Consider the following 57,413-nt stretch of genomic DNA (forward strand, 5'->3'; position numbering starts at 1 on the left):
TGGGGAAGCAGGTCCAGGTCCAGCTGCCAGGCATTACCGGTCCACGGGTCGAACAGCGGCGTTCCGGTGACGGTCGGCAGATGCCGGCACGCCCGCGACAGTATCGCCACGGTGCTGTCGCCCGAATCGGATTCGTTGCCGCCGACGATCACCATCGACAGCCCGATCAGATCGCCCCGCGCCAGCAGTGCCACCAGCCGCTGCGCGTCCGCGGATTGATAACCGTGCGGAAAATCGGCGGCCAGCAGGATACGGTGCTCGGCGGGTGGCGTGCCCTGCCCGGATTTGTAGGCCATCTCCGCGAGTTCCGCGCTGTCCACGAGTTGCCGCAACCGCGGCGAGATATCGGAGTGCTCGGTGATCGGTGGACCGGCAAGTACCGGTGCCAACGTATCGGTGAAACCGGCGAAAGCACCGGTCAGATCGATGATGTCGACCACCGTCCGCCGGTCCGGCGCGGCGCGTACCAGGCGCGCCAGCAGCGCGCCGATCACCGGAGCGACCGCCGCGGAGGATTCGGTATCGACCCACAGCGGCCGGTTCAACGGCACCGGCACACAGTACGGAACCCGCAGTGGGCCCCGGTCGAGTGCGTAGAGCTCCCCGAGCCGGATACCGTCGGCCGGAGCAGGGGGACGATCCCAGGCCGGCGAGTTCCAGGAGGCCAGCGCGGCGGGAAGTACGGCATCGGCCTCGGCCAGTTCCCGCTGCAGTTGCACACTGTCGCGCCGGTGGTTGTCCTCGGCGGTGGCGGTGAGTTCGTCGTGCCGCCGCTGGGCCGTCGTGCGCGCCGCGTCCGCGGCCGGGGTGTTACGGGTGGCCGGATCCGATACCGCGGCCGAGAGTTCCTGATCGAGACGTTCGGCGGCGTAACCGCGTGCCGATTCGAGTGCGGCCGCGGACCGGGCCGCGTCCTCGAAGATCATCCACAGCCGTTCCAGCCCGTGCCCGACCTCCATCGGCGGAATCTCGGCCCGGACCGCCGGCGCGGCCTCGGTCCCGGCCGGTGCGGTGGTGGGCGGCCCGGGGGCCACGCTCTCCACGACCGTGGGCGCGGCGGCGGGCGAAGGAACATGATCCGCCGCACCGTGGGCACGCAGCAGTTCTCCCATACCGCCCGCGTAACCCTGGCCCAACGCGCGCAGTTTCCAGCCCTCCCCCCGCCGGTACAGTTCGAAGCAGATCAGCGCGGTTTCCCCGGCCTGCGGCGCGATCACGAAATCCGCCACCGGGGTATCGTTCTCGACCAGCGCCGCGGTCACCACTCCGGTTCCGCTCTGTGCCGCGACAACCAGGAGCACGGCCTGGGCGTCGGCGCGCACCTCCGCGGGGGTGACGACCACCGCCCCTTCCTCGATCCGCACTCCGGGGCCCGCCGGTCGCTCGGTCACCAGCACGTCCGCGGCCGACCTCACCCGTAGGTCGGCCGCGACCACCAGCGCCGAAACCGACAGCGGCACCGCCGCGCTCACCTGGAACCGGGCCACACCCCCGGCCAGGGGTATGTTCTGGCCGGCCTGCAGATGCTTCATCTCCCGTCCCCCGGTACCGCTCATACCGCCAGGAACCGGCCCAGCTGCGGAATGGCCTCACCGGGATGCTTGGCGTTGAACCCTTCGCCGATGGCCTGCATCTTCCAGTCGCCGCCGGCCCGGAACAGCTTCGCCATGGCCATCGCGGTGGTCGGGGTACCGCCGGTGAGCGAGTACCGCGCCATCTCCGCGTTGTTGGCGCCGTCGATCAATCGGCAGAAGGCGTTCTGCACCTGGCCGAACGTATGGCCCTTGTACGAGGTCACGATGAAGATCAGGTTGTTGACATGCGCCGGCACGCGCATCAGGTCGACCAGGATCACCTCGTCGTCGCCCGCGCCCTCGCCGGTGAGGTTGTCGCCCTGATGACGGATCGATCCGTCCTTGGAGGTGAGCTGCCCGTAGTAGGCGACGTCCACCGGGTTCATATCGGCGAACATCACCACCGAGGCGTCCAGGTCGATATCCACGGTCCGGCTGCCGAACAGGCCGCGCTGCTGTACCGGGTCCCAGCCCAGGCCCATCTTCACGAAGGTGAGCGCCGCGCCGTCGTCCTTGCGCAGGCTGACGCGCTGCCCCTTCTGCAGGCTCACCGGGCCGGTCTTGCTCAGGCTGATCTCCCCCGGCTGCTGCTGCGGGGCGGGCGCGGGCTGACCGGGCGGCGGGTACCCACCCGGACCCGGCGGCGGAGGATACCCCCCACCCTGTGGCGGGTACGGCGCCGCGGGCGGCTGCTGAGCGGGATAGGCCGGTTGGGTGGGCGGGGCAGGCGGCGCCGGCTGCTGGGGCGGCGGTGGCGGCGGGGCGGCCTGTGTGGGCGCGGCCTGCTGCTCGGCCGGTGAATCGTCCACGGTGACACCGTGGTCGGTGACCAGCGCGGCGAAACCACCCGCGTATCCCTGCCCGACCGCACGCACCTTCCAGGCGTCCTGCCGCCGGTAGAGTTCGAGCGCGATGACGATCGACTCGGTATCGAGCCCTTCGATCCGGTACTCGAACAGCGGTGTTCCGGACTGGTCGGAAACATAGGCGATCGGCGGCGCGGACTGCCCGAAGGTGGTGTTCGGGTCGTCGAGGGTGATCACCGCCCGCACCTGTGCGATATCGGCCGGCACCGCTGCGAGGTTCACCACCAGCGCCGCGGGCTGACCGGCCGGGCCCGGACGCAGGTTCACACCGGGCCCGCTGGGCTGGTTGTAGAACACGAAATCCGCGTCGGAACGGACTTTGCCCTGCTCGGTGACCAATAGCGCGGACAGGTCGGCCGGAGCCGCCAGTTGAATCGAAATCACCACATCGTTCGTGGCCAGTGGACCGTTCTGGCCCTTGGCGAGTGTTGCGGACAAGTCAGACCCTTCGCTTGTCGGTGCGTATGCATGCCACTGTACGAGAAACGCGCTCCCCACGAATCTCGTTGCCACCAGGTGGCGAACAGGACAGAGTAACCACAGCGTGTGGACCGGCGCACAGCGTGCCGTTAAGGTGACGGCGACGGATGGGCACCGGTACCGGCCGGGCTCGGGGCGGCGACGACAGGCGATTCTCTATGGCACAACTCTTCGAACAGTCGAAGAAGGTAGTCGAGGCTCACCTCGCGAACACCAGTATTCGCGCGATTTCCGGTTCCATGGTCGCCTACGAGGGCGCCGTACAGTTCAAATCCGCCGGTTTCGGCGGCGGTGAGGGTGTGCTCGCCGGGATGAAACGCCGCGCCACCGGTGAAAAGCTGTCGCTGATGGAATGCGGCGGCAACGGGCGGGTCTTCTTGGCGGTCAACGGCCAGTACGTCTCCGTGGTGAATCTGAACAACGAGACACTGCAGGTCGAATCGCAGCAACTGCTGGCCTTCGCCGGGAATCTGCGCACCGATGTCCGCTTCGCCGGGGTACGCGGCGCCTCCAGCGGACAAGGCCTGTTCACCACGACGGTGAGCGGGCAGGGTCAGGTGGCGCTGCTCTCGGCGGGCGGCCCGCTCATCCATCTCGAGGTCTCACCGCAGTACCCGCTGGTGGTGGACCCGGACGCGTTCGTCGCCGCCCGGGGCAACCTCAGCCAGTCGTTCGTCACCGATGTGTCCTGGCGCTCGGTGCTGGGCCAGGACGGCGGCGAGGCGTTCTCGCTGCGCTGGGACGGGCAGGGCGTGGTCTCGATCCAGCCGGCAGAACGGTAGGACATGTTCGAGCAGATCAATTCCAAGGTCGTCAAGGTCGATATCGGCGCGGCGGGCGGCGTGGTCGCCCGGGCCGGCGGCATGCTCTTCTACACCGGCGAGGTGTTCTTCGCCCCGCACGAGATACCGGGCGGGGCGGGCATGGGCGGTGGTGGTCTGGTGCGGATGGCGGGCCGGATGATGGCCGGCGAACACCAGCGCACCATGCTCGCGCAGGGCACCGGCCAGGTGCACTACGGGTTCGCCGGCCTGGAAGTGCAGGTGGTTCCGGTGCAACCGGGCGCGGTGCTGCAGGTGGAGGCATCCCGGTTGCTCGCCTACACCGCCGGATTGCAGACCTCGGTGGTCTCGGTCGCGAGTTCCGGCGGCGGGGGAGGTGGGGGCCTCATGGGCGCGCTGCGCGGCGCGGCGTCCGGGGCACTGACCGGGCAGGGCATGTTCACCACCCAGCTTTCCGGGCACGGCAGCGCGGTGCTGCTGGCACACGGGGGTTTCTTCGAACTACAGGTGGGTGGACCCCATCCCGTCGTGGTGGACCCGCAGGCGTTCATCGCCTCCTACGGAAACGTGCATACCGAACTGAAAGCCGCGGTGAGCTGGCGCGACGCCGTCGGTCGTGGCTCCGGTGAGGCCATGCAGTTGCAGTGCGGGGGCCAAGGCGTGATCTACGTGCAGGCGTCGGAGGAGAAACTGTGAACGAGATCCTCAGCCCGATGAATCTCGGGGAAAGCGACAATATCCCCGGCAACAGCTACGCCTACTGCATCGATCTCACCAAGCCGTGGTTCATGCGTAAAGGCGCGATGATCGCCTATTACGGGCAGATGCGCTTCCAGGCCCTGACCCATGGTTTACAGGGGCAACTGCTGCATATGGTCTCGCAGCAGTTCTCGGCGCCGCTGTTCACCGGTGACTACGTGGTGGCCGAGGGCCACGGCAAACTGCTGATCGGCGACCGCGGCTACGATATCAACTCCTACGACCTCGACGACGGCAACCTCACCATCCGCGCGGCGAATCTGCTCGCGTTCGAGCCGGGTCTGTCGCTGAACCAGTCCATTGTGCCCGGCTTCCTCACTCTGCTCGGCACCGGGAAATTCCTGGCCTCCTCGAACGGTCCGGTGATCTTCGCGGAGCCCCCGCTGCGAGTGGACCCGGAATCCCTGGTGGGCTGGGCCGACTGCCCGTCGCCCAGTCATCACTACGACCAGGGCTGGGTCTCGAATTTCCTGGCCGCGGGTGCGGCTGCGTTCGGTGTGAACTCCGGTGAGGAACGACAGTTCGATTTCACCGGTGCCGGAACCGTGCTCATCCAGTCCAGTGAAAAGGTGCTCAGCGACACCGCGCTGATCCGCACCATCGAGGGTCAGTTGCAGAGCGGGATCACCGTGCCCGGCCTGCAACGGCTGCAGGGTGTCATCGCCCAGCAGCTGGCGGGTCAGCAGGGGTACTGAGCCGCGGCCGTCCGGCACGGTCCGGCGGCTGTGCGGCACCACACCGGGAATCTCGCCGCGCACAGGCAGACTTGGCCCATGCTGCATCTGCGGATAATGTCGCCCGCCGAGCTGACCGCCGACGTGGTGGGGATCCTGGAATCCGACCGGGCCGTCAGCGGGCTGGCGGTGCTGCGCGGCAGCGCGGTGCGGCCCGTGGGCGATATGGTGCTGGCCGACCTGGCCCGGGAGGCGGCCAACGATGTCCTGGAGCGATTGCGCGCGACCGGGCTGCACCATCGCGGAAGTATCGAGGTGCAACCGGTGCCCACGTGGATATCGCTGGCCGGATATCACGCCGAACTACGCACCCCTGGATACAGTGCCGATTCGGTGATCTGGGCCGATGTCACCCAACGGTCCTACGAGGACACCGAACTCAACTGGACCTACCTGAGTTTCATGACGCTGGCGACGGTGCTCGCGGGTATCGCGATCGTGGTGGATTCCCAGATCCTGATCATCGGCGCGATGGTGCTGGGCCCGGAGTTCGGGGCGATCGCCGCGCTGGGAGTAGCGCTGGTGCGGCGCAGGTTCGCGCTGCTGGGGCGGGCGGTGCTCACCCTGGCACTGGGTTTCCTGGCCGCCATCACGATCGCCTTCGCACTGGCGCTGGCGGGTCGGCTGCTGGGCTGGATCACCGTGGACGCGATAACCGGCGACCGCCCCGAAACGGCCTTCGTCTACACCCCGGACAGATGGTCGTTCATCGTCGCGCTGATCGCGGCGGCGGCCGGGGTGCTCTCGCTGACCTCGTCGAAAGCGGGGGCGCTGGTGGGTGTGTTCATTTCGGTCACCACCGTGCCCGCTGCCGGCAATATCGCCCTGGGGCTGGCTTTCGGCGTGAGTAGCGCGGTCCGGGGCAGCGCACTGCAGCTGGTGGTGAACCTGGCGGGGATGGCGCTGGCGGGCTGGGCGACCCTCGCGCTGCAGGACGCGGTGTGGTCGCGGGTTTCGCTGCGCCGAGCCCGCAGAGCGCCACGGGTCCGGCGTCGCATGCTCTAATCCGCCGGCCCGGCGGCCACCGATTCCGGTAACGCGGCCATGAACCAGTCGAGTATCTCCTCGCCCGCGCGAATCCCCTCGGCCACGGTGACCGTCAGGTTCGGCCGGCGCCAGCCGAGTTCTTCGAGTTCACCGTGGCGCGGCCGGATGGCGCGATCGGCCGCGCTCAGCATTTCCCCGTCCAGGGCACCGTCTCCGGCGGCGAGTACGGGTGCCTCCGGTTCCAGCCGGTCGGCCGCGACGAGCCGGTCACGGACCTCGGCCACCGCCCGGCTCTTGCAGACCGCCGCGGGCATGGTGTAGATCTTGCGCCCCTGGCGGGAGACGGACCAGCCGCGGGCGCGGCACCAGCTGTCCCATTCGGCGAGGAAGTCCGGTGGGGTCGCGGCGAGGTCCACCACGAGATAGCAGAAGATATCGTCCGCGGAGCGGAATTTGAGCACCCAGGATTCGTCGATCCGGCCACGCAGAGCGGCGGAGACCTCCGCGAGGGTGGCGCCGCCCGCCCGGACCGCCGCGTCGATGGCCCGGCGCCAGTTCGCGTCGGGTACCCCGTCCACCAGGATATTGCCGCCGTTGCTGGTCACCGCGTACGGCCACGGGGCACCCGGCAACCGGATCCGCCCGAACTGTTCGATGGTGCGCGTAGTGGTGGGCAGGACAGCCGCCGCTGCTGTGAGTTCCCGCATCCGCTCGGCTGCCGCGACGGTCATATAGGACAGCGGTGCCCCGTCGAGATACTCGACGCATAGTGTGGCCTCGGCGGCCGGACCGTGTCCGACCGTATCGGCGATCCCCGGGCCCACGGTCGCCGCGATGTCGTGGGTGTCCGCGGCCGTGGCCGCGGCGGCGTCTACGGCGTTACGGGAGTAGATCATGGTGCGATCCAGATCCGTGGCCACCAGTAACGGTCTCGGGGCGGACATCTAGCGCGTCACCTCTTTGATCAGGCCCATACACGAATAGGCAAGGTCCGGCACGACCTCCACGGGCACCCCGCGGGCCTGCGCCAGCAACCGGATGTGCGCGTGCTCGCGGGCGTCGCTCTCCCGGACCAGCACCCGCCACGGAACCCGTCGCAACAACACCCGGGTGGTTTCCCCCACCCCGGGTTTCACGAAGTTCACGCCGGCGATCCCGTACTCGGCCCGCACTCGTTCCACCGAGGCCCATCCGGCCCAGGTGGGGGTGCGGTCGGCGGCCTGTAGTGCCGCCACCTGAGCGCTCACCCGGGAGCGCACGGTGTCGAAGGCCGCGGTGACGGTATCGATGAGCCGGGCGGAGACATCGTCGGCGGCGAGTTCGGCATAGAACTTGGCACCGTGGAAATCGTTCGGCCCGATCAGTTCCCGGTTGAGTACCGTCCGCGAGACCAGACCGGACACCGTGGAATTGAGGCAGGCCGAGGCGATCAGGAAATCGTCGCGGGTGCCGTAGGTGCGGACGCACTGCCCGGGATCGGCGAGCACGGCGAGGTCGTCGTGGAACCGTGCGCCACCGGCCGCGTAATAGGCGTCCAGCGCCGCGGTCAGTTCCCGGGTGATGGCGCCCTTACCGGTCCAGCCGTCCACGAACACAACCGAACCGGGATCGTGCCGGCGGGACAGATAATCCAAGGCCACCGTGTCGATCCCGCGGTCGCGCACGATCGATACCGCGTAGTGCGGAACGGCCAGCCCCGGGCGCGAGCCGTGCGCGGTGGCGAGCCAGCGGCGGATCAGGATACCGATGGGAGTACCGGCGCGGGCCAGCGAAGCCAGCACGATATCGGTACCGCGTTCGGCGACCACCAGCTCGGCCACGGTCCCCACCGCCAGCGCCAAGCGCTGCGCGCTTTCGGCCAGTACCTGTTCGAACAGCTCCCGATACGCGATATCGGGCTGGTATTCGATCGGCAGCGATTCGGCGTAATGCGCGATACCGGCCTGGATCCGCTGCTCGCGGAGGGTGATATCGGCCTCGAGTTCCACCTCGGACAGGTCCTTCAGCAGCCAGGCCACGTCCTCCGGGGCGTAGGAACCGAATCCGGGACCGTACAGGGGTCGCGGCTCGACGGGCGCGGCCGCACGGACAGCGGCCAGGGTCCGCGGGTCCGCTTCCGCGAACATCGTCACCAGCACATCGGAACCGGCGGCGGTGAGCACGTCCACGAGGCCACCGGGGGCGTACAGCTCCGTGCTGTCGGCCGGGCCGTCGGCCACGAACACCAGTACCGGGTCGAGCTGTTCGTCCGCACCGGGCCAGGCGGCGTTGTAGAGGTAACGCGGCTGCTCTTCACCCGGTTCGGGTGCCACGAAACGGAAACCACGCCGCAGCGGGTAGCCGGGTTCGTCCAGTACATACGCCGGGGACCGGGTGGTGGTCTGGTAGCGGACCGGGATATCGGCCTCGGCCAGTGCCACCGCCAGGCACAGCGGCAGATACATCAGTTCTTCGTGGGCCACTACGATCACCGGCCGGCCGGGGAACTCGGTGGCCAGCTGATCCCGCAGCACCTTCGCCGCGGCGCCCGTGGCCTGTTCGAAGCCTGCCCGGTCGGCACGCAGGAACCCGTGCCGTCCACCTTCGGGCACATCCTCCGGCCAGGGCAGATCCAGCCGTAGCGCCGAGCCGCGGCGGCCCGCGACCGGGTTGAGCCCGGCCTCCGGAAGCTCGAGTACCGCCTCGGTCAGCCCCTCGGGCAGGACCGTACTACCCGTGGCCAGGCAGACGGTATCGATACGCGCGCCCAATTCGGCGGCCGCCGCGGCGAACCGGTTCCGGTCGGTATCGGTGCGCATATCGACCAGAGCGGCCAGAACGTAGTGATCGCGCGGCTCGAATTCGTGCAGGGCCCTGACCGCGTCGAGAGCCGTATCGCCCGTGGAGATCTCGTCGTCCACCAGCACCAGTGGCAGTCCGGGGATGAAGACATCACCGGGCATCGGCTGCAGCAGATGCGAAGTGGCGTGCGAATGCCCCTCCTCGAAACCGGTCAGTGTCACGGCTGCCGGTACCGCCCGGCGGGTGGAGTGCAGATAGCAGGCGGCATCGATCCGCGTCGCCACACAGTGCCCCAGCCCTGTCGCGGTCTCGGCGAAACCCAGTACCACCGCGTCTTGTTCGCCGAGTACGGCACGTACCAGATCGCCCAGCCGATCGCCGGCATCACGGACCACCAGCGGGTCGGTCGGTAGGTGTTTACCCAGCACGGTGGACACCAGCAGATGCGCGCGACGCGGATTCTTCCGCAGGCCGGGCTGCAGCAGATCGGTGATCGCCGGTTCGTCCGGCAGCGAATCGGGCGTGTTTCCGTGCCGGAAGGTTGTGTGGTGCAGCAGTTCGATACCGAGGGTGCGGGTCGCCCGGCAGGACTGTCCGCCGCTAGCCGAACTCATACCGTGACCAGCGCCGATAGCAGATCCACGAAGGACACCCCTTTCTTCGCCACCCCGAAGACGCGGGCCCGGGCGAGTATGTGCCGGGCCCAGCTGCGGTGCGGCCGCATCTCGTTCATCTTGTTCCGGTAACCCGACGCGGCCACCCCGCCGACCTCGACCTGCAATATGTCGAGGGCATCGCAGTATTCCTCGTGCGTCACCACCGACAGGGCGTGTACCGCCGCCACATGGGACGGGTGGATCACCGTTTTGCCCTGGATACCGTTGGCACGGTCCAGGGTGATCTCCCGCAGCAGGCCGTCGAGGTCCCGGCTCACCAGATAGCTGCGGAACGGTACGGCGTCCGATTCCTCGAACGGCGCGGTGCGCAGCAGCGGCCGGAACATCCGCTCGTGATCGGCGAAGTACTCCCAGACCGGGCCGGTGATCACGAAACCCGTACCGTCGGCGCGGCCCAGGTAGTTGACGATATCGGCGATCACATCGGCGATGACCCGCACATCGTAGATGGTCAGGTCGCGGTCGCGGCGGATACCGAAGGTGGCGCACATATCGGTCGCGCCGATCCGTACCGCCAGGATGCGTTCCCGGTGCTCGGCCAGCAGCGCGGCGATCTGGGCGAGTTCGGAATCCCGGGTCTGCCGGTGCACCAGCGCCGCCGACTCCAGTACCGGCATCCCGTAGAGCGGACGGCTCGCGCCTGTGGCGGCGGTGGCCAGCGCGGCCAGGTATTTCGGTGCCGAGGCGCTGTCGAATTTGGGGAAGACGAAACCGGTCAGTGCCCGGATGCCCGCGCCGAGCTGGTCCAGCAGTTCGGGAACGGTATCGGCATCGCGGACACGGACGAACAGCATCGGGTTCGGGTCCGGGCGGGCCGCCAGCTCGTCGAGGGTACGCACCGCCTGCCGCTTCGCTGCCGCCACCTCGTGATCGGCCACCGCATCCTCGAGATCGATGACCATCGAGCAGACTCCCTTGTCGGCCCGGCGGACGATGGTGGCCGTCAGATCGGTCCGGGTGGCCGGTACGTAGAGGGTGGCGCCCAGTGCCACCGCCAGTGTCTCGCGATCGGCGTGGTCGTCGAACGGCTCCGGTTGCCGGTGGAAAAGTGCTCTGGCGTCCGGTCCCTGCAACTGCCGGAAATGCCGGCGCGGTACCCGCTTGTGCAGGGATATCTCCTGCCGGACGGCCATGCCTGCGGTCATCTAACCCCCGTCTCGTCCTCGTCGTTGTCCCGATTGTCTGCGCATCCGCTCCACCACACCGGCGATGAAATCGGCGATGGTGTCCAGTTCCTTCACATACGCCCAATAGTCGGGATGGCGCCCGGAAAGAGATGCGGTGATCCTGTCGAGGCGTTCGACCTGAGCGTCCAGTACCGAACCCCATTCCGGAACCAGCCCGCGGGTGACGGCGAGCAGCTGCGCGTCCCGGAGCCGGAATCGTACGGCCTCGGCTCGTTCACGCGGATCGTCGCGGACCGCCCGTAACTCGGTCAGCCGTTTGGTGACAGCGTCGACCAGTTGTTCGGCGTCGGCGAGATGGCCGCGCGCGGTGGTGGTCAGGTCAAGGGCCAGCTCCGGGTTGTGCTCGGCCGCCGCGGCCCGCGCCCCGGCCAGGGCCTCGTCCGCGGCGGCGATATGACGCTCGCTTGTGCGCTCATTGTCGGCCAGATCCGCCGAACTCGCAGCATTGAACTCGCGGAGGAGAGCCGAATACGCCGGGCCTGTCCGCTCGGCCCGGGTACGGACTGCCGCGATACGGGTGGTGACCGAGGCGATGGCCTTACGCGCATCGCCCGCGCGAGATGGCGCCTGAGCCAACGATTCCGACAAATCGGCCGTAACGGCGGCCAAGTGGTTCGCCGCCGTGCGGACCCGTCCCCGCTCATCCGCGGGCACCGCCTCCAGTGTGACGATTGCCTCATCCACAGCGGCAGCGGAGCGGCGCACGGAGGGATATCCGGCGTACTCGGATTCGGCCGCCTGTCCGCGCACCCGCGCCGCCTCGGCGGTGACGTGCGCGACCAGTTCGGGTACGGCCCGGCGCAGCGCGATCGCCTCTTCGAGCGCGACCCGGTTCCCGTGATAGAACCGGTCGACCTCCTGGGCGGCCGCCGCCAGCTGCCGGACCGCCGCGTCCACATACTGCTGCCGGTCCCGGGTACGTACCCCGGTCTGCTCCGCCCGATCGATTTCAGCGGTCAGCGCGAGATACCGCTCCGCGGCGGCATAGCAGGCGTCACGCACCGGCACCCACCGGCGTCCCAGCCCGCGTTCCGGGAAGATCTCCTCGGAGGCGATGGTCGCCGCGTCGGCGGCCGACTGCCGCCGGTCCATGTCCAGGAACGCAGTCGTCAATGCCGACCGTGCTTGTTCGAACCACGGATCCTCCCCCGACCGGAACCATCCACGCCTGCGGCCTGCCACAGACCCGATGGTATGAGATCCGCGCTACTCCATGCCCGGAGGCGGCGGTGAGACCGGCCGGCCCCGAGCCGGTGGACGGCCCTACGGCTGCGGCCGAATACGTGGCGCGGCAGGCGAACCGGCCCGCCGGACCGCCCGGACGAACCTCGAGGTTGTCCGAGTTTCTACGCAAGTTCACCGAAACGCACTACTGTCGTATTCCGTACCCGGCGATTACGGACATGCTGGGAATCACAGACGACTACGAAAGGGAATCCCGCATGGGTGTCAGTTTGTCCAAGGGCGGCAACGTCTCGCTGAGCAAGGCGGCTCCGGGCCTCACCTCGGTCGCGGTCGGCCTCGGCTGGGACGTGCGTACCACCACGGGCACCGATTTCGACCTGGACGCCAGCGCGATCGCCACCGGAGCCGATAAGAAAGTCGTCTCCGACCAGCACTTCGTGTTCTTCAACAACCTCAAGTCCCCCGAGGGCACCATCGAACACGTCGGTGACAACACCACCGGTGAGGGCGAGGGCGACGACGAGGTCATCAACGTCGATCTGGCGAACACCCCGCCGACCATCGAGAGCATCTTCTTCCCGGTCTCGATCTACGAGGCCGACAGCCGGCAGCAGTCGTTCGGTCAGGTGCGCAACGCCTACATCCGCGTGGTGAACCGCGCCAACGGCGAGGAGCTGGCCCGTTACGACCTGTCCGAGGACGCCTCCACCGAAACCGCCATGGTCTTCGGTGAGCTGTACCGCAACGGTGCCGAGTGGAAGTTCCGCGCCATCGGCCAGGGCTACGCGTCCGGCCTGGCCGGTATCGCTCGCGACTACGGCGTCAACGTCTGAGCCGCCCCTGCGGGTAGCGTGAGGGGGTCCGGCAACGGGCCCCCTCATTTACGACCTTCCCGCGAGGTGCGAGGGGACAAATTGGACAAATAGGCAGCCGACGGCAACGCTGGTGACGACCGGTCGCCGATGCCGCCGACCAGGTTCTCGTTCAGGCCGGGATACCGACCGCAGTCCGGCCACCGCACACGAAAGGTCCCAGCGTGGTCCTGCGCATATTCGGTTTCTCCTTAGTCGTCACGGTGCTGTCGCTGGGGGTGGCGTTCCTCTACGGCGGCCCGACGGCCCTGGCACTGTGCCTCATCCTCGGCATCCTCGAGGTGTCGCTGTCGTTCGACAACGCTGTCATCAACGCCACCATCTTGGAAAAGATGAGCGAGTTCTGGCAGAAGATCTTCCTCACCATCGGCATCCTGATCGCGGTGTTCGGTATGCGGCTGGTCTTCCCGCTGGCCATCGTATGGATCACCGCGGGACTCAACCCCGTCGAAGCCTTCGACCTGGCCCTCAACCCGCCGGCGAACAACGCGGCCCACTTCCCCGACGGTAGCCCCAGCTACGAGACCCTGCTCACCGACGCCCACCCGCAGATCGCGGCGTTCGGCGGCATGTTCCTGGCGATGCTGTTCCTGAACTTCGTCCTCGAGGATCGGGAGATCACCTGGCTGTCCTGGGTGGAACGGCCGCTGGCCAAGGCCGGCAAGCTGGACATGATGTCGGTGGTCGTGGCCGGGCTCGGCCTGGTGCTGGCCGCGGAGTTCCTCGCCCACGAGGACGACCGCTCCACCGTGCTGCTGGCCGGCCTGCTCGGCATGATCATCTACATCGCCGTCGACGGTCTGGGTTCGATGTTCCACGCCGAGGAAGTCGCCGAAAACGCGACCGGTCCGTCCGAGCTGGCCAAGGCCACCGGTAAGGCCGGGTTCTTCCTGTTCCTCTACCTCGAAGTCCTGGACGCCTCGTTCTCCTTCGACGGCGTGATCGGCGCGTTCGCCATCACCGCGGACCCGATCATCATCGCGCTGGGCCTGGGCCTGATCGGCGCCATGTTCGTCCGGTCGATCACCGTCTACCTGGTGCGCAAGGGCACATTGAACGAATACGTGTTTCTCGAGCACGGCGCCCACTGGGCGATCGGCGCCCTGGCCCTGATCCTGTTGATCACGGTCGGCGATATCCACGTTCCCGAACTCGTCACCGGTCTCATCGGTATCGCGTTCATCGGCGCCGCGGTGCTCTCCAGCATCCGGCGCAACCGCAAGGAGAGCGACCCGCAGACCCCCGCCACCTCGGAACCCACCCCGGTGGGCTGACCACGGAGTTTCGCCGGACAAGCCGCGGGACGGACCATCGGGTCCGTCCCGCGGCTTATTCGTCTGCGCGGACGGCGACTCCGTCCGGGCTCCCGGCCCTTCATCGCCGTCGGCGCCGGTCCCGGAACGGCGCTCGCGCCGATCAGAACTCCTCGTCGAAGCGGGCCCGGGCATATTCGACGGCGGGCAGAGTGGTGGTGGCCCAGCGCAGGAGTGCGTCGATGAGATCCTGCAGCGATCTTCCCAGCGGCGTGATCCGGTACTCGACGGATACAGGTCGCGTACTCGTGACGATGCGCTCGACCATCCCGTTGCGTTCCAGGCGCCGAAGTGCGGCCGTGAGCGACTTCTGCGTCACGACCGGGATCGCCCGGCGGAGTTCGTTGAAGCGCAGCGGCCCTTCACACAGTGAGTCGAGGATTTGCAGCGACCACTTGTCGAGTACTTGGTCGAGCAGCTCACGGTGCTTCTCCGTGAGCTGAGGGCTATCCGAACCAGGTGCGGCGGTTTCCTGCATGACACCTAGTCTCGTTGAAGTTCCCTCGGAGTACCAGGTAGACATCGGATACCTACTCTCCCGGTGAAAGGGACATCCATGACAGTGCAGCTGCTGACCCCGGAAGGCATGTTCGCTCCGGTTCCGTACCATCACGTCTCGATCAGCACGGGCACTCGCCAGGTACACGTGGCCGGCCAGATCGCACGGGACGCCGAGGGGAAGCCCGTCGCCCCCGGCGACCTCGCCGGACAGGTCGCGCATGCGCTGCGCAATACGGCCCGCGGCCTGGCCGGCGCCGGAGCGAGCTTCGCCGATGTCGTACGCCTGCGGTTCTTCGTCACACACTGGACCCCCGACAAATACGACGATTTCCTCGCGGGTATCGAGCGCGTCGCGGAAGAACTCGGGATACCGCGACCGTTACCGCCGCTGTCGGCGATAGGCGTCGACTACCTGTTCGAACCCGATGTGCTCGTCGAAGTCGAGGCATACGCTGTGCTCGACTGAGGGCCGCGCCGCCATCCGGTGGGGAGATCTCGCCGCCGGATATTCGATTGTCCGGTGGGACAGGCTGTGGCACCACGGCCGAGACACTGCGGGCGGCTCTCACCGACCTCGTCACCGATACCGGGGTCGCTCGGCGATCGGCACGGCTACGCGCCGAGGCACGAGCCGAGGGCGGCACCGCACGGGCCGCGGACCTGATCGAGAACATGCTGGGCTGAACTATTCGCCGCTTCGGTACCGGCCGTCGGCAGCCGCGGTGAGCCGGTCGGCCAGGGCGCGCACGGCATCGTTGAGTATGTCGGGATACTCGACGACGAACGGTCGATTCAGGCCGGCGAGGACCGGAGGAATCCAATCGAGTTCTTCGGCCCGGATACGGACTCGAACCCACGGACCGGAGTCCAGCGGTGGTGAGTCGATCTCGTGCACGGTCGCGATCGTGGCGGGGACCAGCGAACGGATCTGGGCGGGGGTGCCCTGGACTCGGATCGACACGTTGTGCCGGTAGGACGCCGTGGCGAATGCGGACAGCAGGTGAGCGGCGGGCTCGAACCCGGCGGGCGGGGTGAACGTCGCGGGCCGGGTGGTCACCGCGGTGATGCGGTCCAACCGGAACCGGCGTATCTCGTCACTGCGGCTGTCCAGCCCTGTCAGGTACCACCGGCCGGAGTGGGCGACGAGTCCGTACGGGTGCACAGTCCGTTCGCTGTGGCGCCCGGTGCGGTCGGTGTAGTCGATGGTTACCGGGCGGTGCTCGCGGGTGGCATCGGCGATCCGGAGGAGGACGGCGGTCTCGACGGGGGCGTCGGAACGCGCGTCGGCAGTGAATTCGGCCGTATCGATCAGCGCGGCGAGCCGGGCCGCGAGGCGCGCGGGCAGAACACGGCGGAGTTTGGCTGCCGCGCTGTCGGCGGCATGGACAGCCGCCGTCGACCAGCCGGCGCCGCGGCTGGTGAGGAGCCCGAATGCCACGGCCACCGCCTCGTCCTCGGTCAGCATCAGCGGCGGCATCCGGTACCCGGGCGCGAGCCGGTACCCCCCGTAGCGGCCCCGCACCGACCGGACCGGGATATCCAGGTCGATGAGATGAGCGACGTAGCGCCTGATGGTGCGCTCATCGACGCCGAGCCGTCCGGCGAGTTCGCCGACGGTATGGGTGCCGCCGGCCTGCAACAGTTCGAGCAGTGCCAGCACTCGGGCAGTGGGGCGCGTCATCTCCGAAATTCTCGCATCGATACCGGGCGGAAACTGTCCGGTATCAGATCTAGGGTCGCCGGTGGCGGCGTAGCCACCACCTCATCGACAGGACCAGGAGCACACCATGAAACTCGTCTCGACCCGTCTGATCACCGACGACATCCAACGGATGGTCGACTTCTACCAGCACGTAACCGGTGTCGAGGCGGCCTGGGCCACCCCGGATTTCGCCGAAATCGTCACACCGGCAGGCACGCTGGCCCTCGGAAGCACCCGCACCGTGGCGCTGTTCGCGGCCGGTAGCGCCCGACCGGCCGACAACCACACCGCGATCATCGAATTCCTCGTCCCCGACGTCGATGCCGACTATCGGCGGTTACGGGACACGGTCGAGGATTTCATCAACCAGCCCACCACGATGCCGTGGGGAAACCGGTCCCTGCTGTTCCGCGACCCGGACGGCAATCCGGTCAACCTCTTCACCCCGGTCACCACGCAGGCGGTCGCGAAATACGCCGGTTGATATCCGCTCGATGGAGCGCGGAACCTCGGAATCGGGGCGCTTCCCTCCTATCACCGCCGAACATTCCGGGATTCCGTCACGAGTTCTGCGCCCCTACAGCCGGCCGCCACCGCCTGCGCCGGCGCGGACGGCCGGCGCGCGGTTGTGCCGTACCGCGGAGCGGCGCAGCCTTTCACATACGGCGTGCAGCGCCCGCTACCCGGGCCCCGAGTGCCGCGAGGTCGGGTGTGATCACTTCTTCTCGCAGGTCAATACATGAGATGTGACCGCGCCTTCGCCGGTGAGCCGTTCCTCATCGACCACCGTCAAACCTGCCGCCGCGAGGTGGCCGGTGATTTCCGCGATCGGGCGGAGCAGGAAGCGGTTCTCGGTGAAGGGCATTCGCGCCATCGCCGCCGGGTCACCGATGCCGAGGACCAGACGACCAGAGGGCCGCAGTACCCGGGCGACTTCGGTGAATGCCGCGGTGAGGTCCTCGATGAAGTACACGGTGTTGGTACTGATCACCGCATCCACCGTCGCCGCGGTGAGGGGCAGGTCGTGCATGGCGGCGTTGTGCAGTCGCAGCCGGTCGTTGCCGATCTCGTGGCGGTAGCGGCGGTGTGCCTGGTGGATCATGGTGGGGGAGATCTCCACGCCGTGGACGGTGCCGGTTGCGCCGACCCGGTCCAACAGCAGGCCCAGGCCTACTCCACCCCCGAAGCCGATATCGACGGCCGTGGCGCCTCGGGCCGGGTCCGCGGCGGCGACGGCCGCTGCCACGAGAGCGCGGTTGCCGCGGTTGAGTATCCGGCCGACGAGACGTCCGACCATACCGTCCGGTCGTCCGAGCTGGGTCCCTATCACGTCCCACAGACGTCCTGCTATCGGCGTTTTCACAACTCGTTCACCTCATTCGACGGGGGCCGGACCGAGCGCGCGGCAGCACTGTTTCGATCACCGCGCGTGCCGGGTACGCCTGTTCGCCGGCTCGGACTGCGCGATCTCAGCCACGAGCCATATCGACGAAGCGCGACAGATGGAGCTGGTGGGCCACCGTGATGGTCGCCGTGGGCCCGTTACGGTGCTTGCCGACGATGAGGTCCGCTTCACCACCGCGCGGGTCGTCGCGTTCGAAAGCATCCGGCCGGTGCAGCAGGATGACCATATCCGCGTCCTGTTCGAGCGAACCCGATTCGCGCAGGTCGGAGACTTGCGGCCGCTTATCGGTGCGTTGCTCCGGGCCACGGTTGAGCTGACTGATGGCGACCACGGGAACTTCCAGTTCCTTGGCCAGCAGCTTCAGATTTCGCGAGAAATCCGACACCTCCTGCTGACGTGATTCGACCTTCTTACCGGAGGTCATCAGCTGGAGGTAATCCACCACAACCAATTTCAGATCGTGACGCTGTTTCAGCCGCCGCGCCTTGGCGCGGATCTCCATCATGGTGAGGTTCGGCGAATCGTCCACGAACAGCGGTGCTTCGCTGATCTCGCTCATCCGCCGTGCCAGTTTCGTCCAGTCGTCGTCGCTCATCCGCCCGGACCGCATATCACCGAGTTTGATCTTCGCCTCGGCCGAGAGCAGGCGCATCACGATCTCGGTCCGGCTCATCTCCAGCGAGAAGATAACGCTGGCCAGCCCGTGCCGAATCGAGGCACTGCGCATGAAATCCATTCCGAGCGTGGAGTTATGGGTCGGGATCATCGAACGGCCGGCCAGATACATATGGGCACTGTTGTCGACCTCGACGCACCGGACGGGAACGGATTCGATCCGGCGGACGTCGACGATGAACCGGGAACCGGCCCCACTGGTGCCGCGGGCCGTCCGGCGCTCCTTGTGCAGAAGCGCCTTCCGGTACGAACCGAACACCTCGTCATCCGTGGCGAAGGTGAGCGTGCAGGCGACCGATCGTTCCCGCGTACGTCCGGGTACGGCTTCGGTCGAGACACCACAGCGGTACCCCAGACCGGCGACGAGTTCGCGAACATCCGCGAAGAGGCGCTCGTCGGTCACGGAGAACCGAACGGACCCGTCGGCGGCCACGGTGCCGTCGGTATCGAGCAACCCGGCGAGCAGTGCCCGGCGCTGCGCTTCCGAAGCGCGCAGGTATTCGACGGGAATATGTTTGTTCCCGAGCACGCCGATAGTGCGTAGCCGCGCCGCTACGCCGCCGGACCCGTCGTCCGGCAACCGCAGGTGATGGCGCGACTTCGCCGAAGGGGAGGCAACAGCGACGATGCCCTCGCCTTCGATACGGGCGATGATCTCGGGATCGGCCGTGGTCATCCGAGCGGCCGCGGCGTCCCCGCCCCCCAGCCAGGCACCGAGCGTGTAGGGCGGGACGAGCAGAGCACGTGCGGGCAGTTCCAGGGGCCGGGTGTTCGCCACCGAGTGGTCGACCCGGCGATCGGTGGGGGCGCGGCGCAAGGTGGCCGCTATCTCCCCGGTGGTGCGGATGGCGGCGGAAGCCTTCCGGCCGCGGTAGCGGTTGTCTCCGGTGGTGTCGTGTTGCGCGGACCGCCGCGAAGCCCCGGTCTCGGTGAGCCACTGATGCTGTTCGTCGGCGACGACGACGGTGCCGTCGCAGAATTCGACCTCGTAACACGGGCGGCCCATCAGCACGCCGGTTGCCGCCACGATCCTGGTGGGCAAGCCGTCGGCACCGATGAGACGGTCCCCGACCCGCACCTCGCCCATAGTGGTCCAACCGTCCGGCGTGGGGAGCGGAGTATCCAGGGCCAGCGCCTTACCGACACCCGGCCGGGCGGCGACGATGATCATCTGACCGGGATGCAGGCCGTTGGTGAGTTCGTCGAGTTCGGAGAATCCGGTCGGTACCCCGAGCGAGATTCCGCCGCGGGAAGCGATGGAGTCGATCTCGTCCATCGTGGGCTGGAGGAGATCTTCCAGCGGGAGGAAATCCTCGGAGGTCCGGCGTTCGGTGACCTCGTAGACCTCGGCCTGGGCCCGGTCGACCACCTCGGCGACGTCCTGACCGTCGGCGCCGGCGTAGCCGTACTGGACGATGCGGGTGCCGGCTTCCACCAGCCTGCGCAGAATCGCTTTCTCGGCGACGATCTCGGCGTAGTAACCGGCGTTGGCGGCGGTGGGGACCGTCTGAGTGAGGGTGACCAGGTAGGGGGCACCACCGATGCGCTTCAGTTCACCGCTGCGGTCGAGGCCGGCGGCAACCGTGACCGGATCGGCGGGTTCGCCCCGGCCGTACAGATCGAGGATCGCATCGTAGATGGCCTGGTGCGCGGGGCGGTAGAAATCGCCGGAGCGCAGCACTTCGACGACATCGGCGATGGCATCCTTGCTGAGCAGCATGCCGCCGAGCACCGACTGTTCGGCCGCCATATCGTGTGGCGGCTGCCGCCCGAAGTCCTCGCCGGGCGGTTCCGGTGGGAAATCCGTATGCCCGCGGTCATCGACGACTGCCATCCGAATCGACCGTCCTCTCCTCAGCGACCGGACGCATCCTTCGACGACCGGTCTACCCCAGGGGTCCGACAGGTTCGCCCACGGCAGGGGAGCGCCGGTGACCTGAGGCCGGACATCCCAGCTATCGCCTGGACAGGCCCGATTCGCCGTGGACGGCAGGGTATCGCCGAAGGTGCTGCGATGAACCTAGGCGAGGTTCTATCCACATGCCAAACAGAGCTGTGCACAGACCTGTGGATAACCTGGGGATAGTTCACCCCTGGTTGTGCACAACTTGTGGACAACTTGGGGAAAATGCAGGTCAGAGCCAGAAAATCCCCAGCTAGATCGTGGTTTCCCCCATCAACACAGTGTGGATAAACAAAGTATCGGCGTGTCGGCGTTGTTGAACATCCGGGCGTGTTGGGTTGACGAACAGGCGAACGGATATGAGCTACGTCACAATACGTCCGGTTGGTTTTGTGAATAATCCACAGGGTCCACCCTTTGCGAACAGGGCACACACAGCGGAACACACGCTCGCGGCACATAGGCCGCCGAGCGACTTCGACTCGAAGCCAGCTAATATCTGGCTAACTCGGGTAGATAGGCCTCACATCCCGGGGAGCACGGTCGTGTGGACGCTCGTGCTCCCCGGGGCGGAGGAGTATCACCACCGGCTATCAGCCGGCGGCAACGACCTCCAGGGCCAGCTTCGCGGCGACATCCGGGTGCAGGTGCACGGTGACCTGGTGCTTACCCGTGGCCTTGATATGCGCCTTCGGCAGCTCGATGCTGCGCTTGTCCACCACCGGGCCCCCGGCCGACTTGATCGCGGCCGCGATATCGGACTGGGTGACCGAACCGAACAGTTTCCCGGAGCCCGCGGTCTTGACCGACAGCGACACACCTTCGAGGCCCTCGATGGCCTGCTTCAGTTCGTTGGCGTGGCCGAGATCGCGCACACGCCGCGCTTCCTGCGCCCGTCGGATGCCCTCGACCTGCTTCTGCGCACCACGGGTGGCGACGATCGCCAGCCCACGGGGCAGCAGGTAGTTACGACCGTAGCCGTCCTTGACCTCAACGGTGTCGCCGGGAGCGCCGAGGTTGTCCACATCGGCAGTCAGGATGAGCTTCATTTGCTTGACCGACCTTTCTCAGCGAGCCGTCGAAACGTAGGGCAGCAGCGCCATCTCACGCGAGTTCTTCACCGCGATGGCGATATCGCGCTGGTGCTGCACGCAGTTGCCGGTGACCCGGCGGGCCCGGATCTTGCCCCGCTCACTGACGTACTTACGCAACAGCGGAGCGTCCTTGTAGTCGATCTGGACGGGTCCGGACTTGCTTTCCTTGCAGAAGGTGCAAGCCTTCTTCTTGAGCACCTTTTCGCGCGCCGGTGCCTTGGCCATTTTCGTTCACTCCGTATTCTTGGTGGCCCGCCGACGCGGGCCGATGCGGGCCGTCTCAGAACGGCGGTTCATCGTCCATCCGGCCGCCCCCGAAGGAGCCGGCCGCGGGCGCGCTACCCCACGGATCATCCGCAGCGCCCTGATTGGAACGTCCACCGCCGCTGTTACCGGCGTTGTAGTTTCCACCACCGCCGCCATTGGAACCGAATCCGCCGCCACCACCCCGGCTGGTCTTGTTGACCTTGGCCGTCGCGTAACGCAGCGAGGGACCGACCTCGTCGACCTCCAGCTCGACGACCGTACGCTTCTCACCCTCGCGGGTTTCATAGGAGCGCTGCTTGAGCCGTCCACTGACGATCACTCGGGATCCCCTGGTCAGGCTTTCGGCAACATTCTCCGCGGCCTCGCGCCAGATATTGCAGCGCAGGAACAGCGCCTCGCCGTCTTTCCACTCGTTGGTATTACGGTCGAAAATGCGCGGGGTGGAGGCCACGGTGAAATTCGCCACCGCGGCGCCCGCGGGCGTGAATCGAAGCTCGGGATCGGCCGTCAGATTGCCGATGACCGTGATAACCGTATCGCCTGCTGCCATGGGGGTTCCTCCTGCTCGGTGTGCAGTCCGGGTGCACTCGCCTGTTGCGCTAGAGCCTAGAGACAGACTCCGACGAAACGGCGGTACCGCCGGAACTACTTGTCGTTGCGCAGAACCTTGGTGCGCAGCACCTGCTCGTTGAGGCCCAGCTGGCGGTCGAGTTCGCTCACCGTGGCGGGCTCGGCGGTCAGATCGATCACCGCGTAGATGCCTTCGGCCTGTTTGCGAATTTCGTAGGCGAGGCGCTTACGGCCCCAGATATCGACCTTGTCGATCTTGCCGCCTTCGGTGCGGACGACACCGAGCATATTTTCCAGAGACGGCCCGACGGTGCGCTCGTCCATGCTCGGATCGAGGATGACCATCACTTCGTAATGACGCACGAACCAATCACCTCCTGTGGTCTGGGGTCGGCCACGGACGGTCCGTGGCAGGAGGTCGTCGCGTCAGCAACCGGGCAAGAGTACCTGAGCGGGTGGGTATCGGCGAAATCGATCTTCTACACCGGATCGGGCATACCCCGGGGAATTTCCCACTTCGGCGGACATCGAATTTCCGAAATGCACGCGACCGCGCCCACCTGCCGATTCCGCGATCTTTCGGCCGCTCGGCGGCATACCACAGGTAAGCCTGACGCGACGACGGACACTAAGGTATCGGTATGTCGATCGGACCGGCGGCGAGCGCGTTCGCGGGCGGTCGCGTTCCGCGGGCCACGGCCGCTGCGTCGGTTGTTCTGCTGTGCGGTACGACCCTGGCGGTGGCGTTCCTCAACAAGGCGAGATGCGCCGGGGCCCCATTTCGTTCGGACGGGCGCAGTGTCGCCTTCGATCAGGTCAAGGACGCTCACGTCTGCTACTCCGATATCCAGTTCCTCTGGCTGGGGCGGGATATCGATCAGCATATTTTTCCTTACGTGCACGGCGGGATCACCCCGGACGGCACCCTGATCGGCGGTGCCGTCGAATACCCGGTACTGAGTGGTCTGCTCATGTGGCTGGGGGCGCTGGGGGCGCACAACGACGCGATGTTCCTGTTGCAATCGGCCCTGCTGCTGACCCCTTTCGCGCTGCTGACCGCCTGGTTGCTGGCCCGGCTGGCGGGCCGGGCGGCTCTGCTGTGGGCGGCGGGCCCGCCGCTGGTGCTGTACGCATTCCACAACTGGGAACTGCCGGTGGTGTTCACGACGGTGGCGGCCGCGGCGGTGATGGCCTCGGCTCGCCGGCCACTGCGCACGCGCGGCATGCTGGCGGCCGCCCTGCTCGGGCTCGGTTTCTGTTTCAAGATCTATCCGGCGATCTTCGTCATGCCGCTGATGCTCTATGTGCTGACCGGCGGAGAGCGGTCCGGAGCGGAGATCCGGACCCGGCTGGATGTGCGGGGTGCCCTGCAGACGGGTGCCGCGGCGCTGGGCACGGTACTGGCGGTGAATCTGCCCTTCGCGATCGCCGGATTCGACGGCTGGCGGGCATCGATCGAATTCCAGCAGCAGCGGCAGGCCGATATCACCACCAATTCGATCTGGTTCTGGGGCCTGCGGCCCCTCTTCGGCACCGATGCGGTGGGCAACGCCGCGTTCGCCGATACCGTATCGATCGCTTCGCCGGCGCTCATCGTCGCCGCGTTCGTGGTGGCGCTGGGGATCGGCTGGCGCCGGTATACGGAGTCGGGGGTGTTCCCGTGGCTCGGGGTCAGCGGGGCGATGCTGTGCGGCTTCCTGCTCTTCCACAAGGTGCACTCACCGCAGTACACGCTGTGGCTCGTTCCGTTCCTCGCCCTGCTGGCGGTGCCGTGGCCGGTGATCTGGAGCTATCTCGTCGCCGATATCGCGATCGGAGTCGGGGTGTTCCGCTACTTCTACGCCATGGGCAGCGGGCATGCGGTGGAACTGATGGAGGCGGTGGTGCGGTTCGGCGTATGGGGTCGAGCCACGCTGCTGGTGCTGCTGTTCACGATATTCCTGAAAGTTCCGGTGCGGCTCCCGCACCGCCCGGTCGAACGGACCGCGGTACCGGGCGTCGACACGGCCGGGACCGCCCCGCTCAAATGAACCCTCTCCAACAAAACTAGAACGTGTTACATTCAAGGTATGGCACCTGTCGGGTTCATGCGCCTACCCGCTCCCACCTGCGGTACGCGGCGTATTCGGGTCGACTCGGCGCCAGCGGCCGGATCAGCCGCCGCGCGGCAATTATGTAACTTGTTCCAGGCATAGGGAGACCAGCACCGCCATGCGTACCGATATCTGTGACCGGCTGGGGATCGAGTTCCCCATCTTCGCCTTCACCCACTGCCGCGACGTGGCGGCAGCGGTCAGCAACGCCGGCGGTCTCGGCGTCCTCGGCGCGGTCGGCTTCACCGCCGAACAGCTGGAGGTCGAACTGGCCTGGCTGGACGAACACGTCGGCGACAACCCCTACGGTGTCGACCTGGTGATCCCGTCCAAGTACGAGGGCAAAGGCATCGACGGGCTCTCCCCCGAACAGCTCGAAGCCGAACTCGCCAAACACGTGCCGCAGGGGCACCGTGATTTCGCCGAAAAGATCCTCGCCGACCACGGCGTACCGAAGCTGCCCGAGGAAGAGGTACACCCGCAGCTGCTCGGCTGGACCGCGACCACGGCCGCGCCGCAGGTCGAGGTGATCCTGAATCACCCGAAAGCCAAGCTGGTCGCGAACGCCCTCGGCACCCCGCCGCCGGAATTCGTCTCCCAGATCCAGGAGTCGGGCCGGCTCATCGGCGCCCTCTGCGGATCGGTCAAACACGCCCTGAACCACAAGGACGCCGGACTGGACTTCGTCGTATGCCAGGGCACCGAGGGCGGCGGCCACTGCGGTGAGGTCTCCTCGCTGGTGCTGTGGCCGCAGGTGATCGACGCCGTGGGTGATCTGCCGGTGCTCGCGGCCGGCGGTATCGGCGACGGACGCCAGGTCGCGGCGGCCATGGCGATGGGCGCCGCGGGTGCCTGGACGGGCTCCATCTGGCTGACGGTGGAAGAGGCGAATGTGCCTCCCGCACAGATGAAGACCTATATCGATGCCACCAGCCACGACACCATCCGCTCCCGGGCCTGGACCGGAAAGCCGGCCCGTATGCTGCGCAACGACTGGACCGACGCCTGGGAAGCGGCCGACACCCCGGACCCGCTGCCCATGCCGCTGCAGATGATGGTGGCGCTGGACGGCGTGAAACGCGGCCACCGCTATCCGGAGGCGGCCAAGGACGTCAACTTCAACCCGGTCGGTCAGGTGGTCGGCATGATGACCAAGATGGAACGCTCCGCCGATGTGGTCAACCGGCTCATCGAGGAATACGTCAATGCGTGCGAACGGCTGAACAAACTCAACGGATCGCTGTAATCCGGGTGTACTCCCACCGGCGCGGAGTCCGACCGGACGAACCGGATTCCGCGCCGACGGGCCGGGCGCCTCGTGCCCGTAGGACTGCTTCGCGAGATACCGCCGCGCCTCGGTACCGGTCCGCGGCGTAGCCACGGACCGGCCGGGATATCACCCAGGTTTTCAGGGCAGGTACTGGGATACGGTGGCGGCTATCCGCCGGGCCTGGTCACAGGGTTCTTCCGGCGCCTCGGGCTGCAACCGCCGCGTGATGACGGTGACGAGGGCGTCCGGCACCGGAAGACTGACGTAGCACCCGATTCTGTTCGTGTCCTGAGCGGCACGATACTGCTGGCCCGCGCGCTCGCCCGCGGTCACCGGCTCGAACTCCACGTAACTTCCGCTGTCCATCACGTCCTGGATCGACTTCCGGCTGGACACGATGGTCACCTCGGATTTACCCATGAGGGAGGGCCAGCGGCATATCTTGTCATCCGAACCGTCGGTTCCGGTGAGCGTTTCCTTGCTGTCCGGCCGGAACCCGAGCTTGCTGATCTCGGTTTCCGGCAGCGCACAGGGGTCCCGGAGTTCGGTCGCCGCTCCCGGAGCGGGCTGTCCGTCCGGCACCGACGCCGCCGGTGGGTTCGCGTCCTCGGTGGCCGGGTCGTCCCCCTCCGCGGAGGGGCTCCCACCTTCGGTTCCGGCGTTCTCACTCCCTTCCTCGGGAGCGAATTCGCCACCGGACGAGTCGGTAGCCGTCGCGGTCGCCGCTGTCTTCGGATTGCCCGGAGCCGATCGATCGGAACCGGAGTCGCTGTCGCATCCCGCGATGAGCGCCGCCGCGCCGATGGCTACCGCCATGACGACCCGCGACTTCCCTCTACCAGAAATGAGCAAATCCCTTCACCTCCAGCTGTTCCAGGGGCGACGATCGCTCCTGGACGGTTGATCAACGAAGGGTCGCGCGGCGTTACAGGACTTCGGACTCGTATCGGTGGAGGATGTGAAGGAAAGTACCGCACCGCACAGGATTTCGTGATGACAGCACGGGGTCCGCGCTCGATCCCCGGCCGGCGTGGGCACTGCGATCGCTCTTTCGGAGCGCCGGGGCGACTCTCAAGCCGTGGCGGCGTGGACTTCCTCGGGCTTGTCCTGGATCCCCAGCAGCTCCTCGAAGCGGGCGATCACCTTGTCGTGGTACATACCGAACAGGTCTTCGAAGAGCGCGAGCTGCGCCGGTGACGGGCCGGATTCCGATTCCCATACCGCGATCAGCGCCCGCCACACCAGGACGTGCAGATCGGCGGCGCCCGCGAAGTACGCTTCGACGGCCTCGGGCACCTCGAGTACCATCTCGCCGATCGAATTCAGGATGGCCCGCTGCATACTCGATTCGAGTACGACGAGCAGCCTTCGTACCAGGCCGATCTCGATGGCGAGGATCCGGCGATGATCCGGAACGTCCAGGCGGGCAAGTTTTTCCAGGGTATCGATTTCGGCCTTCAGTTCGGCGAGGTCGATACCGGGGGTCTCGTCGTGCACCAGGCCGGTGTAGGTGAGCAGCGTATCCATGACGATTCCGCGCTCGACTTCGACGATATCGCGGAACATCTCGACCGCGACTTCCGGCATGGGGGTGGAGAAACGGAAGAGATGCCGGTACACGTCCAGCCCGCCGGCCGCACGCACCTCACGGATGGTGAAACCTTTACCGCGACGGGCCTCCACCAATCCGTAGGACTCCAGCCGGCCGAGGGTGAGTTGAGCGGTGGCCCGGTTCATATCGAATTCTTCGGCTACCTGGCGCACCGAGGGCATCAGATCACCCGGCTGGTATTCCCCCGCGGCGACCCGCCGGGCCAGCTCATCGGCCACGTCGGCGACCACCGTGCGGGACCCCATGGATGCACCTCTTTCGGCAGCTGTTACGTCCCAGACAGTCTATGCGCAAATATGCCAGACTGCACAGGAGAACAGGCGAATCGCTTTCTGGGGATGAGGTATGAGCATTCGACGGGATCCCGGCGTTCCGCCGACGCGGCGGGCCCTGCGCAGCGCCAAGCTCATGGCGCTTCCGGTCGCGTACGCGGGGCGGCAGGCCGCGGGCGCGGGCCGCCGGGCGTTCGGCCGGTCCGCGCGGGAGGTGGACCGGGATATCCAGGCCCGGACGGCCGAACACATGTTCGCGGTACTCGGCGAGCTGAAGGGGTGCGCCGCCAAGCTCGGCCAGCTCCTGGCGATCTATCAGCTCGCGCTACCGCGCGATCTCGCGGGCCCGTATCAGGTGGCGCTGACGCGGCTACAGGATTCGGCGCCGGTGATGCTGCCCGGCACCGTGCACGCGGTCCTGGCCGAGAACCTGGGGCCGGAGTGGCGCAAGCTCTTCCGGGAGTTCGACGACCGGCGCGCGGCCGCCGCTTCCATCGGCCAGGTGCACCGCGGGATCTGGCACGACGGCCGTGTCGTAGCGGTGAAGGTGATGTATCCCGGCGCCCGGGCGGCGGTGGAATCGGATCTGCGGCAGTTGCGCCGTGTTTCGACACTGGCCTCGGTTTTCCTGCCCGGTGCGGATGTGAAGTCGTTGACCGAGGCGCTGTGCGCGGGGGTACGCGCGGAACTGGACTACGCGGCCGAGGCCGACAACCAGCGCGCTTTCGCGGCGGCATACGCGGGCAGTGACGAGTTCTGCGTACCGGAGGTGCTGGAGCAGCACGGTGATGTGCTGGTCTCGGAATGGGTCGCCGGGATTCCGGCCACGCGGGTGATCGGTACGGGTACTTCCGCGCAGCGGGACCGGCTCGGCGAGTTGATGATGCGGTTCGTGCTCACCGGCTGGGACCGGCACGGACTGCTCTACTGCGACCCGCATCCGGGGAATTTGTGGCTGCTGCCGGACGGACGGCTCGGGGTGGCGGATTTCGGGGCGTGCGCGCCGTGGCCACATCCGGGGTTCACCGAACTGACGGTCGAGATATGTGATGCGATCTTCAACGGCGGCCCGGCCGCGCTGGCGGCGGCGGTACGCACCCACGGCTTCGCGCTACCCGGGCGCGAGTTCGACGCCGACGCCCTGGATTCCGCGCTGTGGGCGTACGGGGAACCGGTACGGCATCCACGATTCCGGGTCACCACGTCCTGGCTGCGCAAACAGGTGCTGCGCACCACGAGTCCACGGTTGGACAATGTGATACGAGAGCTGACCTTACCGCCGGAGTGCACGCCGTTCGCCCGCGCCGCACTCACCTTGGTCGGCACACTGAGCCAGCTGGAGTGCGAATGCGATTACGGCGCGGAGCTCGTGCGGTCGGTGCCGGAGCTGGCGGCAGTCTTCGCCGCCATGAAGCGCGACCCGGCACAGCGGATCCCGGCAGGCTGAGCCGCTCCGGAAACCCGCACCGTCTGGGACATTTTCCGGTAAAGGCCCCTAGTTTACGGAAATTCTATCCTGCTTATCCAACTCCGCGGTCAGTATCCCAGCCAGGCACGCCAGGCGGGCAGCAGCAGCCCGGCGAACGCGGCGTAACCCGCCGCGCCGGGATGCGCCCCGTCGCCTGCCCGTACCTGGTCCATCCAGACCTCGTCCCGGAGCAGCAGAGCGCAGCTCCCCGCGTACTCGACCCCGAAGCCGGCACAGACCTGCGCGAAACGCCGGTCCAATTCCGCGATCCGCTCGGTGTGCGCCGGGTCACCGACGGGTGGGGGTCCGACCATCAGCACCCGCCATCCTCGTTCCCGGGCGGCGGCGAGCGCCGCGGAGAGATTCGCCACCGAATCCTCCACGTCCACCCGCGGCCGGTCACCGACGAGCACCGTATCGTTGACCCCGAACGAGAACACCACCCGTGCGTCGCTACCGGCGGGCAGCCGGACACGGCATTCCGCCGGCCACCGGGCCGCGATATCGGTGGAGGTATGCCCGCGTACCCCGAGGTTGTAGACCGTCAACTCCGCTCCCGCGGCCAGCGCGTGCGCCGTCAGCCTGCCGACCCAGCCCAGGGCATGCCGATCGCCCACTCCGGCGACGAAGGAATCCCCCACGAAACAGATACGCCGATCACCGTTCACCCCCCGATTCTGGCAGCGTGTTGGTGTGTATCGTCCGGCTCGGCCTCCTGCATACTCACCAGCTAGTGAGCGCGGGCGGCCCTATAGCTTCACCTCGATCCGAAAGTACCGATACGACATGCGAGTCGATGGGCGGGAGATCCCGGTCACGGGCAGCCTGCTACAACCGCTCACCCGGCGGACCAGCGATATCCTGCGTGTCGTCTTCGCGGCTGTCGGCGTGGCGGTGGTGATCGCCGGTTCGCTGATCACCCGTCCCGAATGGCTGGCACTGGAACGTTCCGTTTCCAATATCGTCGGATTTCTCAATCCCGACCAATCGAACCTGGTCTATCTGCTGTACGGCATCGCCATCCTGATCCTGCCGTTCGCGATCCTGGTCGAACTGGTGCTCGGGCGACAGTGGAAACTACTGGCCGGCTATGCGACCGCCGGGCTGGTGGCGGGACTGCTGCTGTCCATCACTCCCAGCGGGTTGTCCGCACCGCAGTGGCATCTGCAGGTCCCGGAGAATTTCGCCGACAAGACCTTTCTCCAGCAGTTCCTCGACGATCCACGCTGGATCGCCATGCTGGCGGCGGTGCTCACCGTCTCCAGCCCGTGGCTGCCGGTACGGCCGCGTCGCTGGCTGTGGGTACTGCTGCTGGCCTTCGCGCCGATGCATCTGGTGGTCAGCACCGTTGTTCCGGCGCGAGCCATGTTCGGCCTGGTGGTCGGCTGGCTGGTCGGCGCGGTGATCGTGCTGCTGGTGGGGACCCCGGCGCTGGAGGTGCCGCTGGACGCCGCGGTACGCCAGCTCGCCCGGCGCGGATACACCGTCACCCGGCTGACCGTCGTCCGCCCGGCCGGGCCGGGTGCGCTCATGTTGTCGGCCACGGTGGCCGAGCCGGAGCCTGCGCTGGTGGTCGAGCTGTACGGCAAGAATCAGCGCTCGTCGAGCGCGGTACGGCAACTGTGGCGCTGGTTGACCTTCCGCTCCAGCGAAACCGCTCCGCTGCACGGTTCCATGCATCGGGCCGTGGAGCACCGGGCTCTCATGGCGGTCGCGCTGGGCGATCTGGGTGTGGCCGCGCACCGCCCGGTCACGGTGGCGGTACTGCCCCGCGGCTGGATGCTGTACGCGCACACTCTGCCGGCCGGACGCTCGATCGAACAGAACCCCGAGGACACCGAGGCGCTGGACGCGGTGTGGCGGGCCCTCACGGTGCTGCGGGAGCACGGTATCGCGCACGGTGAACTGCGGCCCGCGGAGATCCGGATAGGCGCCGAAGGCGCGCTGTTCGGCGGGTTCACCGCGGCCGAGTTGTGTGCCTCCGATGCCCAGCTCCAATCGGATATCGCCCAGCTGCTGGTCTCGATGACAGCGGTTTTCGGTGCGGAGGCCGCGGTACGGTCGGCGATCGCGGTACTCGGTGAGCAGACCGTTCTCACCGCGTCACGCCGGCTCACCAAGTTCGCCATGCCACGCGGGATCCGCACCTCCGTGCCGAGGTGGAAGGCGGCGGTGAGCGCGGCCCGCGACCAGGTGCGCACCCAGACCGGGCAAGACCGGATCGAGGCCGAGCAGATCACCCGGTTCAGTCGTAACAGCATCATCCAGCTGGTGCTGCTGATCGCCCTGGTCTATGTGGCCTATCCGTTCATCAGCGCGGTCCCCACCTTTTTCACACAGCTCAGGGAGGCCAACTGGTGGTGGGCGCTGGCCGGCCTGGCGCTCTCCTCACTCACCTATATCGGTACGGCGGCCGCGCTGTGGGCGTGTGCCTCCGGGCTGGTGAAGTACTGGCCGCTGGTGCTCATGCAGATCGCGAACACCTTCGCCGCCACCACCACCCCGGCGCGCGTGGGCGGGCTGGCGTTGAGCGTGCGATTCCTGCAGAAGGGCGGGGTGGGAGCGGTCCGCGCCACCGCCGCGGTGGCCCTGCAGCAGGCCGTGCAGGTGTGCACACATATCGGACTGCTGGTGCTGTTCAGCGTGGCCGCCGGGACCTCGGCCGACCTATCGCATTTCGTACCATCGCCTACGGTGCTGTACCTGATCGGCGGGGTCGGGGTCGGGATCATCGGCACCTTCATGTTCGTGCCGAAGCTGCGGCGCTGGCTGAACAATTCGGTGCTGCCGCAGGTCCAGGAGGTCGTGGGGGAACTGGCCATCCTGGCCCGCGACCCGAAACGCTGCGCGGTCATCGTGCTCGGTTGCGCGGCGCTCACGCTCGGACAGGCGCTGGCGCTGTGGGCGAGCGTCCAGGCGTTCGGTGGCGGGACGACTTTCGTCACCGTCACGATCGTGACCATGATCGGCGGCACCCTCGCCTCGGCCGCGCCGACCCCCGGTGGTGTCGGCGCGGTGGAGGCCGCGTTGATCGGTGGTTTGGCCGCGTTCGGACTACCCGCGGCGGTCGCGGTGCCCTCGGTACTGCTCTACCGGGTACTCACCTGCTGGATCCCGGTCTTCTGCGGCTGGCAGGTGATGCGCTGGATGACCGATAAGCACATGATCTGATCCGGGTTCACATCTCGGGCTCGTCCGGGAGGCCCAGGGCGTCGCCGGAGGTACGCAGACCCGCGCTCACCAGCGCGATATTCGCCAGCGAGGCAGTGTGTACCTGCGGGTCGGCGGCGGCCACGCAGTCGGCGACGGTGTAGACGGTGAACCCGAGATCGGTGCCGTGGCGGGCGGTTTGCTCGACGGTGAGGTTGGTGGCGACGCCGGTGAGGAACAGGGTGTCGATATCGTTCTCGACCAGCCAGCGCGGCAGGTCGTTACCGGCCAGCCCCGACAGTTTCTGGTTGTCGACGATACGGTCCGCCTGGTCGGCGATCTCGTCGATCAGGCGGCTGCCCGGTGCGTCGGGCCGGAAGTCCTGCTGCGCCGCCCCGACCGACTGCATGAATCCGGTGTTGCGGACCAGCCGTCCCTCGCCTTCGGGGACGGTGAACCGGGTGCAGATGATCGGTAGCCCCAGATCCGCCGCGCGTTTGTGGAACTCCGCGGCCCGGTACACCACTCCACTGGCGGCCACCGGCTCGGCCAGCATGGGCCCGAAGAACCCTTCCGGCCGTATGACATTCACCTGCCAGTGCAGGGCGAGAACAGCAGCATGTTGATGCGACATGGCGTAGATATTCGACCATCGGCGATACGGGCGCACCGATCCCGGGCAAAAGACCTGGTCACCGGGCGCGCCGAACCTCCGCCGCCGGATCGGCGGGCCCCTCGGTCCCGCCGATCCGGCGAATGCTTCACGTGAAACGTGTGATTACGAGTTGCCCTTGCGCAACTCCACTTTCACGACCTTGCCGCTGGCGTTACGCGGCAGTTCCGCGACGATCACCAAATCCTTGGGGTGCTTGTAGCGAGCCAGGTTCTCGTTCAGGAACGGTTCGAGTTCTTCGAGGGTGAGCCCGCCGTCCGGATCGTTGAGCGCGACGACCGCGACCGGCACCTCGCCCCACTTCTCGTGCGCCCGGCCGATCACCGCGGCCTCGCGGATCTTCGGGTGGGCGAACAGAACGTTCTCCACCTCCGCGCAGTAGATGTTCTCACCGCCGGAGATGATCATGTCCTTTTTGCGGTCCACCACGTAGATGAAGCCTTCTTCGTCCTGACGGACCAGGTCACCGGAGTGGAACCACCCGCCGGCGAAGGCATCCGCCGTCGCCTCCGGCTTGTTCCAGTACCCCGACATCATGGTGGGGCCGCGGTAGACGATTTCGCCGACCTCACCCGGAGCGACATCGTTCATCTCGTCGTCGACGATCCGCGCCTGGATCGTCGGGATGACCTTGCCGACGGAGCCGAGTTTGCGGATGGCGTCCTTGCCTTCGAGCACACAGGTGATCGGTGACATCTCGGTCTGCCCGAACACCGCCACGTTGAACGCGTCCGGGAAGGAATCCGCCATCGCCTTCAGTACGGTATCGGAGGCGGGGGCAGCCCCCCAGCTCAGTGCCTTCAGGGCGAGTTTGCGCTGCTTCACGGTCGGCTCATCGCAGATCAACTGCCATTGAGCGGGGACACAGAAGGCGGTGGTGGCCTGTTCGGCCTCGACCGCGTCCAGGAATTCGGTGGCGTCGAAAGCACCCAGCGGGTGCAGCACCGTCTTCGTCCCGAGCATGAAAGAGGGAGCCAGGCTGCCGAGCCCGGCGATATGGAACAGCGGTGAGGTGCAGAAACCGATCGAATCCTGATCCAGCGCCATCGCCCGGATGCAGGTGAGTGCCTGGGCGTTCATATTGCCGTAGGAGAGGACGGCTCCCTTGGGGCTGCCGGTGGTGCCCGAGGTGTACATGATCAGGCAGGGGGTGTCCTCGGGGATGTCCAGCGGAGTGTGCGGCTCCCCCGTTTCGGCGAGCGCGTCCTCGAAGCCGACGACCCCGTCGCCGCTGCTCCCGCCGATGACGAAGCAGTGCTCGAGCCCGTCGGCCTGCGCCTGCACCGCGGTGGCCAGCGGCTGCAACACGGTATCGGTGACCACGGCCTTGGCGCCGCTGTCGCCCACGATATAGGCGACTTCAGGCGGGGTGAGCCGGAAGTTGACCGGTACGGCGATGGCACCGAGCGTATTGATACCGAAAACCGCCTCGAGGTACTCGGGATAGTTCAGGGCCAGAATGAGCACACGGTCGCCGAACCCGACGCCGCGGCGGGCCAGCGCGTCGGCGAACTTCTGCGACCGTTCGTAGAGCCCGCGCCAAGTGGTATCGGCGCCGCGGAAACGAAACGCCACCTCGTCGGGCCGCATGATCGCGTGGGTCGCGATCTGGTTGACCCAGTGGTTACGACGCGAGCGGATCGGCTCGTCGAGGGCCTGCGCACCGGTGGACATCCCACGTACTCCTCTCGGTACCGCGCGACCCACCGGAGTGTCCGGCGCCACACGCGGTGTGAACGTGACGGCAGAATAACAATTCACATCAGCACCGGCAAGGAAATCGGTGCCGAATAGCGGTTAATTCCGAGGAACCCGGTAGCGGAACAAGTCTGCCCGCGTCGTAGCGCGTATTTGCGGTGATATGCCACCTTCGGAACGGCACCCAGCTAAGCCAGAGCCCATCACATATGCGAATCATGACTCACTTCCAGGGTTGATCCCATCTCGGCCTCCGTGGCACCATGCAGCAGACGCGGACTATCCGCGGAAAGTAGAGGAGAGCACCGATGCTGCGGACCAGGTTCACCGAGACCTTCGGTATCGAACATCCGATCGTGCAGGGCGGGATGATGTGGGTCGGCCGGGCCGAACTCGTCGCGGCCGTGGCCAACGCCGGGGGGCTCGGTTTCATCACCGCACTCACGCAGCCCACCCCCGATGATCTGCGCCGCGAGATCGAACGCACGCGCGAACTCACCGATAAGCCGTTCGGGGTGAACCTGACCATCCTGCCGTCGATCAACCCGCCCCCGTACGAAGAGTACGTGCGGGCCATCGTGGACAGCGGCGTGAAGATCGTGGAGACCGCTGGTAGCAACCCCGAACCCTTCCTGCCCACCTACCGGGAAGCCGGTATCAAGGTGGTGCACAAATGCACCAGCGTCCGGCATGCGCTCAAGGCGCAGAAGATCGGCGTGGACGCGGTCAGCATCGACGGTTTCGAATGCGCCGGCCACCCCGGCGAGGACGATGTACCGGGCCTGGTACTGATCCCGGCCGCCGCGCGGGCGCTCACCATCCCGATCATCGCCTCGGGCGGGATCGCCGATGCCCGCGGTCTGGTCGCGGCCCTGGCCTTGGGCGCCGACGGCGTGAACATGGGGACCCGGTTCCTGTGTACCCAGGAGTCCTCCATCGACCAGCAGGTCAAGGAGCAGATCGTCGCGAACACCGAACGCGACACCCAGCTCATCTTCCGCACGATGCGCAATACCGCGCGGGTCGCCGACAACGAGATCAGCCGTAAGGTGGTCGAGATCGAGAAAGCCGGCGGCAAGTTCGAAGACGTCCGCGAACTGGTTTCCGGTGCACGCGGCCGGCGAGTGTTCGAAGAGGGCGACCTCGACGCCGGTATCTGGTCGGTGGGCCTGTGCCAGGGGCTGATCGAGGACATCCCGACCTGTGCCGAACTCATCGACCGGATGGTCACCGAAGCCGAGGAACTGATCAACGCCCGGCTGGCCCGGTACGTGGTCTCCGCCTGACGACACCGCACGTCGTCGGCCCTGCGCCCGCCGCCGGAACATGGCGATACATCCGGCGCAGGGAGGCGGGAAGCCGTACGGGAAGTCGGCTTCCCGCACTCCGGGCCTTCCGGCCCGGCCCGGTTCAGTGCGCCGCCAGGGCGGCGACGGCGTCGTAGTCGTGCGCGGCGACCACCTCGATCCCGGCCGGTAGCGCGTGGAGGCGATGGATGGTCTCGAACGCTTTCCCCCGGTCGGCGTCGAACAGCCGGCCCGGCATTGGCGCTTTCTCCCGGATGGTCTCGACCTGCAACCGATTCCACACCGCGTCACCGGCCAGCAACACCCGGCGGCCATCGGATACGGCCAGCAGTACGCCGATACTGCCCGGCGTATGCCCGGCCAGGTCCACCAGCAGCACCGCCCCGTCCCCGAACAGATCCAGGCTGCGCTCGAAGGTGAGAACCGGCGGGCCGTCCAGCTCCAAGGGGTCCAGCGTGCGGTCCCGCAGCGGCGCTCGCACCACCCCCGCCGGGGCGTGCGGCCCCTCCAGCGCCCAGCGCAATTCGGCCGAGGGTAACCGCACCGGCACCGAACCGGGCAGTTCGAGCACCCCGGAGACATGATCCCAGTGCAGGTGGGTGGGCAATACGAAATCCAGTGCGCCAGGGTCGATATCGCGGGCGGCCAGCGCGTCGGCCAGCCCGAGAACCGGCTTGTCCGGGGCCACCAGCAGCGGGATCGGGAAGGGTAACGCCGGGAGCACCCGGCGGTGCACATGAGCGCAGAGTGCGGGGTCGACGAGGAAACGTGCCCGCGGATGCTCGACGAGATAGGCGCCCATGGCCATCGGCAGATGACCGAAACTGCGAACCCCCTCCGCCACGATGGTCGTCGGTGCCGACATCCGCCCCTGCAGGAGAACGGTCAGCCCGACCGTCGTCCGTGCCGGAGGCGGTGACACCGGATCGAGCCGGGACAACAGCCCGGTATCGGGCTGCCGGGGGCGCAGCAACCGCGCCGGAGTCGCGGCCAGCGCCGCACAGCAGCGCAGCACGGTGGGCAGCGTGCGGGTACGCCCGTCAACGGAATCGGCCACCCGGCCCACGGTACCGGCCCAGCTCCGTAAAGAGGTACGGATGAGAGCACCCTCGGGCCTACCATGCGACCCATGCGTGTGGGTGTGGTCGGGCTGGGTATGGGCCTGTATCTGGCGGGCTGGTGTCGCCGGTTGGGGATGGACGTGGTGATGGGGTGCGATCGGGATCCCGCCCGCCGGGCGGCTGCCGCCGGGCAGCTACCGGGCACGATCCTGGTCGAGGAGTGGGACGAACTCCTGGACGCGGACCTGGATGCCGTGATCCTCGCCAACGATTTCGACGAGCACGCGGCCCCGGCGGTCACGTTTCTCGACCACGATATCCATGTGCTGTCCGAGGCCGCGGCCTGTGTGCGCGAAGACGAGGCCCGGGCGCTCCTCGAGGCCGAGCGGCGTTCCCGAGCCAGTTACTCGTTCGCCGAGAACTACGTTTTCCATCCCCATGTCCAGCTCATCCATCGCACGGTGGCGGCCGGGGAGATCGGCCGGATCACATTGATCGAGGCGGATTACCTGCACGGTATGTCACCGGATGACGTCTCTGCGCTGATCCGCGACCCGGGCCACTGGCGTGGCCGTATCGAGCCGACGGCGTACTGCACCCATACTCTCGCCCCGGTGCTGGCCCTCACCGGCCAGATGCCGACCGAGGTGACAGCCCTACCGGTGGATACCACGGATCCCCGCGCGGCGGTGGTGATGCTGATCCGGCTCACCGGCGGTGCGCTGGCCATCACCCGGCACGGCTTCCTGCAGGGCGAACCCGACAGTCACTGGAGCTGGATCTCGGTACGCGGCAGTGCGGGCCTGGCGGAATCGGTGCGTGCCCCCGGCGACCGGGCGTGGTCGGTCCGCGTCCGTAAAGAGCCCTGGTCCGTCCCCGAGGCAGCCGTACGGGACGAGGAACACGCTCCGCCATCGTTATCGCTCGACGGCACGGTCGTCGAACCGAAGGCGGAAGGCACCGTCCGGATACTCCAGGGTTTCCGCGCCAGCGTCGAGTACGGCGTCCCACCGCTGATACCCGTCCGGCAGGCGGTTGCGGCCTCCCTGGTCGGCACCGTGGGCGCGCGGTCGCTCCGCGACAACTCGCGGCCGATCCCGATGCCGGACCTCGTCGTGAGTCTGTCGGCGGGATCGGAAATCCCGCCACCGTAGTTCTCCGGCATAATCGAGTTGTGAGGCCAGACACGCAGCTGCTGTGTTGGATTGCCGGCACTCCGAGAGCCGCTGGGCGTTCGCCTTCCCCCACCGCGGAACCCGGGGACCCCATTGTTGCGCGCCGGCCGACCTACCGGGTCGACGCGCATCCATACGTCGTTTCTCCCGGGGCATACGCTACCGGCATCGGCCTGCCTCCGCATCCGGTGGAGCCTGTCTCCGCCCCTTACCCGGGATGAACGATTCTTCTGGCGGGGTGGTGTTCCTCTTCTCCGGTGAAGGTGGGGAGCACGACCGGATGGGGCGGATGCTGGCGGGCCGGTACTCGGTATTCGCGGACGCCGTGACGGCGGCGGGCGATGCGATCACCGCGGCAGGAGGTCCGCGGGTATGGACGCCTCGCCACGGGTTCCGCGATCCGGCAACGGCGGCAAGCGAGCCTGCCGGCATCCGCCCGGACCCGGCGTTCGTCCAACCGGCCCTGTTCGCCTACCAGGTGGCCACCGCGCGACTACTGCTCTCCTGGGGGGTGCGGCCGGACGCGGTGATCGGGCACGGTATCGGAGAAGCCGCGGCGGCGGTGACCGCCGGGGCGCTCTCCTTGACCGATGCCGCCCGGGTGGCGACCGCGCGCGGGCGCGCGCTGGGCCGGATCTCGGGCACCGGCGCCGTGGTCGAACTATTGGCCTCGGCGGCCGAAGTGGCCCGGCTGGTGGAACCTTTGTACGAGAAGGTCGCGATAGCCGCGGTCAACGGCCCGCGATCGGTACTGATCTCCGGCAGCCCGCGCGATGTGGAAACAGTCGTGCGCCGGGCCGAACGTCGCGGTATCGCCACCGCGCACTCGGCATCGGACTATCCCGCGCACAGCCACCGGGTGATCGATGCGGTGCCGGAGTTCCTGACCGGGCTGGGACGGCTGGGCCGGTGCGCTGCGCACACCCGGTTCTACTCCAGCACGCGGCCGGGCACGGTCGTCGATGCGACCACCGCCGCGAGCGCGGAATATTGGGGCGAGAACATCACTCGCCGTGTGGATCTCGATACGACCCTGCGCCGGGTGGCGGTGGACGGTATGACCGTGGTCCTCGAAGTGTGTCCCGCCCCGGTGCTCGCAGCCGCGGTGCGCGCGATCCCGCCGTTCACCCACACCACCTATCCGACCGCCGATCACGAGGACGAGGGCACAGCTTTCCTCACCTGTCTCGCCCAGTTCCACGCCGCGCGTGCCCTGGACTCGGTGCCGGCGAAGCCCCGGCCGGGCGCCCGGGAGGAAGAGCTACGCCGCCCGGCCACGGTCCCGGCTCCCGACGCTCGGCAAGCCGGGCCGAGCACAGAGATCCACCGGCCCGGGCACCACGTCTCCGCTGAGAGAGGCGACGCGGCACCGGTTTCCGCGCCTGCGACCGGGGAGGAGGAAGCGCTTCGACGGCCGAGTGGATCGCGCGGCGAACCCGCGTCCGGCTTTCCGGAAGGACTCGGCCGGGCGCGGGCATTCCGTGACGAGACGATACGGGCGGAGGTCACGGGTGCCGGAACGCTGGCTTCGATACGACTCGCCGATGACCCCCCGCCCACCGATATCATCGCATGGACCCGGGTGGTCGATGCCAATAGGGCTATCCGGTTCATGTCCGGCCGGGTGGCGGTCGAGCCGCCGATGGAGATCGACCGGGCCGGAACATATGTGGTGAGCGGCGGCCTCGGCGCGCTCGGCTCGGTGATGGTACGCCGGCTGCTCGCGGCCGGCGCCCGCGATGTCGTGGTCCCGACACGGTCCCCGCGGCCGGTTCCGCCGTTGCTCGAAGGGTTCGAGGATCGTGTCGTGGTGGTGCGCTGCGATACTGCCGACCGGCTCGACCTCGACAATGCGCTCCGCGATATCCGTGAATCCGGTTGCACCATTCGCGGCGTGGTTCATGCCGCGCAGGTTTTCGAGGATACGGTGGTCGGCGCGGCGGTCTCGGCCGAGCACGTGATAGGCCCCGGGAACCGGCCTCCCGGCCTCGGCGGTGCGGAGCCACGCGGCCCCGGCACGGAGGAACCGGCTCTCGACGCGGGCCGGCTCGCCCGGCGGTTCTCACGGATCTCGGTATCGGCGGCCAACCTCATCGAGCTCACCGCTGCCGATCCGGTGGCATTCGTCGCCGTGTTCTCGACGCCGATCGATTTCACCGGACCATACCGCCACGACCGGTCGGCGGCCGACGATACGTGGATGTACCCCGCCGCCCCCGGTTGATACCGCGATCGCCGGGACACGTGACCCGAGCACGGTGGGTCACGTGGGCGATCGGGGATTCCCGCAGAACCGGTATCAGTGATCGGTGCGGCCCAGGAGCCGGTCGGTTTCCCGGCGCTCCCGCTTGGTAGGACGACCGGACCCGCGATCCCGTTTCGGAAGGCTCGCGAGTATTTCCCGAGGCGGTGGGGGCGGACTGCGATCGATCAGGCATTGGGCGGCTATCGGAGCGCCGACCCGCTTGGTGATCACACGCTCCACGATGACGATCCGCTCGCTACCGCCGCCGCGGATACGGACCTCGTCACCGGGACGCACGGGCTGAGCGGGTTTGGCGGTTGCACCGTTGACCCGTACATGCCCGCCGCGGCAGGCAGCCGCGGCGGCCGATCTGGTTTTGAACAGCCGCACTGCCCAAACCCAGGAGTCGACCCGGGCCTGGGCCGGGCCGTTGCCCGGCGCGGAGGCGGCTGCGCTCACCCTTTAGACGATACGACGGGCGGTGACCACATCGTCGGGCGAAAGGTGGGTGTAGGACACCGGCTCGCCGGACTGCACCGCGTTGAGCAGCAGGCCGTCACCGGCGTACATGCCGACGTGACCGCCACCGTTGGTGATGACGATATCGCCGGGCTTGAGGTTCTGGAAGGCCACCGGCGCACCGACGTGGGACTGTTCGAAGCTGGTGCGCGGCAGTTTGATGCCGGCCTGTTTGTAGGCCCATTGCACGAGCCCGGAGCAGTCGAAGTTGTACGGGCCCGCGGCACCCCAGGAGTACATGGCGCCGACCTTGGTCTTGGCGGCGTCGAGGGCGATATCGCCCGCGGTCTGCTGCGCGGGAGGCGCGAAGTCGGGCAGCGCGGGGGCCGCCGGCATAGCGTGCGGAGCCTGCTCCAGCACCTGGTTCAGCTGCTGGTTGAGCTGTTCCACCGGCGCGGCGTACTCGTCCGGCACCTCGACATCGAATTTCCCGATGCCGGGAACGTCGATTGTGGTGGTCGCGGCCGAGGCGATGGCGGGCATAGTGCCCGTGGTGGCGGCCAGGGTGCCCATGACCAGTGCGCCCTTGACAGAATTTGGCAGCTTGGATTCTCGCTGCAAGCTATGCTTACCCACCGAGCTCCGTCTCCGATCTTCGTGCTCTCCCGTCGCTCCGATCGCGCGTCCTACACATATCGCGGCGGTCGGCGGCGGCGGCGACCAGTGGCGCCGCCTCACTTCCGAAACGACTCGACTCCACTAAGTCACAAAGAGGTTACGATGCCCGGCCGGTGTTGTCCAGCCGAACGCGCCGGTTTTTCTCGCGAGCTGGGAGTACAGGTGTAAAACGCTGCGCGAGAAGCGTTTTTTGTCGCGACAACAGATCACGGGATGGTCTCGGTCGAGCGTGGCGGGCCACCGCCGCGGCGCGCTCGGGGAACCGCGGTCCGCGCCCACCTTTCGATAACACCGTCTAGAAAACGGCGTAGATCGGACGATATTTCCGCGCCCCCGCGCTACGGTGTGAGGGTATGGACCCCGTGCGGAACCCGTATGCCCCCGGCGCAGGCCAGCGTCCACCGGAACTGGCCGGACGGGACAGGCAACTCGCCGCCTTCGATATCGTCCTCGAACGTATCGCCGGGGGCCGGCCGGAACGCAGCGTCGTGCTCACGGGCCTGCGTGGTGTGGGAAAGACGGTCCTGCTCAATCAGTTACGGTCCGCTGCCGTATCACGCGGCTGGGGTACCGGCAAGATCGAAGCCCGCCCGGATCAGGAACTGCGCCGGCCGCTGTCGTCGGCACTGCACATGGCCGCCCGGGCCATTGCCAAAACGCACCACAGCCCGGAGCGTGTGGACGATTTTCTCGGCATCCTCAAGGCCTTCGCCCTGCGCGCGACCGCGGACAAGGGAATGCGGGAACGGTGGCAGCCGGGTATCGACGTACCCGCGGTAACCGGCCGCGCCGATTCCGGAGATATCGAAATCGACCTGGTCGAGCTCTTCGTGGAGGCCGCGGCGTTGGCCGCCGATACAGGAGTGGGCATCGCCGTCTTCATCGATGAGATGCAGGATCTGGGCGCGGCGGATATCTCGGCGATCTGCGGTGCCTGCCACGAACTGAGTCAGGACACCGCGCCGCTGATCGTGGTGGGCGCGGGACTGCCACATCTGCCCGCGGTGCTCTCGGCGTCGAAGAGCTATTCGGAACGACTGTTCGGTTATCACCGGATAGACCGGCTCGACCGCGATTCCGCGGACCGGGCGCTCATCGCACCGGCGGAGCGCGAGGACGTGAAATTCTCCGACGAGGCGCTCGCCGCGCTCTACCGCAAGGCCGACGGCTATCCCTACTTCGTCCAGGCATACGGAAAGGCGACATGGGACCAGGCGCCCGGCAGCCCGATCACCGCGGAGGATGTCGCCCTCGCCGCGCCGGCCGCCGAGGAGGAATTGGCGGTCGGGTTCTTCGGCTCCCGTTACGAACGGGCCACTCCGGCCGAACGCGAGTACATGCGCGCGATGGCCGATCTGTCCGGCGACGACGGCCCCGTGGCCACCTCGGCCGTGGCCGCGGAGCTGGGACGGAAACCCGCTTCGCTGTCCCCGGCTCGCGACGGATTGATCAAGAAGGGACTGATCTACTCGGCCGAACGGGGCACCATCGGCTTCACGGTCCCACATTTCGGCCGCTACCTGCGTGGTGCCACTACGTAGCCGCTACCGACCTCGGCCGGGAACCGGTACGGAGCGCCTCAGGTCTCGACCCGCGCGCACCGCATCCGGCCGATAGGGAAATCTAGCCACCTCTACCGATTGCAGTAGTGGCGGATATACCCAGCGAGACGCCGTCGAGTAAGATCTACATGCATCTAGATTTTCTACTAGATTTGAGTATAGAGCTATGCGCTCCCACTCCTTCCACGAAGCCCACTGCCGCGACGGTACGGAATCTCCCCCAACCGAAACCCGATCTTGATCTCCGGACGAGCCGGAATCGACATTTTGCCGTACTGTGTTGTAGATCACCTTGTGTGGTCGGTCACAAGATACGCCGGATGGCCAGCGCAGCCCGAGCGGCGTTCGCACCGCGACCGGTGAGCAACTCAGGAGGTATCCATGACACGCAGCGACTTCGCGGAACTCCAGTACGCCGTAAACCAACTCCGCAGGTCCATCGGGGTACTGCGCGCCCACTACGGGGACGCGGGCACCGTACGCCGGCTGGAGAACGATCTGGAGCGCCTCTGCATCGACGCCGACGAATTCGAGCAGAGCCCGCCCCCGCAGCTGGCCGGGCGCAGTCAGGAGCCCATCTACGTCCCGGACAGCAAGTCCGACGAATCGGCTTGGATGGGCGCCCAGGACGAGGGGCTCGGCTTCCATTCACGCCCGCGCACCCTGTAGCGATCCCGATTCACCATCGAATAACTGACCACCGGAACCCCGGCCCCATCCGGCGGTTCCGGGGCGGCCGGTCGCCGGACAGGCGACCGGCCGCTTCCGTTTGCGGCATATTCACCCAGGCAGATCGTCAGTAAATGTGGCGCAAATCACCATTGGCTCACCCCGGCAAGATTGCCCGGACCCTGCTCCTTCGATAGCAGACCTGGCGTATGGTGCTCAGCATCACATTCGATCGCGGGGGGTATTCCCACCTCTCGCACCGCCGATCAGCGAGGCATCGACCAGTGAGTGCCGCACCGACGACTACCGTTCCCGAAACCGGAACAGGCGTTTTCAGCAAGACCCGGGCCCGGATCACCGCCCGCACCCTACGCACGGACCGATGGTGGCTACCTCCCCTGATCACGGTGATCGGTCTGGCGGCGTTCGTGGTGTACGCGACGATCAGATCGTTCGTCCGCACCGCCTACTGGGCGGCCGACTACCACTATCTGACACCGTTCTATTCCCCGTGCCTGAGCACCTCGTGTGTCGAGGGATCGAGCCATTTCGGCACCCCGTTCGGCGACCTGCCGGTCTTCCTACCGCTCGGCTTCCTGGTGCTGCCGTTCCTGCTCGGCTTCCGCCTCACCTGCTACTACTACCGGAAGGCGTACTACCGCTCCGTATGGTTCTCGCCGCCGGCCTGCGCGGTCGCCGAACCCCATACGAAGTACACCGGCGAAACCCGGCTTCCGCTGATCATCCAGAACGCGCACCGCTACTTCTTCTACATCGCGGTGATCATCTCGGTGATCAACACCTACGACGCCATCGGTGCCTTCCACGGTAAGTCCGGTGGGTTCGGGATGGGCCTGGGCAGCCTGATCCTGACGGGGAACGTGATCCTGCTCTGGGCCTACACCCTGTCCTGCCATTCCTGCCGGCATATCGCGGGCGGTCGACTGAAACATTTCTCCGCCCATCCGGTGCGGTACTGGTTCTGGACCCAGATCTCCAAACTCAACACCAGGCATATGGCCCTGGCCTGGACAACGCTCGGCACCCTCGTACTCACCGACTTCTACGTGATGTTGGTTGCCAGCGGCACGATTTCGGATCTTCGCATCATCGACTGAGGAGTTTGCACGGCTATGCCCGAAGTGGAGCGGCACACCTACGATGTCGTGGTGATCGGTGCCGGCGGCGCCGGATTGCGCGCGGTGATCGAAGCGCGGGAGCACGGCCTATCGGTGGCGGTGGTGTGCAAATCCCTTTTCGGAAAGGCTCATACCGTCATGGCCGAGGGCGGCTGCGCGGCGGCCATGGGCAATGCCAACGAAAAGGACACCTGGCAGACCCATTTCCGCGACACCATGCGCGGCGGGAAATTCCTGAACAACTGGCGGATGGCGGAACTGCACGCGCGGGAAGCCCCGGACCGGGTGTGGGAGCTGGAAACCTATGGCGCACTGTTCGATCGGACACCCGACGGCAGGATCAGCCAGCGCAATTTCGGTGGCCACACCTACCCGCGGCTGGCCCATGTGGGCGACCGCACCGGCCTCGAGCTGATCCGCACCATGCAGCAGAAGATCGTTTCGCTGCAGCAGGAGGACTACGCGCAAACCGGTGACTACGAATCACGGATCAAGGTTTTCGCGGAATGCACGATCACCGACCTGCTCAAGGATGGCGGCCGGATCAGCGGGGCATTCGGCTACTGGCGCGAATCCGGGCGTTTCGTCCTCTTCGAAACTCCGGCCGTCGTCCTGGCGACCGGAGGTATCGGCAAGTCGTACAAGGTGACCTCGAACTCCTGGGAGTACACCGGTGACGGCCACGCTCTCGCGCTGCGCGCCGGTGCGCGGTTGATCAATATGGAGTTCCTGCAGTTCCATCCCACCGGTATGGTCTGGCCCCCGAGCGTGAAGGGAATCCTGGTCACCGAGGGGGTCCGTGGTGACGGCGGTGTCCTGAAGAACACCGAGGGCAAGCGGTTCATGTTCGATTACATTCCGCCCGTCTTCAAGGGCCAGTACGCCGAAAGCGAGGAGGAGGCCGACCAGTGGCTGCGCGACAACGATTCGGCACGCCGCACTCCTGACCTGCTCCCCCGTGACGAAGTCGCCCGTGCCATCAACGAAGAGGTCAAGGCCGGCCGGGGCACCGAGCACGGCGGCGTCTATCTCGATATCGCCTCCCGGCTCACCCCGGAGGAGATCGTGCGGCGGCTGCCGTCCATGCATCACCAGTTCAAAGAACTCGCCGATGTGGATATCACCCGGGAACCGATGGAAGTCGGCCCCACCTGCCACTACGTCATGGGCGGTATCGAGGTGGACCCCGATACCGGCGCCGCGCACGTACCCGGGCTCTTCGCCGCCGGGGAATGTTCCGGCGGTATGCACGGGTCCAACCGGCTCGGCGGAAATTCCCTGTCCGATCTGCTCGTTTTCGGCCGGCGTGCCGGACTCGGCGCGGCCGAGTACGTCCAAGGCCTGACCGACCGGCCGGTGGTCGCCGATACCGATATCGCCGCGGCTGCCGAGACTGCGCTCGCGCCGTTCGATCCCGCGGAAGGCGGTTCGGGAGAGAACCCCTATACTCTGCACACCGATCTGCAGCAGACCATGAACGATCTGGTCGGAATCATTCGTAAGGAACACGAGGTGCGCGAGGCGATCACCCGCCTCCAGGCGCTGCGCGAACGATTCACGCAGGTCACCATCGAGGGTCACCGCCAGTTCAATCCGGGCTGGCATCTGGCCCTCGATATGCGCAATATGCTGCTGGTCAGCCAGTGTGTGGCCCAGGCCGCGCTGCAGCGCACCGAGAGTCGTGGCGGGCATACTCGCGATGACCACCCGGGAATGGATCCGCAGTGGCGGAACAAGCTACTCGTCTGCACGACCGCCGGCGAGCATTCCGCCTCCGGCGTACCCGATATCTCGGTGACGGTGCAGGACCAGCCGCCGATGCGACCCGAACTCCTCGCCCTGTTCGACCTCGGCGAGTTGGAAAAGTATTACACCCCAGCCGAGCTCGCCGGCCATCCAGCGGCGAACGGCGCGGCGGTGCCGGGGACCGGCAGCCGCGAATCGGACACCGAGGAGGCGTGAGCCGATGAGTTACGACGCTCGATTCCGTGTATGGCGCGGCGATATCGAAGGTGGGGAACTGCGGGACTTCACGGTGCCGGTGAACGAGGGCGAGGTGGTTCTCGACATCATTCACCGTTTACAGGCGACGCAGGCCCCCGACCTCGCGGTGCGATGGAATTGCAAGGCCGGGAAATGCGGTTCGTGCTCGGCCGAGGTGAACGGCCGGCCGCGACTGCTGTGCATGACCCGAATGTCTACCTTCACCCCCGAAGATATCGTCACAGTGACGCCGCTGCGCACCTTCCCGGTGATCCGCGACCTGGTCACCGATGTCTCCTACAACTATGAAAAAGCTCGGGAGATACCGTCTTTCACGCCACCACCGGATCTGAAACCCGGCGAATACCGGATGCGGCAGGTAGATGTGCAGCGGTCGCAGGAGTTCCGCAAGTGCATCGAATGCTTTCTCTGCCAGAACACCTGTCATGTCGTTCGCGACCACGACGAGAACAAGGAGGCCTTCGCCGGCCCCCGGTATCTGATGCGGATCGCGGAACTGGAGATGCACCCGCTGGATATCGCCGATCGCCGCGACGCGGCGCAGGAGGAACACGGGCTCGGTTATTGCAACATCACCAAATGCTGCACAGAGGTCTGCCCGGAGCACATCAAGATCACCGATAACGCGCTGATCCCGATGAAGGAGCGGGTCGCCGACCGCAAATACGACCCACTCGTCTGGCTCGGTAACAAACTCTTCCGGCGCTGAGGCCGCCGGTCGCTGCTACAGCATTCCGACCACACCGGTCGCCACGAGCCCGACGAGCGCTCCGACGAACAACGCCGATAGAACGGAGCCGGTCAGTACGAACATGCCCACCGCGGACGCCGCAAAGAGCAGGCCCACGATCAGCCACTCGACACCGTGGCGGGGACCCAATCTGCGGAGCCGAGGATGGGAACTCTTGATCCCTCGGTCCACGGATTGTTGTGTACCCGTTACAGAGCGGCCCGAAACCCCTGCTGACCGGCCGGGCGTTACGGGCGATCGAACTCGCCGTCGCGTACCCCGGCGGTGAAGGCCGCCCATTCGCCTGGAGTGAACACCAGCACCGGTCCGTCCGGATTCTTGCCGTCGCGCATACCGACATGCCCATCGGCGAGCATCGCGATCTCCACACTGTGCGTACCCGGCTCACCGACACCTCCGTTGAGCCACTGGGCGCCGGTCAAATCCACTTTCGTGCCGTCGTTGACACTCATTCGCATCCTCCTTCACGGGCCGACGAAGTCGCCGCGTGTGGGTCTGTCGAGATTTCCGGCGCACTGCGCCACAAGCATTGTGCGCGATGCTACCCACCTCGCGGACCACTTCGAATGCATACCCACCGGAAACTCGCCGTGGCCGAAATCTGCGAATCTCACCCGATCTGCGCCCTTCTCGGCCTATGGTGAGCTGTTGTCGTATGTACACACCCGGAAACCCACCGCGGACAACACGAGTCGGCCGCGGGTTCAGAAGGAGGTCGTGTGATGCGGTTGAATCTGGACGTTCCGATCCCCACCATTCTCTATTGCAGTGGCGATCCGGGGGTGATGACCCCCGAACAGGCCCATTCCGCCATGCAGTTGCATCTGGACTGCACCGTCGACGAATGCCGGGTCCGCCGGCGTGCCCGGGCGACGCTGGTGGAGATGGGCCGGTGCGTATTGGACAATCGCGCCCTGCAGTAGGGCGGCGCGCTCCGGCGTAGATTGCACTCGCTACGAGATACAGGCCTCCGGTGGCCGGGGAACGCTACCGGAGGCCTCCTCTCGGAGGCCCCGAACACCGCTTCAGTGCCAGCGGTGGTCCGTGCTGGGCGCGCGCGGGCCGAACCGCGGTTTGCGGGCCCGGCCACTGATTTCCAGCAGCCGAACGGTCCGGTACCGATGCGGGCGCACGGGTTCGAGGTATTCGACCATCTCGGCATCGTCGATAGCGCGCCCGAGCAGGGTCCAGCCGACCACCGAAGCCAGATGGAAGTCGCCTACGGAGAGCGCGTCCGCGTCACCGAACGCGCGCTGGGCGGTTTCCGCGGCGGTCCATTCGCCGACACCCCGGAGGGTGCGCAACCGGCGAGTGGCCTCGGCCGGCGGTAATACGGTGGTACGTTCGAGCGAGTCGGCGACTTCTGCTGCCCGGACGATGGCCTGCCAACGCTGGGGTCCCACGTTGGCGCGGTGGTAGCTCCACGACGGAATGCTGCCCCATGTTTCCGGAGCCGGCGGTACCCGCATACCGTTCGGCGCCGGTCCGGGCGGTGTATCGCCGAACCGGTGTACCAGGCAGCGCCACGCCGCGTGCGCGGAGACGATGGTGACCTTCTGTTCCAGGATCGCGGGTACCAGCGCCTCGAAGACCCGGCCGGTGCGCAGCATCCGCAGTCCGGGGTGGCGCTGGTGCGCGGCGGCGACCACGGGATGGATGGGGATGAAATCGTCCACCTTCTCGTCCAGGCACAGCATGTGATCGAGCTGGTCCGAGAACTCCTGAGCGCCCGCACCCCAGGCATCGGCGGTTACGGTGCCCGGACCGGATTGGACGAGGCGGTAGGTGACCGGTCCGGTCGGCATGCGCGACACCCGCCAGTGCGCGCCGTCGGATGTGATCCGGTGGCACGGATCGCCGGGACCGCGTCGCAGCGGCGCCAGCGTATGCGCGAGGTCGATCGAGTCGGCGGTCAGCGTCCGGGTGACGTGGTTCCACTTCGCCGGAGTTCCCGCTGATCGAATAGGCACTTCGCTATTGTGCGCCACCCGGCTCTCCGTGCGCCTCGGCGGTAACAGTACGTCGTCGGGGGACGATGAAGTCGGAGCTGAGCAAATATATGGCTGCTGCCATGACTGGAGGTTCATATGATTACCGAGGCGCTCAATTGGCTACTCGATCTGTGGGGTTCGGTTTTCGCCGGTAGCTCCGGATACGAGATTCCACCGGGAACCCTCCCGTTCGGGAGCTGACGCCTCGGTACGGCGGCCGGCTTCGGAAATCGGCGGCTCCCCGATACCGCTTACCTCGCAGCGCCCACCGAATCACCATTCGCCCAAGAGAATTTGTGCGAGATGGCGTGTACGACGGCCGACGAGCTGCGCGGTCTGTGTGCGGCAGGAGAATCCATCGGCCAGTACGACGGCGTCTTCCGGGGCGTCACGGAGAGCCGCGAGTATTCCGTGTCCGGCCACGGCGACCGATATCTCGTAATGTCCTTTCTGCATTCCGAAATTACCGGCCAGACCACAACAGCCTGCGACTTCGGTCACATTTATACCCATCTGGGCAAATATCCGGCGATCCGATTCGAAGCCCAGGACCGAATAATGGTGACAATGCGGTTGGACCACGACCGATCGTCCGGGGTGACGCGGCGGGTGCCAGTCCGTATGCGCGGTGAGGAACTCGGCGAGGGTGCGCACCGCGGCCGCGACCGGGCGGGAGCGCGGATCGTCGGGCAGCAGTTCCGGTAGATCGGTACGCAATGCCGCGGTACACGAGGGTTCGAGGCCGATGACCGGTCGCCCCGCACGGACATGGGTATGGAGTTCGTCGAGCGTGGCGCGCAGCCGGGCGCGGGCACCGTCCAATTGTCCGGTGGTGATCCAGGTGAGACCGCAGCACACCTGCCGCCCGGGCACTTCGACCCGGTAACCGAGCGAGTTGAGTAGCCGGATGGCTGCCAGCGCGATCTGCGGATCGAACGCATCGGTGAAAGTATCCACCCAGAGCAGTACGGTGGGAGCGTCCGGATCCGTTACCGGCTGGTCGATGTACCGCCGGAGCCTGCGGAAAGAGCGTTCGGCCAGTTCGGGCATACTCCGGCGCGAGTCGACACCGGCCGCCCACATCCCCAGCCGGCGCAGCGGCCCGATTCCGGCGAGCGTGTTGACCAGCCGCGGCACCCGTGTGGCACCGGCCAGCCACAGCGGGAGACGGCCCAGCGAGTAGTGGTCCCGGGGCCGCGGACGCCCGCGGTAGCGGCGGTAGAGCGTTTCGGATTTGTAGGTCGCCATATCGACACCTGCCGGGCAGTCCGTGCTACAGGCGCGACAGGAAAGGCACAGGTCCAGCGATTCGGCGACTTCGGGAGCGGCCCAGTCGAGCTCACCGCGCACCACCTCCTGCAGGACCCGGGCCCGGCCACGGGTGGTGTCCTTCTCATCCGTGGTCGCCGAATAGGACGGGCACATGAAACCACCGGTGGCCCGCGTATCCGCCCGGCATTTTCCCACTCCTACACACCGGTGCACCGCGGTGGCCAGATCCCCGGCATCACCGGCCAGCGCGAAACCGCCGGCCCGCGGTATCGGGCCCAGACCACGCAGCCGCAGATCGGCGTCGAGGGGACGGGGGTCCACCAGTACGCCCGGATTGAGGACGCCCGCCGGGTCGAACAGCGCCTTGTAACCCGCGAAAACATCCAGGACCGCGGGCGAGTACATGATCTTCAGCAGCTCCGACCGGGCCCTGCCGTCGCCGTGCTCCCCGCTCAGCGAACCGCCGTACCCGACCACCAGCTGCGCCGCGTCGGTCAGGAAGGCGCGGAACCGATCGGTGGCGTCGGCGATGGGCAGATCCAGTCGCACATGCATACAGCCGTCGCCGATATGTCCGTAGAGCAATCCGTCGACCTTGTGCTCGCGCATCAGCTCGTCGAAATCACGCAGGTAGGAGCCGAGCCGGGCAGGTGGCACCGCGGCATCCTCCCAGCCGGGCCAGGCCGGAGCGCCGTCGCGGGTACGCCCCGCCAGACCGGCTCCGTCCGCACGGATGCGCCAGAGCGCGGCCGCGGCGCCGGGATCGGTGATGACCCGTGTGTCGATGGCGTGCACGGTACGGCACAGCCGGTCGGCGGCGGTACGAGCCGCCGCCGCGTCCTCCGCCGCCAGTTCGACGAACAGCCAGCCGTCGCCCCGAGGCAGATCGGGTACCCGGCGGCCGTGCGCGCGCACCATCTCCACCAGCCGCGCGTCGATCCCCTCCACCGCGACCGGCGTCACCGAGACGACCGCGGCTATATCGTCGGCCGCGGTCGCCAGGTCCGGGTAGCCGAGGACGACGAGGATGGTGGCGGCGGGGATCTCCACCAGCTCCACCTCGGCTTCGAGCAGCACCCCGCAGGTGCCTTCGGTCCCGACGAACGCACCGGCCACCGAGGTACCGCGCTCGGGGAGCAGGTATTCGAGGCCGTAGCCGGAAGCCTGCCGGTCGAACCGGCCCAGGTCGGTCCGCAGTACGGCCAGCGCGCCGGTGGTGAACTCGGGCAGACCGGGAATCGCGTCCAACGAGTTCGCGAGCCGGCGAGGAGTTCCGGTGCCGTCCAGTATCCGCAATTCACGCACCCGATCGGAGGTGCGTCCCCAGGCGATGGCATGCGGACCACAGGCATTGTTGCCGATCATGCCGCCCAGCGTGCAGCGATTCTGGGTGGACGGGTCGGGCCCGAACCGCAAACCGTGTGCCCGCGCGCGGTGTTGCAGTTGCGACAGCACCACGCCGGGCTGCACCCGCGCGGTCCGGCGGTCCGGATCGATATCGACGATTCCGGTCATGTACCTGCTGAAATCGAGCACGATACCCGGGCCCACCGCATTACCCGCCACCGAAGTACCGCCACCACGCGGGGTCAGCGCCACGCCTTCGGCGCGCGCGACCTCCAGCGCGGCCGCCACGTCTCCCTCCGTACGAGGGAAGACCACTACCTCGGGCAGCACACGGTAGTTCGACGCGTCCGACGAGTACTCCACCCGGCGGCGCCGCGACGTGTCGACCGCATCCGCACCGATCCGGGCGCGCAATTGTCGTGCCAGAGCATCCCGTCGCCTGTCCCGGTCGGTCACACATCAAGACTAGGCTCCGTGACCGCTTCTTTCCGGGCACTGCGCTACGCCGCCGAGGACACGACGGCTCCTCGCGGGCGAGTTCGGCCGGGCCCTCCACCGCGCGTGCTATCCCCCGCCTTGTCACCTCGGTGGGGTATGACTGCGGACATGGCCCGATGGCACCATCCGGGCCGCCGTCGAAGAACTGGGCCTGACCTGCGCGATCGGCATCGGCGACAACAAGTTGACCGCCAAACTGGCCACCGGTTTCGCCAAATCGGCCGGTAAAGGCGCCGATACCTCCGACGACCGTCCGGGGGCGCCGGAAGGTATGTTCCGGCTCACCGCCGCCAACTGGGCGGAGATCATGGCGCACCGGCCGACGAACGCGCTGTGGGGGATCGGCAACCGGATCGCGGCCCGGCTCGCCGAGCTGGGCATCCATACGGTCGGCGATCTGATGGCGGCCGACCGGGCACGACTGGCGGCGGAGTTCGGGCCGGCCAACGGTCCCTACCTCTGGGTGCTGGGTCGCGGCGCGGGCGATACGGAGGTGGTGACCACACCCCCGCCCGTGGTGGGGCACAGCAGATCGCGGACGTTCCCGCGCGATCTGTTCGACCACGCCGAGATCCGCGCCGAAGTGGTCCGGCTGGCCGGGGAGGTCACCGAGGAGATCGCCGCGACGGGACGGACCGCTGTCCGTGTCGCGGTCACGGTTCGCACCGCCACCTTCTACACCCGCAGTAAACAGAGCAAGTTACCGAACCCCACCGCGGATGTCGCGGCCATCACCGATACCGCGCTCCGGGTGCTGGAGCGTTTTCCGCTGGACCGGCCGGTCCGTCTGCTCGGTGTCCGCCTCGAACTCGCTCCCCTCGAGAACCCGGCACTTGACCTCGAGGATAGTTGAGCTTTTAGTGTCGGTGCGCTGGAGTTCAATCCGGCTCCGGAGCGGAAGGACATGTCGGATGAGCATGGAATCAGTGGCCTGGGACCAGATGTATCGGCGCATGCACGCGCCCGAGGAACAACGGCCCTTCAGTTTCGCCACGGCGCGGCGCATCGTGGATTTCGCCCGTCCGCACCGACGACGGCTGACCACGTTCCTGGTGCTCAGCGTGGTTGCCGCGGTACTCGCCGTCGCGACCCCGCTACTGGCCGGGCGCGTGGTCGACGAGATCGTCGGTGGCTCCACCCCGCGCACGGTGATCCTGCTGGCACTGGCCATCGCCTGCCTCGCCGTATTCGATGCCGGACTGGGCCTGGTGATCCGCTGGCTGTCGGCCCGTATCGGCGAAGGCCTGATCCTCGATCTGCGGACCGCGGTATTCGACCATGTACAGCGGATGCCGATCGCCTTCTTCACCCGGACCCGCACCGGTGCCCTGGTCAGCCGGTTGAACAATGATGTCATCGGGGCCCAGCGGGCCTTCAGCGATACGCTCTCCGGCGTGGTCGCCAATCTGGTGACGGTGGCGCTCACCCTGGCGGTGATGCTCCGGTTGTCCTGGCAGATCACTCTGCTCGCCCTGTTGCTACTGCCGGTTTTCGTGATCCCGGCCCGGCGAATGGGCAATCGACTGGCCGATATCCAGCGCGAAGCGGCCGGATTGAACGCCGCCATGAGCACTCAGATGACCGAGCGCTTCTCCGCGCCGGGCGCCACCCTGGTGAAACTCTTCGGGCGGCCGCACGAGGAATCCGCCGAGTTCGCGCTGCGCGCGCGGCGCGTCCGCGATATCGGCGTACGCACCGCCATGCTGCAAACCGTTTTCGTCACCGCGCTGACCCTGGTCTCGGCGCTGGCCGTGGCCCTGGTGTACGGCTTGGGCGGCTGGTACGCGCTGCGTGGCCAGCTGGACGCGGGCGCGGTCGTCGCGCTGTCCCTGCTGCTCACTCGCCTGTACTCACCGCTCACCGCGCTCGCCAGCGCCCGAATGGAGATCATGTCGGCGCTGGTCAGTTTCGAGCGCGTTTTCGAGGTGCTCGATCTGCGGCCGCTGATCGAAGACGCCCCGGACGCCCGGCCGGTACCCGCCGGTCCCGTCGCGGTGGAACTCGACGAGGTGCGCTTCGGATACCCGTCCGCGGACAAGGTCTCGCTGGCTTCGCTGGAGGAGGTGGCCACCCTCGACACCCGCGGCGGCGAGGAGGTACTGCACGGGGTCTCGCTGCGGGCCGAACCCGGACAGCTGATCGCCCTGGTGGGCTCCTCCGGTGCGGGTAAATCGACGATCGCCCAGCTGGTTTCCCGGCTCTACGACGTCGACGCGGGCACTGTGCGGCTCAACGGCACCGATGTGCGGGAGCTGACCACCGGATCCATCCAGGAGACGGTCGGCCTGGTCACCCAGGACGGCCACCTGTTCCACGACACCATCCGGGCCAATCTGCTGCTCGCCGATCCGGCGGCGACCGAGGAGCAGCTGTGGGACGCGCTGGGCCGGGCGCGGCTGGCCGAACTGGTCGGCTCCCTGCCCGACGGCCTGGACACCGTGGTCGGCGAACGCGGCTACCGGCTCTCCGGTGGCGAACGCCAGCGGCTGACCATCGCCCGGCTCCTGCTCAAACAGCCACGAGTGGTGGTACTCGACGAAGCCACCGCCTCCTTGGATTCGACCTCCGAGGCAGCGGTTCAGGCAGCGCTGACCGAGGCGCTACAGGGACGCACCGCCCTGGTGATCGCGCACCGTCTCTCCACCATTCGCGCCGCCGACCAGATCCTGGTGGTGGAGGCCGGGCGGATCGTGGAACGCGGCTCGCACACCGAACTGCTCGCCGCGGATGGCCGCTACGCGCAGCTGTACCGGACCCAGTTCGCGGACGATACGGCACCGGCCGCGGCCTGACCGCACCGCGGTCGGTCACTCCACGGTGACCGACCGCGAATGCAGGCCTGTCGCCCCGTCCGGCACCGGACGGGCCCGCTGCGCGGTCTGCACCCGGCCCGTCCCGTCCGTGGCACGCACCCGCAGGGTGTGCCGGCCGGGTGGCGCATTCCAGCGCCAAGTCCACTGACGCCAGGTGTCCAGCGAGTACTCCGGCGCCAATTCGGCCCGCTCCCACGGTCCGTCGTCGACCTGGACCTCGACGGCGGCGATACCGCGGTGCTGAGCCCAGGCCACGCCCGCGACGACAGTCGGCCCCGGCGGGACAGTGGCGGAGGAAGCGGGTACATCGATGCGGGCGGTGGTTTTGATCGGCCCACGCTCGGACCAGCCCCGCTGTGTCCAATACGCCTGAGCGAGATCGAATCTGGTCAGTTCGAGATCGACCACCCATTTGGTGGCACTGACATAGCCGTAGAGGCCGGGCACCACCAGACGCGCGGGATAACCGTGCTCGATCGGGAGCGGAGCACCGTTCATCCCCACCGCCAGCAGCGCGTCGCGACCATCGGTCATCGCCGCCACCGGCGTACCCGCGGTGAATCCATCGGCGCTGGTGGACAGCACCATATCCGCGTCGGGACGGATACCGGCCTCGGCGAGCAGCTCGGCGAGTGGATACCCGATCCAGCGCGCGTTCCCGACCAGATCACCACCGACCTCGTTGGAGACGCAGGTGAGGGTGATCGTCTTCTCCACCGCGGGCCGCCGGAGCAGATCCGCCATACCGAATTCGATATCCCGCTCCACCATGCCGTGGATGCGCAGCCGCCAGTCCGTACTGGCGACCGCGGGGACCCGCAGGGCGGTGTCGATCCGGTAGAAGGCATCGTTCGGGGTTTCGAAGACGGTCAGGCCGGGCACCGGCGGATCGGTACCGGGCGGTGGTGGCGCGGCGGCGGCCACCGGGCGTGGAACCACGAAACGTCCCTGGTCGGCGGTGACGGCCCGCATCCGCTCGCCGAGCCGTCGTCCGGCCGCCGCGCTTCCGGCCGCGAACGCCGCGACACCGGCGGCGAGCAGCAGGAAACGGCGCCTGGACGGCTCGGTGCCCTGGTCACCGGCGGATACCGGTGCCGGTTCGCGGTGCGATATCCGGGCGGTCAGCGTTCGCAGCGTCACCACACCGGCCGCCACGGCGAGCAAGGTCGGTACCGCGGATACCGCGGTCGCGTACGGCCGGTGCAGAACCGCGAAGCAGACGAGCACGCCCAACGCCACGAGCAGGGCGCTGCCGTAGGGCCGCCGCCGCTCCAGCAGGCCGATCACACCGCCCAGCACCGCCGTCACCACCCCCATGCACAGGAAGAGCACCAGCTTGTCGGCGGTTCCGAACCGTTCGATGGCGAACTCGCGTAATGCCTGCGGTGTGTGGTCGACGACCACGGCGCCGAGCGCCGGGAAGGGCGCGGCATCCGGGTCGATCAGGCCGGCGAACAGTTCTCCCACCCCGAGAACCACAGCGGCGGCCGCCAGGCCGGACAGGACGGCCGCGGCGATACCGCGCGCGGTCGCACGAGCCGGCGGCCGTTCCACGGCCCCGGCCGGGTTCGTCGTCTCCCGCATCAGCGCCCTCGTTCCTCCGCCGGGCCGTGCCCCGGAGGGATCCGGGATCGGTTGTACGGCCCTGTTCGGATGGTGTCACCCCGGACCGGGAAGGGGAAGAACGCGGTGGCAGCGCGCCTCGACGCGCCGGACACCGCCCGGTACCCGGAGCGGCGTACCGAAGGCGGAACGGGCCGCGGCGGTTCCCGAAGAGAACCGCCGCGGCCCGTGGGGCCGGAGGATCAGGCGCTGGCCGCCAAAGGCCGCCCGTCCAGAGCCGGCTCGCGGACCGGTTCGATGGCGTAGGCCAGGATCTCGGCGACATCGCC

52 protein-coding genes (2 of these 52 cut by a window edge) are annotated in these 57,413 nt (G+C 67.4%); 24 read left to right on the top strand and 28 right to left on the bottom strand.

The annotated features are described in order from the left end of the window. On the bottom strand, positions 1-1,556 hold the 5' portion of the coding sequence (locus ACYR7D_RS05280) for a TerD family protein (RefSeq protein WP_459548497.1). Its footprint begins 40 nt before the window's first position; only the first 1,556 of its 1,596 coding nucleotides appear in the window; its start codon is at positions 1,554-1,556; the stop codon falls past the left edge of the window. Further along, positions 1,553-2,878 carry a TerD family protein gene (locus ACYR7D_RS05285; protein ID WP_459548498.1) on the bottom strand — a complete coding sequence of 442 codons (1,326 nt, stop codon included), beginning with the start codon at positions 2,876-2,878 and terminating at the stop codon, positions 1,553-1,555. The genes ACYR7D_RS05280 and ACYR7D_RS05285 overlap by 4 nt, the downstream gene beginning before the upstream one ends. Before the next feature lie 200 nt (positions 2,879-3,078). Here ACYR7D_RS05285 and ACYR7D_RS05290 point away from each other — a divergent pair, with 200 nt between their 5' ends. The 4 genes from ACYR7D_RS05290 (at position 3,079) to ACYR7D_RS05305 (ending at position 6,200) form a co-directional block, all read left to right on the top strand. Continuing rightward, entirely contained in the window at positions 3,079-3,702 is a 624-nt protein-coding gene (locus tag ACYR7D_RS05290) for an AIM24 family protein (RefSeq protein ID WP_459548499.1), read from the top strand. A gap of 3 nt (positions 3,703-3,705) precedes the next feature. Next, positions 3,706-4,398: an AIM24 family protein gene (locus ACYR7D_RS05295; protein ID WP_459548500.1), complete on the top strand. Its 693-nt coding sequence runs from the start codon at positions 3,706-3,708 to the stop codon at positions 4,396-4,398. A 17-nt stretch (positions 4,399-4,415) separates the two neighbouring features. Beyond that, entirely contained in the window at positions 4,416-5,156 is a 741-nt protein-coding gene (locus ACYR7D_RS05300) for an AIM24 family protein (RefSeq protein WP_459550033.1), read from the top strand. Between the two features lie 78 nt (positions 5,157-5,234). After that, positions 5,235-6,200 (top strand): DUF389 domain-containing protein, encoded by a 966-nt coding sequence (locus ACYR7D_RS05305; RefSeq protein WP_459548501.1) that lies wholly within the window; start codon positions 5,235-5,237, stop codon positions 6,198-6,200. Here the strand turns inward: ACYR7D_RS05305 and ACYR7D_RS05310 are convergent. The 4 genes from ACYR7D_RS05310 to ACYR7D_RS05325 are packed head-to-tail and all read right to left on the bottom strand — an operon-like array spanning position 6,197 to position 12,009. Further along, positions 6,197-7,126 (bottom strand): HAD family hydrolase, encoded by a 930-nt coding sequence (locus tag ACYR7D_RS05310; RefSeq protein WP_459548502.1) that lies wholly within the window; start codon positions 7,124-7,126, stop codon positions 6,197-6,199. The two genes, ACYR7D_RS05305 and ACYR7D_RS05310, sit on opposite strands and share 4 nt — an antisense overlap. Further along, the gene (locus ACYR7D_RS05315; protein ID WP_459548503.1) at positions 7,127-9,577 is read right to left on the bottom strand and encodes a phosphoribosyltransferase; all 2,451 of its coding nucleotides are present in this window, start codon (positions 9,575-9,577) and stop codon (positions 7,127-7,129) included. It lies immediately after the preceding gene. Further along, positions 9,574-10,785, bottom strand: a complete 1,212-nt coding sequence (locus ACYR7D_RS05320; RefSeq protein ID WP_459548504.1) for an HpcH/HpaI aldolase/citrate lyase family protein — start codon at positions 10,783-10,785, stop codon at positions 9,574-9,576. The genes ACYR7D_RS05315 and ACYR7D_RS05320 overlap by 4 nt, the downstream gene beginning before the upstream one ends. After that, positions 10,786-12,009, bottom strand: a complete 1,224-nt coding sequence (locus ACYR7D_RS05325) for a hypothetical protein (protein WP_459548505.1) — start codon at positions 12,007-12,009, stop codon at positions 10,786-10,788. A 260-nt stretch (positions 12,010-12,269) separates the two neighbouring features. Here ACYR7D_RS05325 and ACYR7D_RS05330 point away from each other — a divergent pair, with 260 nt between their 5' ends. After that, the gene (locus tag ACYR7D_RS05330) at positions 12,270-12,845 is read left to right on the top strand and encodes a TerD family protein (protein ID WP_459550034.1); all 576 of its coding nucleotides are present in this window, start codon (positions 12,270-12,272) and stop codon (positions 12,843-12,845) included. Between the two features lie 203 nt (positions 12,846-13,048). Then, positions 13,049-14,158, top strand: a complete 1,110-nt coding sequence (locus tag ACYR7D_RS05335) for a DUF475 domain-containing protein (RefSeq protein ID WP_459548506.1) — start codon at positions 13,049-13,051, stop codon at positions 14,156-14,158. A gap of 142 nt (positions 14,159-14,300) precedes the next feature. Here ACYR7D_RS05335 and ACYR7D_RS05340 read toward each other — a convergent pair whose 3' ends face one another. Further along, positions 14,301-14,675, bottom strand: coding sequence for a winged helix-turn-helix transcriptional regulator (locus tag ACYR7D_RS05340; RefSeq protein ID WP_459548507.1), 375 nt, complete (start codon positions 14,673-14,675; stop codon positions 14,301-14,303). 78 nt (positions 14,676-14,753) lie between these two features. Here ACYR7D_RS05340 and ACYR7D_RS05345 point away from each other — a divergent pair, with 78 nt between their 5' ends. Together ACYR7D_RS05345 and ACYR7D_RS05350 are read left to right on the top strand one after the other, a co-directional pair. After that, positions 14,754-15,164, top strand: a complete 411-nt coding sequence (locus ACYR7D_RS05345) for a RidA family protein (RefSeq protein ID WP_459548508.1) — start codon at positions 14,754-14,756, stop codon at positions 15,162-15,164. 47 nt (positions 15,165-15,211) lie between these two features. After that, a complete protein-coding gene (locus tag ACYR7D_RS05350) occupies positions 15,212-15,382 on the top strand; it encodes a hypothetical protein (RefSeq protein WP_459548509.1) in 171 nt (56 codons plus the stop codon). Between the two features lies 1 nt (position 15,383). Here the strand turns inward: ACYR7D_RS05350 and ACYR7D_RS05355 are convergent, their stop codons facing one another. Continuing rightward, a complete protein-coding gene (locus tag ACYR7D_RS05355; protein WP_459548510.1) occupies positions 15,384-16,379 on the bottom strand; it encodes a helix-turn-helix transcriptional regulator in 996 nt (331 codons plus the stop codon). Positions 16,380-16,485: 106 nt separating this feature from the next. Here ACYR7D_RS05355 and ACYR7D_RS05360 point away from each other — a divergent pair, with 106 nt between their 5' ends. After that, on the top strand, positions 16,486-16,884 hold the full coding sequence (locus ACYR7D_RS05360; RefSeq protein WP_459548511.1) for a VOC family protein: 399 nt from the start codon (positions 16,486-16,488) through the stop codon (positions 16,882-16,884). Between the two features lie 231 nt (positions 16,885-17,115). On the opposite strand, the gene ACYR7D_RS05365 is transcribed toward ACYR7D_RS05360, so the two are convergent. The 6 genes from ACYR7D_RS05365 to rpsF form a co-directional block, all read right to left on the bottom strand. After that, a complete protein-coding gene (locus tag ACYR7D_RS05365; RefSeq protein WP_459548512.1) occupies positions 17,116-17,763 on the bottom strand; it encodes a class I SAM-dependent methyltransferase in 648 nt (215 codons plus the stop codon). A 106-nt stretch (positions 17,764-17,869) separates the two neighbouring features. Next, the gene (gene dnaB, locus ACYR7D_RS05370) at positions 17,870-20,314 is read right to left on the bottom strand and encodes a replicative DNA helicase (protein ID WP_459548513.1); all 2,445 of its coding nucleotides are present in this window, start codon (positions 20,312-20,314) and stop codon (positions 17,870-17,872) included. A 662-nt stretch (positions 20,315-20,976) separates the two neighbouring features. Further along, entirely contained in the window at positions 20,977-21,432 is a 456-nt protein-coding gene (gene rplI / locus ACYR7D_RS05375) for a 50S ribosomal protein L9 (RefSeq protein ID WP_459548514.1), read from the bottom strand. 18 nt (positions 21,433-21,450) lie between these two features. Continuing rightward, positions 21,451-21,702: a 30S ribosomal protein S18 gene (gene rpsR, locus ACYR7D_RS05380; RefSeq protein WP_459548515.1), complete on the bottom strand. Its 252-nt coding sequence runs from the start codon at positions 21,700-21,702 to the stop codon at positions 21,451-21,453. 55 nt (positions 21,703-21,757) lie between these two features. Then, positions 21,758-22,294 carry a single-stranded DNA-binding protein gene (locus ACYR7D_RS05385; RefSeq protein ID WP_459548516.1) on the bottom strand — a complete coding sequence of 179 codons (537 nt, stop codon included), beginning with the start codon at positions 22,292-22,294 and terminating at the stop codon, positions 21,758-21,760. 95 nt (positions 22,295-22,389) lie between these two features. Continuing rightward, the gene (gene rpsF / locus ACYR7D_RS05390) at positions 22,390-22,677 is read right to left on the bottom strand and encodes a 30S ribosomal protein S6 (protein ID WP_459548517.1); all 288 of its coding nucleotides are present in this window, start codon (positions 22,675-22,677) and stop codon (positions 22,390-22,392) included. Between the two features lie 278 nt (positions 22,678-22,955). Here rpsF and ACYR7D_RS05395 point away from each other — a divergent pair, with 278 nt between their 5' ends. Further along, positions 22,956-24,344 (top strand): glycosyltransferase family 87 protein, encoded by a 1,389-nt coding sequence (locus tag ACYR7D_RS05395; protein ID WP_459548518.1) that lies wholly within the window; start codon positions 22,956-22,958, stop codon positions 24,342-24,344. Positions 24,345-24,525: 181 nt separating this feature from the next. Further along, positions 24,526-25,653, top strand: a complete 1,128-nt coding sequence (locus ACYR7D_RS05400) for an NAD(P)H-dependent flavin oxidoreductase (RefSeq protein ID WP_459548519.1) — start codon at positions 24,526-24,528, stop codon at positions 25,651-25,653. Positions 25,654-25,815: 162 nt separating this feature from the next. Here ACYR7D_RS05400 and ACYR7D_RS05405 read toward each other — a convergent pair whose 3' ends face one another. Together ACYR7D_RS05405 and ACYR7D_RS05410 are read right to left on the bottom strand one after the other, a co-directional pair. Then, a complete protein-coding gene (locus ACYR7D_RS05405) occupies positions 25,816-26,493 on the bottom strand; it encodes a DUF3558 family protein (RefSeq protein WP_459548520.1) in 678 nt (225 codons plus the stop codon). Positions 26,494-26,748: 255 nt separating this feature from the next. Next, positions 26,749-27,534 carry a winged helix-turn-helix domain-containing protein gene (locus ACYR7D_RS05410; protein WP_459548521.1) on the bottom strand — a complete coding sequence of 262 codons (786 nt, stop codon included), beginning with the start codon at positions 27,532-27,534 and terminating at the stop codon, positions 26,749-26,751. A gap of 100 nt (positions 27,535-27,634) precedes the next feature. Here ACYR7D_RS05410 and ACYR7D_RS05415 point away from each other — a divergent pair, with 100 nt between their 5' ends. Continuing rightward, positions 27,635-29,008 carry an ABC1 kinase family protein gene (locus ACYR7D_RS05415; RefSeq protein WP_459548522.1) on the top strand — a complete coding sequence of 458 codons (1,374 nt, stop codon included), beginning with the start codon at positions 27,635-27,637 and terminating at the stop codon, positions 29,006-29,008. 89 nt (positions 29,009-29,097) lie between these two features. On the opposite strand, the gene ACYR7D_RS05420 is transcribed toward ACYR7D_RS05415, so the two are convergent. After that, positions 29,098-29,697, bottom strand: a complete 600-nt coding sequence (locus tag ACYR7D_RS05420) for a GDSL-type esterase/lipase family protein (protein ID WP_459548523.1) — start codon at positions 29,695-29,697, stop codon at positions 29,098-29,100. A 118-nt stretch (positions 29,698-29,815) separates the two neighbouring features. Between ACYR7D_RS05420 and ACYR7D_RS05425 the strand changes: the two genes are divergently transcribed. After that, positions 29,816-32,200 carry a lysylphosphatidylglycerol synthase transmembrane domain-containing protein gene (locus ACYR7D_RS05425; RefSeq protein ID WP_459548524.1) on the top strand — a complete coding sequence of 795 codons (2,385 nt, stop codon included), beginning with the start codon at positions 29,816-29,818 and terminating at the stop codon, positions 32,198-32,200. Between the two features lie 7 nt (positions 32,201-32,207). Here the strand turns inward: ACYR7D_RS05425 and ACYR7D_RS05430 are convergent, their stop codons facing one another. Further along, entirely contained in the window at positions 32,208-32,813 is a 606-nt protein-coding gene (locus ACYR7D_RS05430; RefSeq protein ID WP_459548525.1) for a cysteine hydrolase family protein, read from the bottom strand. Positions 32,814-32,957: 144 nt separating this feature from the next. After that, a complete protein-coding gene (fadD5, locus tag ACYR7D_RS05435) occupies positions 32,958-34,526 on the bottom strand; it encodes a fatty-acid--CoA ligase FadD5 (protein ID WP_459548526.1) in 1,569 nt (522 codons plus the stop codon). Between the two features lie 332 nt (positions 34,527-34,858). Here fadD5 and ACYR7D_RS05440 point away from each other — a divergent pair, with 332 nt between their 5' ends. Beyond that, positions 34,859-35,836: an NAD(P)H-dependent flavin oxidoreductase gene (locus ACYR7D_RS05440; protein WP_459548527.1), complete on the top strand. Its 978-nt coding sequence runs from the start codon at positions 34,859-34,861 to the stop codon at positions 35,834-35,836. A 124-nt stretch (positions 35,837-35,960) separates the two neighbouring features. Here ACYR7D_RS05440 and ACYR7D_RS05445 read toward each other — a convergent pair whose 3' ends face one another. Continuing rightward, positions 35,961-36,914, bottom strand: a complete 954-nt coding sequence (locus ACYR7D_RS05445) for an MBL fold metallo-hydrolase (protein ID WP_459548528.1) — start codon at positions 36,912-36,914, stop codon at positions 35,961-35,963. A gap of 72 nt (positions 36,915-36,986) precedes the next feature. On the opposite strand from ACYR7D_RS05445, the gene ACYR7D_RS05450 reads away from it, so the two are divergent. Then, entirely contained in the window at positions 36,987-38,072 is a 1,086-nt protein-coding gene (locus ACYR7D_RS05450) for a Gfo/Idh/MocA family protein (RefSeq protein WP_459548529.1), read from the top strand. Between the two features lie 238 nt (positions 38,073-38,310). Further along, the gene (locus tag ACYR7D_RS05455) at positions 38,311-40,317 is read left to right on the top strand and encodes an acyltransferase domain-containing protein (RefSeq protein WP_459548530.1); all 2,007 of its coding nucleotides are present in this window, start codon (positions 38,311-38,313) and stop codon (positions 40,315-40,317) included. A gap of 75 nt (positions 40,318-40,392) precedes the next feature. Here ACYR7D_RS05455 and ACYR7D_RS05460 read toward each other — a convergent pair whose 3' ends face one another. Both ACYR7D_RS05460 and ACYR7D_RS05465 read right to left on the bottom strand, forming a co-directional pair. Further along, positions 40,393-40,797, bottom strand: coding sequence for an RNA-binding S4 domain-containing protein (locus ACYR7D_RS05460; RefSeq protein ID WP_459548531.1), 405 nt, complete (start codon positions 40,795-40,797; stop codon positions 40,393-40,395). A gap of 3 nt (positions 40,798-40,800) precedes the next feature. After that, positions 40,801-41,370 carry a C40 family peptidase gene (locus ACYR7D_RS05465; RefSeq protein ID WP_459550035.1) on the bottom strand — a complete coding sequence of 190 codons (570 nt, stop codon included), beginning with the start codon at positions 41,368-41,370 and terminating at the stop codon, positions 40,801-40,803. A gap of 458 nt (positions 41,371-41,828) precedes the next feature. Between ACYR7D_RS05465 and ACYR7D_RS05470 the strand changes: the two genes are divergently transcribed. The 5 genes from ACYR7D_RS05470 (at position 41,829) to ACYR7D_RS05490 (ending at position 47,558) form a co-directional block, all read left to right on the top strand. Next, entirely contained in the window at positions 41,829-43,016 is a 1,188-nt protein-coding gene (locus ACYR7D_RS05470; protein WP_459548532.1) for an AAA family ATPase, read from the top strand. A gap of 402 nt (positions 43,017-43,418) precedes the next feature. Then, on the top strand, positions 43,419-43,706 hold the full coding sequence (locus ACYR7D_RS05475) for a hypothetical protein (RefSeq protein ID WP_459548533.1): 288 nt from the start codon (positions 43,419-43,421) through the stop codon (positions 43,704-43,706). A gap of 284 nt (positions 43,707-43,990) precedes the next feature. Next, positions 43,991-44,824: a hypothetical protein gene (locus tag ACYR7D_RS05480; RefSeq protein WP_459548534.1), complete on the top strand. Its 834-nt coding sequence runs from the start codon at positions 43,991-43,993 to the stop codon at positions 44,822-44,824. 15 nt (positions 44,825-44,839) lie between these two features. Further along, positions 44,840-46,807, top strand: coding sequence for a fumarate reductase/succinate dehydrogenase flavoprotein subunit (locus ACYR7D_RS05485; protein WP_459548535.1), 1,968 nt, complete (start codon positions 44,840-44,842; stop codon positions 46,805-46,807). A gap of 4 nt (positions 46,808-46,811) precedes the next feature. Continuing rightward, on the top strand, positions 46,812-47,558 hold the full coding sequence (locus tag ACYR7D_RS05490; protein ID WP_459548536.1) for a succinate dehydrogenase/fumarate reductase iron-sulfur subunit: 747 nt from the start codon (positions 46,812-46,814) through the stop codon (positions 47,556-47,558). 15 nt (positions 47,559-47,573) lie between these two features. On the opposite strand, the gene ACYR7D_RS05495 is transcribed toward ACYR7D_RS05490, so the two are convergent. After that, a complete protein-coding gene (locus ACYR7D_RS05495; protein WP_459548537.1) occupies positions 47,574-47,729 on the bottom strand; it encodes a hypothetical protein in 156 nt (51 codons plus the stop codon). A 98-nt stretch (positions 47,730-47,827) separates the two neighbouring features. Beyond that, a complete protein-coding gene (locus ACYR7D_RS05500; protein WP_459548538.1) occupies positions 47,828-48,052 on the bottom strand; it encodes a DUF397 domain-containing protein in 225 nt (74 codons plus the stop codon). 270 nt (positions 48,053-48,322) lie between these two features. On the opposite strand from ACYR7D_RS05500, the gene ACYR7D_RS05505 reads away from it, so the two are divergent. Continuing rightward, on the top strand, positions 48,323-48,523 hold the full coding sequence (locus tag ACYR7D_RS05505) for a hypothetical protein (RefSeq protein ID WP_459548539.1): 201 nt from the start codon (positions 48,323-48,325) through the stop codon (positions 48,521-48,523). Positions 48,524-48,625: 102 nt separating this feature from the next. On the opposite strand, the gene ACYR7D_RS05510 is transcribed toward ACYR7D_RS05505, so the two are convergent. Both ACYR7D_RS05510 and ACYR7D_RS05515 read right to left on the bottom strand, forming a co-directional pair. Next, positions 48,626-49,564, bottom strand: coding sequence for a DNA-3-methyladenine glycosylase family protein (locus ACYR7D_RS05510; RefSeq protein ID WP_459550036.1), 939 nt, complete (start codon positions 49,562-49,564; stop codon positions 48,626-48,628). Positions 49,565-49,864: 300 nt separating this feature from the next. Next, entirely contained in the window at positions 49,865-52,666 is a 2,802-nt protein-coding gene (locus ACYR7D_RS05515) for an FAD-binding and (Fe-S)-binding domain-containing protein (RefSeq protein WP_459548540.1), read from the bottom strand. Positions 52,667-52,892: 226 nt separating this feature from the next. Here ACYR7D_RS05515 and ACYR7D_RS05520 point away from each other — a divergent pair, with 226 nt between their 5' ends. Together ACYR7D_RS05520 and ACYR7D_RS05525 are read left to right on the top strand one after the other, a co-directional pair. Next, the gene (locus ACYR7D_RS05520; protein ID WP_459548541.1) at positions 52,893-53,561 is read left to right on the top strand and encodes a DinB/UmuC family translesion DNA polymerase; all 669 of its coding nucleotides are present in this window, start codon (positions 52,893-52,895) and stop codon (positions 53,559-53,561) included. A 58-nt stretch (positions 53,562-53,619) separates the two neighbouring features. Beyond that, entirely contained in the window at positions 53,620-55,500 is a 1,881-nt protein-coding gene (locus ACYR7D_RS05525) for an ABC transporter ATP-binding protein (RefSeq protein WP_459548542.1), read from the top strand. A 15-nt stretch (positions 55,501-55,515) separates the two neighbouring features. Here ACYR7D_RS05525 and ACYR7D_RS05530 read toward each other — a convergent pair whose 3' ends face one another. Then, positions 55,516-57,105 carry a molybdopterin-dependent oxidoreductase gene (locus tag ACYR7D_RS05530; protein ID WP_459548543.1) on the bottom strand — a complete coding sequence of 530 codons (1,590 nt, stop codon included), beginning with the start codon at positions 57,103-57,105 and terminating at the stop codon, positions 55,516-55,518. A 221-nt stretch (positions 57,106-57,326) separates the two neighbouring features. Then, positions 57,327-57,413, bottom strand: partial view of an endopeptidase La gene (gene lon, locus ACYR7D_RS05535; protein WP_459550037.1) — the final stretch only. The gene runs 2,271 nt beyond the window's last position; the window shows 87 of its 2,358 coding nt (coding positions 2,272-2,358); the start codon falls outside the window, past its right edge; its stop codon occupies positions 57,327-57,329.

It is taken from the genome of Nocardia sp. X0981 (assembly GCF_977089955.1).

Excerpts from the sequence above, each read along its gene's own strand:
- ACYR7D_RS05290 (WP_459548499.1), top strand. The coding sequence starts at position 3,079 with ATGGCACAACTCTTCGAACAGTCGAAGAAGGTAGTCGAGGCTCACCTC.
- ACYR7D_RS05295 (WP_459548500.1), top strand. The coding sequence starts at position 3,706 with ATGTTCGAGCAGATCAATTCCAAGGTCGTCAAGGTCGATATCGGCGCG.
- ACYR7D_RS05300 (WP_459550033.1), top strand. The coding sequence starts at position 4,416 with ATGAATCTCGGGGAAAGCGACAATATCCCCGGCAACAGCTACGCCTAC.
- ACYR7D_RS05305 (WP_459548501.1), top strand. The coding sequence starts at position 5,235 with ATGCTGCATCTGCGGATAATGTCGCCCGCCGAGCTGACCGCCGACGTG.
- ACYR7D_RS05310 (WP_459548502.1), bottom strand. The coding sequence starts at position 7,126 with ATGTCCGCCCCGAGACCGTTACTGGTGGCCACGGATCTGGATCGCACC.
- ACYR7D_RS05315 (WP_459548503.1), bottom strand. The coding sequence starts at position 9,577 with ATGAGTTCGGCTAGCGGCGGACAGTCCTGCCGGGCGACCCGCACCCTC.
- ACYR7D_RS05320 (WP_459548504.1), bottom strand. The coding sequence starts at position 10,785 with ATGACCGCAGGCATGGCCGTCCGGCAGGAGATATCCCTGCACAAGCGG.
- ACYR7D_RS05330 (WP_459550034.1), top strand. The coding sequence starts at position 12,270 with ATGGGTGTCAGTTTGTCCAAGGGCGGCAACGTCTCGCTGAGCAAGGCG.
- ACYR7D_RS05340 (WP_459548507.1), bottom strand. The coding sequence starts at position 14,675 with ATGCAGGAAACCGCCGCACCTGGTTCGGATAGCCCTCAGCTCACGGAG.
- ACYR7D_RS05345 (WP_459548508.1), top strand. The coding sequence starts at position 14,754 with ATGACAGTGCAGCTGCTGACCCCGGAAGGCATGTTCGCTCCGGTTCCG.
- ACYR7D_RS05355 (WP_459548510.1), bottom strand. The coding sequence starts at position 16,379 with ATGACGCGCCCCACTGCCCGAGTGCTGGCACTGCTCGAACTGTTGCAG.
- ACYR7D_RS05360 (WP_459548511.1), top strand. The coding sequence starts at position 16,486 with ATGAAACTCGTCTCGACCCGTCTGATCACCGACGACATCCAACGGATG.
- dnaB (WP_459548513.1), bottom strand. The coding sequence starts at position 20,314 with ATGGCAGTCGTCGATGACCGCGGGCATACGGATTTCCCACCGGAACCG.
- rplI (WP_459548514.1), bottom strand. The coding sequence starts at position 21,432 with ATGAAGCTCATCCTGACTGCCGATGTGGACAACCTCGGCGCTCCCGGC.
- rpsR (WP_459548515.1), bottom strand. The coding sequence starts at position 21,702 with ATGGCCAAGGCACCGGCGCGCGAAAAGGTGCTCAAGAAGAAGGCTTGC.
- ACYR7D_RS05385 (WP_459548516.1), bottom strand. The coding sequence starts at position 22,294 with ATGGCAGCAGGCGATACGGTTATCACGGTCATCGGCAATCTGACGGCC.
- ACYR7D_RS05395 (WP_459548518.1), top strand. The coding sequence starts at position 22,956 with ATGTCGATCGGACCGGCGGCGAGCGCGTTCGCGGGCGGTCGCGTTCCG.
- ACYR7D_RS05400 (WP_459548519.1), top strand. The coding sequence starts at position 24,526 with ATGCGTACCGATATCTGTGACCGGCTGGGGATCGAGTTCCCCATCTTC.
- ACYR7D_RS05405 (WP_459548520.1), bottom strand. The coding sequence starts at position 26,493 with ATGGCGGTAGCCATCGGCGCGGCGGCGCTCATCGCGGGATGCGACAGC.
- ACYR7D_RS05410 (WP_459548521.1), bottom strand. The coding sequence starts at position 27,534 with ATGGGGTCCCGCACGGTGGTCGCCGACGTGGCCGATGAGCTGGCCCGG.
- ACYR7D_RS05415 (WP_459548522.1), top strand. The coding sequence starts at position 27,635 with ATGAGCATTCGACGGGATCCCGGCGTTCCGCCGACGCGGCGGGCCCTG.
- ACYR7D_RS05425 (WP_459548524.1), top strand. The coding sequence starts at position 29,816 with ATGCGAGTCGATGGGCGGGAGATCCCGGTCACGGGCAGCCTGCTACAA.
- ACYR7D_RS05430 (WP_459548525.1), bottom strand. The coding sequence starts at position 32,813 with ATGTCGCATCAACATGCTGCTGTTCTCGCCCTGCACTGGCAGGTGAAT.
- fadD5 (WP_459548526.1), bottom strand. The coding sequence starts at position 34,526 with ATGTCCACCGGTGCGCAGGCCCTCGACGAGCCGATCCGCTCGCGTCGT.
- ACYR7D_RS05440 (WP_459548527.1), top strand. The coding sequence starts at position 34,859 with ATGCTGCGGACCAGGTTCACCGAGACCTTCGGTATCGAACATCCGATC.
- ACYR7D_RS05450 (WP_459548529.1), top strand. The coding sequence starts at position 36,987 with ATGCGTGTGGGTGTGGTCGGGCTGGGTATGGGCCTGTATCTGGCGGGC.
- ACYR7D_RS05455 (WP_459548530.1), top strand. The coding sequence starts at position 38,311 with ATGAACGATTCTTCTGGCGGGGTGGTGTTCCTCTTCTCCGGTGAAGGT.
- ACYR7D_RS05465 (WP_459550035.1), bottom strand. The coding sequence starts at position 41,370 with ATGGGCACCCTGGCCGCCACCACGGGCACTATGCCCGCCATCGCCTCG.
- ACYR7D_RS05470 (WP_459548532.1), top strand. The coding sequence starts at position 41,829 with ATGGACCCCGTGCGGAACCCGTATGCCCCCGGCGCAGGCCAGCGTCCA.
- ACYR7D_RS05475 (WP_459548533.1), top strand. The coding sequence starts at position 43,419 with ATGACACGCAGCGACTTCGCGGAACTCCAGTACGCCGTAAACCAACTC.
- ACYR7D_RS05485 (WP_459548535.1), top strand. The coding sequence starts at position 44,840 with ATGCCCGAAGTGGAGCGGCACACCTACGATGTCGTGGTGATCGGTGCC.
- ACYR7D_RS05490 (WP_459548536.1), top strand. The coding sequence starts at position 46,812 with ATGAGTTACGACGCTCGATTCCGTGTATGGCGCGGCGATATCGAAGGT.
- ACYR7D_RS05500 (WP_459548538.1), bottom strand. The coding sequence starts at position 48,052 with ATGAGTGTCAACGACGGCACGAAAGTGGATTTGACCGGCGCCCAGTGG.
- ACYR7D_RS05505 (WP_459548539.1), top strand. The coding sequence starts at position 48,323 with ATGCGGTTGAATCTGGACGTTCCGATCCCCACCATTCTCTATTGCAGT.
- ACYR7D_RS05525 (WP_459548542.1), top strand. The coding sequence starts at position 53,620 with ATGAGCATGGAATCAGTGGCCTGGGACCAGATGTATCGGCGCATGCAC.
- ACYR7D_RS05530 (WP_459548543.1), bottom strand. The coding sequence starts at position 57,105 with ATGCGGGAGACGACGAACCCGGCCGGGGCCGTGGAACGGCCGCCGGCT.